This is a genomic window from Caldimonas caldifontis (assembly GCF_002930615.1).
Lineage (GTDB): Bacteria > Pseudomonadota > Gammaproteobacteria > Burkholderiales > Burkholderiaceae_C > Caldimonas > Caldimonas caldifontis.
This window is the reverse complement of record NZ_PSNX01000002.1, coordinates 170,045-224,869: the sequence shown is the minus strand read 5'-3', so window position 1 is coordinate 224,869 and position 54,825 is coordinate 170,045. Positions and strand designations below refer to the sequence as shown.

The window sequence follows — 54,825 nt, the reverse complement described above, 5'->3', positions numbered from 1 at the left end:
TCCACGACGCCTTCGTCCACCAGCTGCTTCAGTTTGCGCTTGCTCGTGATCACATAGGTGAGGTTGAGGCGGGCAAACTCGTACTGATGGGGCAGGTTGTAGGGCTCGATGCGCCTTTCCTCGAGGGCATGGGCGAGCAGTGGGGTGAATTGCTCCGGATGCTGCCTGAGCAGGCCGAAGAAGGCTGGCAGGTCCTTCAGGACCGCCTCCCGGTCGTGTTCCCATCGGCGGAACATACTCAGCATGCGCTGCTCGGGCTCGCTGCCGAAGAGCTTGTGCGCGAGGTTGTGGCAATGCAGTGCAAACTCCTTGCCAGCTTCCAGGCCTTGAGCTTCTATCGCTTCGACCAGCTTGCGGCCTGCTTCGTACTGTGGCGCCCGCAGAATGGGGACGATGCGCTCGAGCACCCAGTCGTAGAAGGGGCGCTGATCCTCGAATTCGAGCGTGCAGATGCTGTGGGTGATGTTCTCCAGCGCGTCCTCGATGGGATGCGCATAGGCATACATCGGGTAGATGCACCAGCGGTCGCCGGTGTTGTGGTGGGTCGCGTGCTTGATGCGGTAAATGGCCGGGTCGCGCAGGTTGATGTTGGGCGAAGCCATGTCAATCTTGGCGCGCAGCACCATGGCGCCGTCGGCGTGCAGGCCGTCACGCATCTCGCGGAAGCGCGCGAGGCTCTCCTCGCGCGGGCGGTTGCGGTAAGGGCTGTCGGTGCCAGGGGTGGCGAAGTCGCCGCGGTTGGCACGCATCTGCTCGGGTGTCTGCTCGTCCACATACGCATGGCCGGTCTCGATGAGGTACTCGGCCGCTCGGTACATGAAGTCGAAGTAGTTGCTGGCGTAGTACAGGTGGGAGGTGCCATGCGCGTCCCAGCTCCAGCCCAACCACCGCACCGCATCCAGGATGGCATCGACGTACTCCTGCTCCTCTTTCTCGGGGTTGGTGTCGTCGAAACGCATGTGGCACACGCCCCCATAGTCGCGCGCCAGTCCGAAGTTCAGGCAGATGCTCTTGGCATGGCCCACATGCAGGTAGCCGTTGGGTTCGGGGGGAAAGCGCAGGCGCACGCGCGCAGGGTCGGCCACGCCCTTTGCGTGGTGCGCACCGTCCCCTGGCGAGCCGCCGAAGGTGCGCCCGCGATAGCGGCCCTCCAGCAGGTCGCGCTCGATGATGCCGCGCAGGAAATTCGTCGGCTTGGCGTCGTCTTTGGAAGGCTTGGGCGGGGCGGATGCCGTCATGGAAGTGCTGGGGGTGCAAACGTTGAGCGGTCATTCTATCGACCGGGCCTCCCTCTTCAGGGGGTGTGCGCTTCCCCCTTTTGGTTGTGTCCGGGTGGGGGCCTGTGGCCTAGATTGAAGAGACGGACACGCGCGGAGGTGTGCCATGGAAGAGCAGAACTTCGACGACCTCCTGGCCGACACTGCGGACGAGGTTGTCACCTTGTGGGCGGGGGCCATCGGCTTCGTGCTGGTGACGGGCCTGGGCCTGATGTTGCTCGGCTTCAACATGCTCATGTGAGTGAGCGCTTTCGATTTCGCCCCTGATCGACTGAATCTTTCGGTCTGCGTGCCGTGTGACAAGGCGTGACAGTGTTGTCCCTGCTTGGCGGTTTCGTAAAGAAGTGCGAAACCAGACCACGACTGCGCCGGACGATGCGTTAATTCGGTCAGGCCCACTTTCCAAGGGCCGATCAGGAGAAGCGATATGAACCGACGAGTCCTCTTTGCCAGCCTGGCCGTGGCCGCGACGACCGCCCTGGCAGCGGTACCGGCTCACGCCGACAAGGTCTACTGGTCCATCGGCATCAGCTCGCCCGGGGTGTCCACCACGGTGTCCAATGCCCGGCCCATCGTCCACTACGCCCCGCCGCCGGTGGTGTATTACCCGCCTGCGCCTGTGGTGGTGCACCCGCCCGTGGTCTACCAGGCGCCGCCTGTGGTCTATCGGCCGCCGCAGGTCGTCTATCAGCCGGCCCCCGTGGTGGTCTATCCCCATCCTCACGGCCACTGGAAGGAGCGCAAGCACGGGCAGCGGCATCACCAGAAGGGTTGGGAGCGGGCTCACTACCCGCACTACCGCTACTGAAACTGCATGCTGGGGGGCTCAGCGGCGCCGGCCGCCCAGCAGCCCGCCCAGCACGCCGCGGATGATCTCGCGGCCCACGCTGCTGCCGATCGAGCGCGCAGCCGACTTGGCCATGGCATCGACAACACCTTCGCGCCGACCTCCCCGCGGGCCGGTGGACCCGAAAAGGACGTCACCCAGGCCCCCGAGCATGCCGCCGCCGGTGCCGGCGCCTGGCGCCGGAGCCGCTTCGGTCTGCGCACGCTCCGCCCCGGCCTGGGCGCGGGCCTTGAGGTGCTCGTAGGCCGACTCGCGGTCTTGCACCTTCTCGTACACCCCGGCCACCAGCGAACCCTGGACGAGCGCGCGCCGCTGCTCCGGCGTGATGGGGCCGATCTGGCTGCCTGGCGGCAGCACGAAGACACGCTCGGTCACACTGGGGCGGCCCTTTTCGTCGAGGAAGCTGATGAGCGCCTCGCCCACCGCCAGCTCGGTGATCGCCGCCTCGGTGTCGATCTTCGGGTTGGCGCGCATGGTGCTGGCGGCAGCCTTCACGGCCTTCTGGTCACGCGGGGTGAAGGCCCGCAGGGCGTGCTGCACGCGATTGCCGAGCTGGGCCAGCACGCTGTCAGGAACGTCCAGCGGGTTCTGGGTGACGAAATACACACCCACGCCTTTGGAGCGCACCAGCCGGACCACCAGCTCGATGCGCTCGATCAGCGCCTTGGGCGCGTCCTTGAAGAGCAGATGGGCCTCGTCGAAGAAGAACACCAGCTTGGGCTTGTCCAGGTCCCCCACCTCGGGCAGGGTGTCGAAAAGTTCCGACAGCATCCACAGCAGGAAGGTGGCGTACAGGCGTGGCGCATTCATCAGCCGGTCGGCGGCCAGGATGTTGATGACGCCCTGGCCGCGCTCGGTCTGCATGAAGTCGCCGATATCGAGCATGGGCTCGCCGAAGAACCGGTCGCCGCCCTGTTCTTCGATGCGCAGAAGGCCGCGCTGAATGGCGCCCACGCTAGCAGCACTGATGTTGCCGTACTCGGTGGTGAACTGCCTGGCGTTGTCGCCCACGAACTGCAGCATGGACCGCAGGTCCTTCAGATCCAGGAGCAGCAGCTGGTTGTCATCGGCGATCTTGAACACCAGGGTGAGCACGCCCTGCTGCGTTTCATTCAGCTCCAGCATGCGTCCCAGCAGCAGCGGGCCCATGTCGCTGATGGTGGCGCGCACAGGGTGCCCCTGTTCGCCGAACACGTCCCACAGGGTGGTCGGGCACACCCAGGGTTCGGGCGCAGGCAGGCCGCGGTCGGCCAGGATCTTCGCCACCTTGTCGGGCAGGCTGCCGCGCTGCGAGATGCCGGTGAGGTCGCCCTTGACGTCGGCCATGAAGACAGGCACCCCGATCTTCGAGAAGTTCTCGGCCAGCGTCTGCAAGGTGATGGTCTTGCCGGTGCCCGTGGCCCCGGTGATCAGGCCGTGGCGATTCGCCAGGGCAGGCAGCAGGTGGCACTGGATGTCGCCGTGCTGGGCGATCAGGAGCGGGTCAGCCATGGCGGGGTGGGGTGGTGGCACAAGTAAAATCGCAGTCTATCCAACAAAACCACATTGCACGCGGTCCGCCGGCCGTCCCGGTTGCGCGTGCCGCCCTCCAGGAGCATTCCCACCATGGCCGGACATTCCAAATGGGCCAATATTCAACACCGCAAGGGCCGTCAGGACGAAAAGCGCGGCAAGATCTGGACGCGCGTGATCCGCGAGATCATGGTGGCGGCCCGCCAGGGCGGAGCTGACCTCACTGCCAACCCCCGGTTGCGCCTGGCCGTGGACAAGGCCAAGGCCGCGAACATGCCGGCCGACACCATCAAGCGCAACATTGACAAAGCCACCGGCAACCTCGAAGGCGTGCAGTACGAGGAAGTCCGCTACGAGGGCTATGGCATCGGCGGGGCGGCGGTGATCGTGGATTGCATGACCGATAACCGCGTGCGCACGGTCGCCGAGGTGCGTCACGCTTTCAGCAAGTATGGCGGCAACCTGGGCACCGAAGGGTCCGTGGCTTTCCAGTTCAAGCACTGTGGCCAGTTCGTGTTCGCACCCGGCACCAGCGAGGACAAGGTCATGGAAGTGGCCCTGGAAGCCGGGGCCGAGGATGTGCTCACCGATGACGACGGCAGCATCGAGGTGCTGTGCGCACCCGCCGATTTCGAGGCGGTCCAGCGGGCGCTGGAGGCTGCCGGGCTCAAGCCCGAGGTGGCCGAGGTCACGATGCGCGCCGAAAACACGGTTTCCCTGGAAGGCGAGGACGCCGCGCGCATGCGCAAGCTGCTGGACGCGATCGAAGACCTCGACGACGTCCAGGAGGTCTATCACAACGCCGAGATCAACGACTGATCCCGATTCACACGGACATTCCCCGAATGAAAGTTCTCGTCATCGGCTCCGGCGGCCGCGAGCACGCCCTGGCGTGGAAGCTGGCCCAGTCGGGCCGCGTACAGATGGTCTATGTGGCCCCCGGCAATGGCGGCACGGCGCTGGACAAGCGCCTGCGCAACGTGCCGATCACGGACGTGGCAGCCCTGGCCGACTTCGCCCAGTCCGAGAAGATCGCACTCACCGTGGTCGGCCCGGAGGCGCCGCTGGCGGCCGGTGTGGTCGATGCCTTCCGTGCGCGTGGGCTGCGCATCTTTGGCCCGACGCAGGCCGCGGCCCAGCTCGAAAGCTCGAAGGCTTTTGCCAAGGACTTCATGAAGCGCCATGGCATTCCCACGGCAGCCTACGAGACTTTCAGCGACGTCGCGGCCGCGCACGCCTATGTCGATCGGGTGGGCGCCCCCATCGTGATCAAGGCCGACGGTCTGGCCGCCGGCAAGGGGGTCGTCGTCGCCATGACCCTGGCCGAAGCACATCAGGCGGTGGATTGGATGCTGCTGGACAACACGTTGGGCGTGCAGCACAACCAGGGCGGCGCCCGTGTCGTCATCGAGGAGTACCTTCAGGGCGAGGAAGCCAGCTTCATTGTGTTGTGCGACGGCAAGAACGTGCTGGCCCTGGCCACCAGCCAGGATCACAAGCGCCTCCTCGACGCCGATGCCGGCCCGAACACTGGCGGCATGGGCGCCTATTCGCCTGCACCGGTGGTCACGCCCAATGTGCATGCTCGCGTGATGCAGGAGATCATCGGGCCCACCATTGCCGGCATGGCCAAGGATGGCATCCCCTTCACCGGTTTCCTGTACGCTGGCCTCATGATCGACGCCGACGGGCGCGTCAGGACGCTGGAATTCAACTGCCGTATGGGCGACCCTGAAACCCAGCCCATCATGATGCGCCTGCGCAGCGACCTGCTGGAGGTGCTGCTCGCCGCCACCGACGGCACGCTGGACAAGGTGGAACTCGACTGGGACCGTCGCGTGGCCCTCGGGGTCGTGATGGCTGCCCACGGCTACCCCGTGAGTCCGCGCAAGGGAGACGTCATCGAGGGCCTGCCGCCCGAGACCCCCGATGCCATGGTCTTCCACGCCGGCACGACGCTGGACGCCGAGGGCCGCACGTGCACCTCCGGCGGGCGTGTGCTGTGCGTCACCGCCCTGGGCGATTCGGTCAAGACGGCCCAGCAACGAGCCTATGAGGTGCTGGACGGCATCCGCTTCGATGGCATGCAGTACCGTCGCGACATCGGCTACCGTGCCATCAAGCGCTGATCCGGCTCTGCAGGTGCTCGAACTGCACCCGGTGCCTTTCCGGGGCAGCCGCCTGGCGCGCGGGCTGCTGCGACTGGGCGGGTGGGAGGTCCGCTTCCAAGGCCTGCCGGCCGACCAGGGGGTGATCGTGGTCTACCCCCACACCTCCAACTGGGATTTCGTGGTGGGGGTGCTGGCCAAATGGTCCATCGGCCTTCCGTTGAACTTCTGGGGCAAGGACAGCCTGTTCCGCATCCCCCTGCTGGCGCCTTGGCTGCGTTGGCTCGGGGGGATTCCGGTCGATCGGCAGTCACCGGGGGGCATCGTCGGGCAGATGGCGCAGGACCTGCGTGCGGCCAAGGAAGAAGGTCGCTTCCTCTGGCTGGCGCTGGCTCCGGAAGGCACACGCCGCCACCAGCCGCAGTGGCGCTCGGGCTTCTACCGCGTGGCGCTCGAGGCCGACGTTCCGCTGGGTCTGGCCTACATCGACTACCGCGAGCGGGTCGTCAGCGCCGAACATTTCGTGCGCCTCAGCGGCAACGCCACCGATGACAAGGCGGCCGTGCGGCGCTATCTTGGGGCCCGGCAGGGGCGCCACCCGGCGCAGGCTGCCCCCATCGACTGGAACACATGAACATTCAAGACGTTCGCCTGTACCTGCTGGGGCTGCAGGATCGCATCATTCACGCCCTCGAGGCGGCCGATGGGCATGCCTTTGTGCGCGACGGGTGGACCCGAGCGCCGCAAGAGCGACTGCAGGGGGATGGCCTGTCGCGGCTGGTGGAGAACGGCGCCCTGTTCGAGCGGGGGGGCTGCAACTTCTCACATGTCCGTGGCCCCCAACTCCCCCCATCGGCCACCCAGCACCGCCCCGAACTGGCAGGCGCGCCGTTCGAGGCCCTGGGCGTGTCCCTCGTGCTGCATCCTCGCAACCCCTATGTGCCCACGGTCCATATGAACGTGCGCATGCTGGTCGCCCTGCCCGCAGGTGGCGAGCCGGTTGCTTGGTTCGGTGGTGGCATGGATCTGACGCCCTACTATGGCTTCGAGGAGGACGCCGCGCATTTCCATCGCACCTGCCGTGATGCTCTCGCGCCCTTCGGCGAGGACAAGTACCCGCGCTTCAAGCGCTGGTGCGACGAGTACTTCTTCCTGAAGCACCGCAATGAACCGCGGGGCATCGGGGGCATCTTCTACGACGACTTCAACGAAGGCGGGTTCGACGCCGGCTTTGCGATGACCCGCGCGGTCGGCGATGCGTTTACGGCCGCCTATCTGCCCATCGTCCAGCGTCGGCGTCACCTGGCTTACGGCGAACGTGAGCGCGACTTCCAGGCCTACCGTCGCGGTCGCTACGTCGAGTTCAACCTCGTGTGGGACCGTGGCACGCATTTCGGCCTGCAGTCGGGCGGGCGCACGGAATCCATCCTCATGTCGATGCCGCCGGTGGCCCACTGGCGCTACGGCTGGTCGCCGGAGCCGGGCACACCCGAGGCCCGCCTGTACACGGACTTCCTCGTGCCCAGGGACTGGGCGTGACCCCCATGAATGCCCGGCGCGTGGGCCTGTTCGGCGGCAGCTTCGATCCGGTGCACAATGCCCACCTGGCGTTGGCCCGCCTGGCGCTCGATCACCTCGGCTTGGACGAGGTGATCTGGGTACCGGCCGGCCATCCGTGGCAAAAGGCCCGCCGACTGGCGCCGGCCGAAGATCGCTTGGCGATGGTCCGGGCGGCCATCGAGGGTGAACCTCGATTCCAGGCAGATGACTGCGAAATCCGCCGGTCCGGACCGAGCTACACGCTCGACACCGTGCGCGACCTGGCCGTGAGGCGGCCCGACGTGGGGGCGTGGTTTCTCATCCTGGGGGAAGACCAGTACAGCGGTCTGCCGACCTGGCAAGGCTGGCAGGAACTGCTGCGGTGCGTCACGCTCGTGGTGGCAGCCCGGGATGGAAGGCAGCCGCAGCCCGGGCAGCTTCTGCGGGACACGCCCCACCGGCTGGTGGTGCTGCCCTTGCCGCCACTGGCCATCTCCTCCACCCTCGTGCGCAGCCGGCTGGCGGCGCGTGAACCCATCGACACCCTGGTTCCTCCAGCGGTGGCAGGCTATATTGCTCGCCATCGACTCTACCTCCCCGACTGAATTGCCGGAGCTGCCCTTTTCAATGGATATTCGCAAACTGCAACGCGCCATCGTCGATGGCCTGGAAGACGTCAAGGCCCAGGACATCGTGGTCTTCAACACCGAACATCTCTCTCCGCTCTTCGAGCGGGTGATCGTGGCGTCGGGCACTTCGAACCGGCAGACCAAGGCGCTGGCAGCCAGCGTGCGCGAGGAGGTGAAGAAGCAAGGCTTCCCGGTGATGCGCACCGAGGGCGAGGACAACGGCGAGTGGATCATCGTGGACTGCGGGGCGGCCGTGGCCCACATCATGCAGCCGGCCATTCGCCAGTACTACAACCTCGAGGAGATCTGGGGTGACAAGCCTGTGAAGCTGAAGCTGGGCGAGGCCAAGGCCCTGCCGAAGGCCAGCGAGCCTGAGGAAAAGACGCCAGCCCGCAAGGCGGCCAAGCCGGCGGCTTCGGCGGAAAAGCCTCCTGCGGCGAAGAAAGCGCCCGCGGCCAAGAAAGCTGCCTCCACGAAGACGGCCCCCGCCGCCAAGAAGACGGCGGCCACCAAGACCCCGGCCAAGGCCCCGGCGACCAAAACAGCCTCAGGCAAGACGACGCGGACCACGGGGACGGTGTCGCGCAGCACGCCGGCGCGCTCCACGGCGGGCAAGACGGTGGCCGCCAAGAAGACCGCTGCGGCGAAGTCGCTCACCAAGTCGCCGGCGAAGAAGGCCGCACCGCGCAAAAAGGCATGAAGCTCGCCGTCGTCGCGGTCGGCCAGCGCATGCCGGGCTGGGCCGAGACGGCCTATGAGGACTATGCAAAGCGCTTCCCGCCCGAACTGCGGCTGGAGCTCAAGGCCGTCAAGACCGAGCCGCGCGGCTCCAAGGCCCTGGAGACCTTGCTGGCCGCAGAGCGCGCGCGCATCGAAGCGGCCTGCCCCAAGGGCGCGCGCATCGTCGTGCTGGACGAGCGCGGCGACCGCCTCACCACCCAGCAGCTGTCGGGGCGCCTGAAGGCCTGGATGCACGAGGGGCGCGACGTGGCCCTCCTGATCGGCGGCCCCGACGGCCTCGATCCCGACTTGCGCGACGCTGCCGACGAACGCATCCGCTTGTCGGATCTCACGCTGCCGCACGCGATGGTGCGTGTGCTGCTGGCCGAGCAACTCTACCGGGCCTGGTCGCTCATGGTGGGGCACCCGTATCACCGTGAATGAGGCCGACCCTGGCATGACGACGCCTGACTTCATCTACCTGGCTTCCCAGAGCCCCCGTCGCCGGCAGCTGCTCGATCAGATCGGCGTGCGCCACGATCTCCTGCTGCCCGATGACGATGAGGACGCAGAAGCTCTGGAAGCGGTGCTGCCGGGCGAAGCGCCACCCGATTACGTACAGCGCGTCACCCAGGCCAAGCTCGAAGCCGCACTGGCCCGGCTGAAGCGCAGGCGGTCTCCATCCGCCCCCGTGCTGTGCGCCGACACCACCGTGGCACTGGGTCGGCGCATTCTCGGCAAGCCCTCGGATGCCTCCGAGGCCCGGGAGATGCTCGCGGCCTTGTCCGGCCATGAGCATCGGGTGCTCACCGCAGTGGCCATTGGCCAGGGCCGCCGGCGTGAGATGCTGCTCAACGTGTCGCGCGTGCGTTTTGCGCCGGTGCCTCCCGAGCAGATCGAAGCTTACGTGGCCAGCGGTGAACCCATGGGCAAGGCGGGGGCCTATGCCATCCAGAGCCGGGCGGCGCTTTGGATCGAGCGCATCAACGGCAGCTACTCCAGTATCATGGGCCTGCCCCTGCACGAGACCGGCCTGCTGCTGCAGCGCTTCGGCGTGCGCTTCTGAGTGAACGGCCGGAGCGCTGCATGCAAGACATCCTGATCAACTGGTCCCCGCAAGAGACCCGGGTGGCCATCGTCGAAAACGGAGCCGTGCAGGAGCTGCACGTGGAGCGCACGCTCGAGCGCGGCCTCGTCGGCAACATCTACACCGGCAAGGTGGCGCGAGTCCTGCCCGGCATGCAGTCGGCCTTCATCGACATCGGCCTGGAGCGCGCGGCCTTCCTGCATGTGGGCGATCTGGTGCAGCGCAATGGCAACGGGGATGGCGGAGCAGCCACGCCGATCGAGAAGCTGGTCTATGAAGGACAGTCGCTCACCGTGCAGGTGATCAAGGACCCGATCGGCACCAAGGGGGCCCGTCTTTCCGCCCAGATCAGCATTGCCGGGCGGCTGCTGGTGTTCCTGCCGCACGACAACCACATCGGTATCTCCCAGAAGATCGGCTCGCCCGAACTGCGCGAGCAACTGCGTGCCCGGATGGCACGGCTGGCGGGATCGTCCGAAGGCGGGGACGCAGGCGGCTTCATCCTGCGCACCAACGCCGAAGACGCCAGCGACGAGGAACTGGCCGCCGACATTGCCTACCTGCGCAAGACCTGGGCGGGTGTGCGAGAACGCGCCTTCAAGAGCCCGCCGGGCACTTTGCTGCACGAAGACCTGAACCTCGCTCAGAGGGTGCTCAGAGACCTCACTGACGACGAGACGCACACCATCCGCATCGACTCGCGCATGCAGTTCGAGGCGCTGCAGGCCTTCGGACGTGAATTCACCCCCGGCGCCGTGGGCAAGCTCGAGCACTACGCCGGAGAGCGGCCCATCTTCGATCTCTACAACATCGACCAGGAAATCGAGCGGGCCCTGGCACGTCGCGTGGATCTGAAGTCGGGCGGCTACCTCATCATCGACCAGACTGAAGCCCTCACCACCATCGATGTCAACACCGGCGGCTATGTCGGCGCGCGCAACTTCGACGACACCATCTTCAAGACCAATCTGGAGGCGGCTCAGGCCATTGCGCGTCAGCTGCGCCTGCGCAACCTGGGCGGCATCATCATCATCGACTTCATCGACATGGTGCGCGAGGAGCACCAGGACGCAGTGCTGTCGGAACTGCGGCGTCAGCTCGCGCGGGATCGCGTGAAGATGACGGTCAGCGGCTTCACTCAGCTGGGTCTGGTGGAGATGACGCGCAAGCGCACCCGAGAGTCGCTGGCCCACATGCTGTGCGAACCTTGTCCCACCTGCCAGGGCAAAGGCTCCGTCAAGACCCCCCGCAGTGTGTGCTACGACATCCTGCGCGAGATCCTGCGCGAAGCACGCCAGTTCAATCCCAAGGAGTTTCGCGTCGTGGCCAGCGCCGCCGTGGTCGAGATGCTGCTCGATGAGGAGAGTCAGCACCTTGCGGGGCTGAGCGACTTCATCGGCAAGCCGATCTCGCTGCGCACCGAGCCCACGCTCTCGCCCGAGCAGTACGACATCGTGCTGCTCTGAGGCAGGCTCAGGCCTTGGCCCGGGGGATCCGGCCCATCAGGTAGAACTCGTCATTGGGCCGCAGGTTGATCAGGTTGGCCATGCGGTTGGACAGACCGAAGAGGGCGGTGATGGCGCCAATGTCCCAGATGTCCTCATCAGAGAAGCCGTGCGGGCGCAAGGCCTCGAAATCTGCCTCGGTCACCTCGTGGGAGTGCAGGCAGACCTTGAGCGCAAAGTCGAGCATGGCGCGCTGGCGTGGGCTGATGTCTGCCTTGCGGTGATTCACGGCGACCTGGTCGGCCAGCAGGGGCTGTTTCTCGTAGATGCGCAGGATGGCCCCGTGGGCCACCACGCAGTACAGGCAGTGGTTGGCTCCACTGGTGGCCACCACGATCATCTCCTTTTCCCCCTTGCTCAGGCCCGACTCGCGCAGCATCAGAGCGTCGTGGTAGGCCAGAAAGGCCCGGCATTCCTGCGGCCGGTGGGCCAGTGCGAGGAACACATTGGGCACGAAGCCGGCCTTGTCCTGCACCTCCAGGAAACGCTGGCGCAGGTCGTCGGGCACCTCCAGCAGGGACGGAACGGGATAGCGGCTGATCGCAGCAGAGCTCATGGCGACGGGCTCGGAAGTGGGGGCCTGTGCATTATCCCGGTGTGCACGGGACTGGGGCTGCGGGTCTGCACCAGGGGCCGATGGCACCCGTCCGTTTAGATCTGTTGCATCTGCCGGCGTCCGACAGGCCGCATCGGGGCGACAATATTCGATTGGGGTCGCACGGAACCTGTCAGCGCGATCCGGCTCACAGACGTTGACCGGTGGGCCGACCGTGGCTGGCGTGCGGCCGTGTGCTCCAAGACAACAAGGCAGAGGAGTTTGATGACAATGTGGTCCCGACGTTCCTTCATGGCCGTTCCGGCTGCGGCTGCCGCCTGGCCGGTCATGGCGCAGTTCCGGGTCGACATTTCCGGGGTGGGCGCCACCCAGTTTCCCATCGCCGTGGTGGCCTTCGACGGCGAGGCCGGCCGCACCCAGCAGGTGTCGGCCATCGTTCGCGCCGATCTGGAGCGTTCGGGGCAGTTCCGGATGGTGCCCACCGACGGGGCCGTGCTCAACGAGCGAGCCAACCCGGTCATGACCGCCTGGCGCAGCCGGGGGGCCGACGCTTTGGTGGCTGGCAGCATCACTCGCCTGGCCGATGGCCGGGTGGACGTGCGCTTCAAGCTCTGGGATGCGGTGCGCGGTCAGGACCTGGGCGGCGAGGCCCACGCCGTTGCCGATGCCGACCTGCGCCTGGCGGCCCACCGCATCGCCGACTACATCTACGAAAAGCTCACGGGTGAGCGAGGGGTGTTCGCCACGCGCATCGCCTATGTGACCCAGGCGGCCCAGCGCCACACCCTGTGGGTGGCCGACTCGGACGGGGAGGGGGCGCAGGTGGCCCTGGCGAGCGCCGAACCCATCATTTCCCCGGCGTGGTCTCCGGACGGTCGGGAACTGGCATACGTGTCCTTTGAAACCCGCAAGCCGGTGGTGTACGCACAGGATGTTGCCACCGGCCAGCGACGGCCGATCGCCAGCTACAAGGGGTCGAACAGCGCACCGGCCTGGTCGCCCGACGGGCAGCAGATCGCTGCGGTGCTCACCCGGGACGGTCTGTCCCAGATCTATACGTTGAACCGCAGCGGCAATAATCTGCGCCGGCTCACCACCAGCGCCGGCATCGACACCGAGCCCGCCTTCACGCCCGACGGCCGCAGCATCTACTTCGTGAGCGATCGCGGCGGCAGCCCACAGATCTATCGCATGCCTGCAGCGGGGGGCTCCGCGGAACGGGTCACCTTCAGCGGCAGCTACAACATCAGTCCGGCCATCAGCCCGGACGGTCGCTGGATGGCCTACATCACCCGCGATGGCGGTGCCTTCCGATTGCAGCTGATGGAACTGGCCTCCGGCACGGTGACCACGCTCACGGCCACGGCCCATGACGAAAGCCCGAGCTTTGCGCCCAACAGCCGTCTGATCGTCTATGCAACGCGCGTCAATGGGCGCAATGTGCTGATGACCACCACGCTGGACGGCCGTATCAAAGCGACCTTGCTGTCCAACCGGGGCGATGTGCGCGAACCGGCCTGGGGGCCCTACGGCCGATGAACCCGTTTTCCATGCGCCACCTGGCGTCGTTGTTTCAGTCCCACCTTTCCATCCGGAGAAAACACCATGAACCTGCGTTCCCTCGTCACTCTCGGCGGTACCGTGCTGCTGGCGGGCGTCCTCTCGGCCTGCGGCTCGAACGTCAAGCTCGATGAGACGCCGCCCGTGGAGTCGCGCACGGCCACGCCCGTGGGCGGTGCCGGCCAGTCGCAGTCCCAGGTTTCGACGGTCACCGCACCGAGCGGTTCGGCCAGTTCGCTCGATGCGGCCAGCCAGCTGGCCCGTGTCGTGTACTTCGATTTCGACAGCTACGTGCTCAAGGACGAGTTCCGTCCGACCGTGTCGGGCTATGCGCGCCTGCTCACGGCTGATCCTCAGCGTCGTCTCATGATCGAAGGCCACACCGATGAGCGCGGTGGCAGCGAGTACAACCTGGCGCTGGGCCAGAAGCGTGCTGAAGCGGTGCGTCGCGCCCTGGAGCTGCTGGGCGTGCGCGAGAACCAGCTCGAAGCCGTGAGCTATGGCAAGGAGCGTCCGGCCGTCGCGGGCTCCAACGAGGAGGCCTGGGCCAAGAACCGTCGTGCCGAGCTGATCCTGCGCTGATCCTGCGAGAATTCACCCATGTGGAAGAACCTCAGCCGGCGTGTGCTGGTCGCCCCCGTGGGCGCCTGGCTGGCCGCCGTGGCCTTGTGGACGCCCACCGGCGCCCACGCCCTGTTCGGCGACGATGAGGCCCGTCGCGCCATCCTCGACCTGCGTCAGCGCTTCGAGCAAAGCAGCGAGGCTCAGCGGGCCGAGCAGGCCCGCACGGCTGAGCAGTTCGACCAGCTGCGGCGCAGCCTGCTCGAACTCAACACCCAGCTCGACCTGATGCGGGGCGAGATTGCCCGCCTGCGTGGACGCAACGAGGAACTCACCCGTGAGATTGCCGAGTTGCAGCGTCGTCAGACCGACATCGTCCAGGGAGTCGAGGAGCGTATCCGTCAGGTCGAACCTCAGCCTGTGATGGTGGACGGCAAGGAAATCCTGGTCCGTCCGGACGAGCGGCGCGACTACGAGGCAGCGCTCGACATCTTCCGCAAGGGTGACTTCAACAACGCGGCCGCAGCATTTGTCTCCTTCCAGCGCCGCTATCCCGGCAGTGGTTACGCCGAGGCCGTGCTCTACTGGCTGGGCAACGCCCACTATGGACGGCGCGACTACAAGGAAGCGCTGGCGACTTTCCGTCAGCTCGTCACCACGGCGCCGGATCACCCGCGGGCGCCCGAAGCCTGGCTGTCGATCGCGATGTGCCAGATCGAGCTGAAAGACCGCCCGGGCGCCCGGCGCACGCTGGAAGACCTCATCAAGAACCACCCTCAGTCCGAAGCCGCGCGCGAAGCCCGTGAGCGACTGGCTGCGCTGAAGTAGGCCCGATCCCGGGGGGATCCCGGGGCCTCATTTCCGGGGAGGCATGCGCACACGCACGGGCGCGCATGCCTACAATCCCGGCCATGCAAGACATCGACATCTCCGCGCTCACGAGCCAGGTGCTGTGGGCCGCGTTTGCACTGGCCGCGGTTTTTGGTGCGATCGCCCAAAGGACCCACTTCTGCACGATGGGGGCCGTCTCTGACATCGTCACGATGGGGGACTGGACCCGCATGCGCATGTGGGTGATGGCCATGGGCGTGGCCATCGTCGGCTTCAACGCCATGGTGGCTGCGGGATGGGTCTCGGCGTCCAACACGATCTATGCCTCGCCTCGCGTGCTGTGGCTGTCGGCGCTCGTCGGGGGCGGTCTGTTCGGGTTTGGCATGGTCCTGGCCTCGGGCTGCGGCAGCAAGACGCTGGTACGCATCGGTGCGGGCAATCTGAAGTCCCTGGTGGTCTTTGTCGTTCTGGGGCTGGCCGCATTTGCCACCCTGCGTGGCATCACCGCCGTGCTGCGCGTCCGTACCGTCGATACGGTATCCATCCAGCTCGACGGGCCGCAGGATCTGCCCAGCCTGATGAGCGCGGCCACCGGTTGGGAGCTTTCAACGGCCGCCCTGGCGCTGGGTTTGCTGATCGGTGGTGCCTGCCTGGCCTGGGCCTGGGCCCGACCCGAAGGGCGAAGTGGCAACACACTGCTGGCCGGGCTCGGCACAGGGGCAGTGATTGTCGGCATGTGGTGGGTGTCGGGACGCCTCGGCTTTGTCGCCGAGCATCCTGACACGCTCGAGGCGACCTTCCTGGCCACGAACTCCCAGCGCATGGAATCCATGAGCTTTGTCGCACCTTACGCATACACCCTGGACTGGCTCATCTACTTCAGCGACACCAGCAAGGCGCTGACGCTGGGCATCGTGTCCTGCGCGGGGGTGATCGTGGGGTCTGCCGCCTATGCCCTTGCCACCCGCAGCTTCCGATGGGAGGGCTTCCGCGATGCCGAGGACACGGCGAATCACCTCGTGGGGGCCGTGCTGATGGGGGTGGGCGGTGTCACGGCCATCGGGTGCACCGTCGGCCAGGGATTGTCCGGTCTGTCCACGCTCTCGGTGGGCAGCTTCCTCGCTCTGGCGGGCATCCTGGCTGGCGCCCGGCTGGCCTTCAAGTATCAGATGTGGCGCCTGGAGCGCATGGTCTGAGCGGGATGGATCTGCGGGATCTCTCCTCACTCACCGAGGCGCCCGACCTGGAGCGCCGGTTTGGCGGGCTTCGGCGACTGTATGGTGATACCGGTTACGGACGCCTGCGTGCAGCGCGCGTGGCGGTCGTCGGTGTCGGAGGGGTGGGCTCGTGGGCGGCGGAGGCCCTCGCGCGCAGCGGCGTGGCCTCGCTCATCCTCATCGACCTGGACCACGTGGCCGAGTCGAACATCAACCGGCAGGTGCAGGCTGTGGGTGCCACCGTGGGCCAGGCCAAGGTGCTGGCCCTGAGAGATCGGATCGCCGACATCCACCCAGGCTGCGAGGTGTGGCCGGTCGAGGCCTTTGCCGAACCCGACAACTGGCCTGGGCTCTTGAGTGGGCGGCCTGTGGATGCCGTGATCGACTGCTGTGATCAGGCCCGTGCGAAGCTGGCGCTGGCACGCTGGGCCCTGGCCCAGCGGGGCCTGGTCCATGTGTGTGTGGGCGCGGCCGGGGGCAAGCGCCATGCCCACCAGGTGCAGCTCGACGATCTGAGTGCCACCACCCACGACCCCCTGCTGGCCTCGTTGAGGCAGCGGTTGCGCAAGGAAGCCGGGGCTCCGAGGCAGGGACGCATCGGGCTGCCCTGTGTGTACTCGCGCGAGCCGGTGATGCGTCCCGACGCGTCCTGCGGCACCGACGGCAGCCTGAACTGCCATGGTTACGGCTCGGTGGTGTCGGTGACGGCCACCTTCGGCCTTGTGGCGGCCGGCGCCGTTCTGGATGCGCTGGCCCAAGGCCCGGGAAGGCCTTGATCGGTTCGCCCGAAGTTGTCTATAATCTAAGGCTTTCCGGGTCGTTAGCTCAGTTGGTAGAGCAGCGGACTTTTAATCCGTTGGTCGCAGGTTCGAATCCTGCACGACCCACCACCTTGGCCCTGGCCGGGCGTGGTCCGACCGGAATCGGGCTCTTAGCTCAGTTGGTAGAGCAGCGGACTCTTAATCCGTAGGTCGAGTGTTCGAGTCACTCAGGGCCCACCAGATCGTCAAAAGATGCCGTCGTGCGCGCAAGCGTCGACGGCGTTTTCTTTTCCGGGGCTATCGGCGGTGGAACTGCGGGGGCGCCTGTGTCTCCAACGGAGCGGCTATCGTTCTGTCAGGAGTGACACGATGACATCGATCCAAGGGCTGAAAGCCGCAGCGCTGGGGGCGGGCGTGCTGCTGCTGGCCGGCTGTGCGGGCTATGGGCCCGGGCCGCTGGCCTCAGGAGCGACCGAAGCCGAGGTGGTGGCCCGGATGGGGGCGCCCACAGGCGACCACGTCGGGCCGGATGGCAAGCGCCGTCTGGAGTTCGCCCGCGGTCCCTATGGACGGCACACCTACATGGTGGATCTGGACGGGCAGGGGCGGATGCGATCTTGGGAGCAGGTGCTCACCGAGAACCATTTCAACGCCGTGCCGGTGGGCGCCAGCCGTGCTGAGGTTCTGTACAGCCTGGGTCGTCCTTCCGAAGTGATCTCGATTCCCCGACGCAATGAGCTGGTCTGGTCCTACCGCTACGAATCGCCGTTCTGCCAGTGGTTCCAGGTGAGCCTGGACCGGACCTCGGACAAGGTCACGTCCACCGGCTACGGGGTCGATCCGCTGTGCGATGGCGACAAGGAGTTTCCGGATTGACCCGGGAGCGGGGCGCGGCCACACTGCCGGCCCATGATCACGCTCTACGGCATTTCCAACTGCGACACTGTCAAGAAAGCCCGCCGCTGGCTCGATGACCAGGGCGTCGCCTACAGCTTTCACGACTTCAAGAAGCAGGGCGTCCCTCCGGCACAACTGGATCGGTGGATGCGCGCCGTAGGCGCCGCCCGGCTGGTGAACCGACAAGGTACCACCTGGCGCAAGCTGGACGCGGCGGCCCAGGCGGCAGCAGCGTCCGACGCCGGCGCGCGTGCGCTGATGCTCGCCCAGCCCAGCGTGATCAAGCGACCCGTGGTCGAGGCGGGAGAGCGTGTGCTGGTGGGCTTTGACGAGGCGTCCTACGCCACGCTGAAGGGCTGAAGGAGCGCCCGCCGGGCGGCGGGCGCCTCCTTTCTTGCGGGCCTCAGGCCGCCAGCAGCTGGCGCAGCACGTAGGGCAGGATCCCGCCGTGCTGGTAGTACTCCACTTCGATGGGCGTGTCGATGCGCAGTGTCACCGTCACCTCCTGGCGGCTGCCATCACCGCGATGGATGACCAGGGTCACATCGGCCTGGGGCTTGAGTTCACCGCCGATCACCACGTCGATCACCTCATCCCCCTTGAGCCCCAGGCTTTCCCAGGAATCCCCGCCCTTGAACTGCAGCGGCAGCACGCCCATGCCGACCAGGTTGGAGCGGTGGATGCGCTCGAAGCTGCGCGCCACCACCGCCTTGATGCCCAGCAACTGCGTGCCCTTGGCCGCCCAGTCGCGGCTGGAGCCAGTGCCGTACTCCTCTCCGGCAAAGATGACCGTGGGCGTACCCTGAGCGATGTACTTCATCGCAGCGTCGTAGATGAACATCTTCTCACCGCCCGGCTGGAAGAGCGTCACCCCGCCTTCTTCGCGTGAGCCGTCCTCGCGCGGCGGAATCATGAGGTTCTTGATGCGCACGTTGGCGAAGGTGCCTCGCATCATCACCTCGTGGTTGCCGCGGCGCGAGCCGTAGCTGTTGAAGTCGGCCTTGAGCACATTGTGGGCCTTGAGCCACAGGCCTGCGGGCGAGGACTCCTTGATCGAGCCGGCCGGCGAGATGTGGTCGGTGGTGATCGAATCACCGAACAGGGCCATGATGCGGGCGCCCTTGACGCCCGGGTCACTGGCTTGCGGCTGGGCCGTAAAGCCCCGGAAGAAGGGGGGCTCGGCAATGTAGGTGGAGGTGGGCCAGTCGTAGACCTGACCCTTCACACCTTCGATCTGGTTCCACAGCTTGCCGGGCTGGGTCTTGACCTTCTCGTAGTTCTGCTTGAAGGCCTTGCGGTCCATTGCGAACTTCATCAGCTTGTGGATATCGTCGCTGGTCGGCCAGATGTCGCCGAGGAAGATGTCGCGCCCACCCTTGCCCTGGCCCACTGGCTGGGTCATCAGGTCGCGCGTGACGTTGCCGGCAATCGCGTAGGCCACCACCAGTGGCGGGGAGGCCAGGAAGTTGGCCTTGAGGTTGGGGTGGATGCGCGCTTCGAAGTTGCGGTTGCCCGAAAGCACGGCCGCGCACACGAGATCGTTCTTGGTGATGACCTCGTTGATCTCCGGGGTCAGGTCGCCGGCGTTGCCGATGCAGGTGGTGCAGCCATAGGCGGCCACGTTGAAACCAAGTTTTTCAAGGTAGGGCAGCAAGCCCGCCTTCTCCAGGTACTCCGTCACGATGCGCGAGCCCGGGGCCAGGGAGGTCTTGATGTGCGGTGCCACCTTCAGGCCGGCCTCCACTGCTTTCTTAGCGAGCAGACCGGCGGCCAGCAGCACACCGGGGTTGGAGGTGTTGGTGCAGGAGGTGATCGCGGCGATCAGCACGTCGCCGTTTCGGATCTGCAGGCCATTGGACGTGGTGAAGGTCTGGCCCAGCTTGTCGGCTGGCTGATTGAAACCGTTGGCCTCGATGGGCTTGCTGAACAGTTCGGTGAACTTGGTCGACAACTGGCCGATCTCGATGCGATCCTGGGGGCGCTTGGGGCCGGCCAGGCTGGGTGCGACCGTGCCCAGGTCGAGCTTGACGACCTTGGAATATTCGATGTCGCCGCCGGCAAACCCCTGGGTGCCCGGGATGCCGAAGAGCTTCTGGGCCTTGAAGTAGGCCTCGAAGGCTTCGATCTCGGCCTTGGTGCGGCCCGTGCCCTGGAAGTAGTCGATGGTCTTCTCGTCCACCGGGAAGAAGCCCATCGTGGCGCCGTATTCGGGGGCCATGTTGGCGATGGTGGCCCGGTCGGGCAGTGACAGGCTGCGCGTGCCCTCGCCGAAGAACTCCACGAACTTGCCCACCACCTTCTCGCGGCGCAGGATCTCGGTCACGGTGAGCACCAGGTCGGTGGCGGTGACGCCTTCGCGAAGGGCGCCGGTCAGCTCGAAGCCCACCACGTCAGGCGTGAGGAAATAGACCGGCTGGCCCAGCATGCCGGCCTCGGCTTCGATGCCGCCCACGCCCCAGCCCACCACCCCAATGCCGTTGATCATGGTGGTATGGCTGTCAGTGCCGACCAGGGTGTCGGGGTAGTAGACCCCCGCAGCGGTCTTGTGGACACCGCGTGCCAGGTACTCGAGGTTGACCTGGTGCACGATGCCGAAGCCCGGAGGCACCACCCCGAAGGTGTCGAAGGCCTGCATGCCCCATTTCATGAACTGGTAGCGCTCGCGGTTGCGCTGGAACTCCAGCTTCATGTTCAGGTCCAGGGCCTGCTTGTTTCCATAGTGGTCGATCATGACCGAGTGGTCCACCACCAGGTCCACGGGTACCAGCGGCTCGATGGTCTTGGGGTTGCGGCCCATCTGGGCGGCGACGGAGCGCATGGCGGCCAGGTCGGCCAGCAGCGGCACGCCGGTGAAGTCCTGCAACACAACGCGGGCCACCACGAACGGGATCTCGTCCACGCGTTCGCCGTTGGGCGCCCAGTTGGCCAGTTGCTGCACGTGCTCCGGGGTGACCTTCTTGCCGTCACAGTTGCGCAGTACCGACTCCAGCACGATGCGCAAGGACACCGGCAACTTCGACACATTGGGGAACTGCCTGGACAGTTCAGGCAGCGAGAAATACTGACCCGATTTGCCGGAGGCGGTCTTGAAGGTCTTCAGGGTCTTGGCAAAGGCATGCACAGGGGCTTTGGCCATGGAGGACTCCGTGAGGCGTGGGTATGGGAAAACTGTAGGCTTGAGGACGGAGACATTGTCTCCACAGAGCGTGACGTTAGGGCGGGCAGGGCCTTGCGGTCAAGCGTCTGCGAGCATGGGCTGCCAAAGAAAACGGCCCCTTGGGGAGGGGCCGTTTCAGGGGAAGGGGGGCGGGGGTCAGACCGTCACGGCCTTGGCCGTGTCCGCGTACTCCTCGATCTGATCGAAGTTCATGTAGCGGTACACGCTGGCGGCATCCTTGTTGATGATGCCCATCTCGGCGTGGTACTCGGCCACGGTCGGGATGCGCCCCAGTTTGGAGCAGATGGCCGCCAGCTCGGCTGAGCCCAGGAACACGTTGGTGTTCTTGCCCAGGCGGTTGGGGAAGTTGCGGGTCGAGGTCGACATCACCGTCGCACCCTCGCGCACCTGAGCCTGGTTGCCCATGCACAGGGAGCAGCCGGGCATCTCGGTGCGTGCGCCAGCGGTGCCGAAGGCGGCGTAGTGGCCTTCCTTGATCAGCTCGTTCTGGTCCATCTTGGTGGGCGGCGCCACCCACAGCTTCACCGGGATGTCGCGCTGGCCGCCCAGCAGCTTGGCGGCGGCGCGGAAGTGGCCGATGTTGGTCATGCACGAGCCGATGAAAGCCTCGTCGATCTTCGTGCCGGCCACCTCGGACAGGAACCTGGCATCGTCCGGATCGTTGGGGCAGCAGACGATGGGCTCCTTGATGTCGGCCAGGTCGATCTCGATGACCGCGGCGTACTCAGCGTCCTTGTCGGCCTCCAGCAGCTCGGGCTTGGCCAGCCAGGCCTCCACGGCCTTGATGCGGCGCTCGAGCGTGCGCTTGTCCTGGTAGCCGTCGGCGATCATGTTCTTCATCAGCACGATGTTGCTGGTGAGGTACTCCTTGATCGGCTCCGGGTTGAGCTTGATCGTGCAGCCGGCGGCCGAGCGCTCGGCCGAGGCGTCGGACAGCTCAAACGCCTGTTCCACCTTGAGGTCGGGCAGGCCTTCGATTTCGAGGATGCGGCCCGAGAAGATGTTCTTCTTGCCCTTTTTCTCGACCGTCAGCAGGCCGGCCTTGATGGCATACAGCGGGATGGCGTGCACGAGGTCGCGCAGGGTCACGCCCGGCTGCATCTGGCCCTTGAAGCGCACCAGCACCGACTCGGGCATGTCCAGCGGCATCACGCCTGTGGCGGCGCCGAAGGCCACCAGGCCCGAACCGGCCGGGAAGGAGATGCCGATGGGGAAGCGCGTGTGCGAGTCGCCACCGGTGCCCACGGTGTCGGGCAGCAGCAGGCGGTTGAGCCAGGAGTGGATCACGCCATCGCCCGGGCGCAGGGCCACGCCGCCACGGTTGCTGATGAAAGCGGGCAGCTCGCGGTGCATCTTCACGTCCACGGCCTTGGGGTAGGCGGCGGTGTGGCAGAAGCTTTGCATCACCAGGTCGGCCGAGAAGCCCAGGCAGGCCAAGTCTTTCAGCTCGTCGCGGGTCATGGGGCCGGTGGTGTCCTGGCTGCCCACGGTGGTCATCTTGGGCTCGCAGTACGTGCCCGGTCGGATACCCTGCCCTTCGGGCAGACCGCAGGCGCGGCCGACCATCTTCTGGGCCAGCGTGAAGCCCTTGCCGGAATCTGCCGGCGCCTTGGGCAGGCGGAACACGGTGGAGGCGGGCAGGCCCAGGAACTCGCGCGCCTTGCCGGTGAGCGAGCGCCCGATGATCAGGTTGATACGCCCGCCGGCACGCACCTCGTCAAGCAGCACCTCGCTCTTGAGCTGGAAGGTGGCGACCGTCTCACCGTTCTTCACGATCTTGCCGTCGTAGGGCAGCACGTCGATCACGTCGCCCATCTCCAGCTTGCTCACGTCCACCTCGATGGGCAGGGAGCCGGAGTCTTCCTGGGTGTTGAAGAAGATGGGGGCGATCTTGCCGCCCAGCGTCACGCCACCGAAGCGCTTGTTGGGCACGTAGGGGATGTCTTCGCCGGTGGCCCAGATCACGCTGTTGGTGGCGGACTTGCGGCTCGAACCCGTGCCCACCACATCGCCGACATAAGCCACGAGGTGGCCCTTCTTCTTCAGATCCTCGATGAACTGGATGGGGCCGCGCTTGCCGTCCTCCTCGGGCTTGAAGGCCGCATCGGGACGGGTGTTCTTCAGCATCGCCAGGTAGTGCAGCGGGATGTCCGGGCGGCTCCAAGCATCGGGGGCGGGCGACAGGTCGTCGGTGTTCGTTTCGCCGGGCACCTTGAAGACGGTGACAGTGATCTTTCGGGCCACCTCGGGGCGGCTCGTGAACCACTCGGCATCGGCCCACGACTGGATGACTTCCCGGGCCTTGGCGTTGCCGGCCTGGGCCTTCTCGGCCACGTCGTGGAAGGCGTCGAACATCAGCAGGGTCTTCTTCAGGCCCTCGGCCGCGACACCGGCGACGTCGGCGTCGTCAAGCAAGTCGATCAGCGGCTTGACGTTGTAGCCGCCCACCATGGTGCCGAGCAGCTCGGTGGCCTTGGCACGGCTGATCAGGCCCACCGTGATGTCGCCATGGGCCACGGCGGCCAGGAAGCTGGCCTTGACCTTGGCCGCGTCATCCACGCCCGGCGGCACGCGGTGCGTCAGCAGGTCGAGCAGAAAGGCTTCCTCGCCAGGCGGGGGCGCCTTGATCAGCTCAATCAGCTCGCTGGTCTGCTGGGCCGACAGGGGCAGGGGCGGGATGCCGAGCGCAGCGCGTTCGGCGACGTGGTCGCGGTAGGTTTTCAGCATGAGGCACTCCGGAGGGATCGGCCAGCCCGAACGGGATGGTCGGCTCTCCTATTTTATGTCTTATATAAGACTTGCGCCAGAGATTGGTTCTTTCCTGTCTGAAAGCAGAAAAGCCACCAGGGCGGTGGCTTTCATCAGTGGCCGCCGCAGATCCGGCTTTGCCGGTCCGCCAGCGGCGCCCCCTCGGGGGCGGCCGAAGGCCGTGGGGGGTGGGCCTCAGTTCGCGGCGATGCCAATGCTCTCACGCTTGTGAGTGGCCATGGCTTCGCGGTGCTTCGGGTGGACGCAGTTGTCGGCCACGCGGTAGCCCAGCGCGGTGTTCATCAGCATCGACTTGTCGGCGATCTGCAGGTACAACGCCTGACCACGCACGTCCTCCATGCGCAGTGCGCCCGTGGACGACACCATCGGCTTGACCACCCAGGTCTTGCCCGCCAGCGTGATGTTGAAGTAGCCGGGGTGCTCCGGGTGGGGGGTCACGGTGACATGTTGCCCGAACTCGCAGTCGCTGCGGCCCACGTACACGCGGGTGGCGGCTTCGAGTTGCTCGGGACTTGCCGCGGCCAGCTTCATCGGCGCCGCCGGGGCCGTGGCGGCCGGTGGGCGGGGCGCCTGGGCGGTCTTCTTGGCCGGGGCCGGCTGCTGCTGTTGTGCCAGCACTGCGCCGGAGGCGGCCAGGGTCAGGGCACCCACCAGACTGATCGCAAAACGTTGGAAGCTCATCGGTAATCTCCTGCTCCAGGACGAGACAGGAGCGATTGTGGGGACGTGCATTTGGTAACACGGTGAATTTGCACGGCGGTGGCCCCGCAAATTGAGACATTTTGCAGCTTCGCCCTCTGCACGTGAGGTCAGGCGGGAGGGCGCTCAGTGGAAACCCTGAAGAAAGCGCGTGCCACCTCGTCGGGGAGGGCGCAGCCGGTGCGATGGGCGCGTTCGAGCACGTGCCAGAAGTAGCGGTAGCTGGCCCTGTCGTGCAAGGTGTCGATGCCCCGTGTGCGATGACGGATCGGCCCCCATTGGGCTGCCTGGGCTGCCAGCAGAATCTCGCTTGCTGCGTCGATTTCGTCGGCATCTGGCGCAAAGGCCTGCACGATCGGCTCGATCTGATCCGGGTGAATGCTCCACATGCGGGTGTAACCCAGCTCGTGAGCTGCTCGCCGCGCTGCCTGTCCCAGCGCAACCCGGTCCTTGAACTCAGTGACCACGCAATGCGACGGCGTCTTGGCATGCCGATGGCAAGCCGCCGCGATTTCGAGTTTGGCGCGCACGACGAGTGGATGGCTGAACTGGCCACCGGCGCTCATTCCGCCCGAGCCGATGGCGCCCCGGTGTGCGGAGACGAAGTCCATCAGTCCGAAGGACAGTGACTCCACCCGCGGATGCGCGGCGATGCGGTCCACCTCATGCAGGGCGCCGTGCGTCTCGATCAGCACATGCACTGGCACCTGCCGCGACAGACCCAGGCTGCGGGCGATGGCGTCGATGCGTTCGATGCCGATCTCGGCGTCGCGGGCGTCGCGAGGCTTGGGCAGCATCAGGTAGGCCAGACGCTCGCCACAGCGTGAGAGAAGATGATCGACTTCCGCTTCGAACGCCGGGTGATCGACCGGGTGCACCCGGGCGCCCACCCGGTCGAAACAGTTGTCGGCGCTGTTCACGAGCTCGGCGATCAGCGCGACATGCTCCAGCTCACCGCCCACCGGGGCGCCGTCCTCGGCATCCAGCGTGGCGTCGAACAAGGCGCGGCCATGGGCCTTGCCCATGGCAGCCTGCAACGCCAGGCTCTTGCGCATGCGCACCTCGACGCCGGCGTAGTGGTCGCACACGGGCAGGTCCGGCAGGGACTCGCCCGTATCGAGCAACGCCTGACGCGGATGCATCACAGCAGGTGCTTGACGCCGTCCTGCTCACCCTGCAGTTCGGCCAGGGTCTTGTTGATGCACTCTTGGGAGAAAGCGTCGATCGGCAGGCCTTCGACGATCTTGTACTTGCCGCCTTCACAGGTGACCGGGTAGCCGAACATCACGTCCTTGGGAATGCCGTACTCGCCGTTGGAAGGCACGCCCATCGTCACCCATTCGCCGTTGGTGCCCAGGGCCCAGTCCCGCATGTGGTCGATCGCGGCGTTGGCGGCCGAGGCGGCCGAGGACAGGCCGCGGGCCTCGATGATGGCGGCACCGCGCTTGCCCACGGTGGGCAGGAAGACGTCCTTGTTCCAGGCGTGATCGTTGATCATGTCCTTGACCGAGGCGCCGTCGATGGTCGCGAAGCGGTAGTCGGCGTACATCGTGGGGGAGTGGTTGCCCCACACGCACAGCTTCTTGATCGAGGCCACGGGCTTGCCGGTCTTGGCGGCGATCTGGCTCAGTGCGCGGTTGTGGTCCAGCCGCAGCATGGCGGTGAAGTTCTCGCGCGGCAGGTCCGGGGCGCTCTTCATCGCGATATAGGCATTGGTGTTGGCCGGGTTGCCCACCACCAGCACCTTGACGTTGCGCGAGGCAGACTCGTTGAGCGCCTTGCCCTGGGCGGTGAAGATCTGGGCGTTGGCGGCCAGCAGATCGGCGCGCTCCATGCCCGGGCCGCGCGGACGGGCGCCCACCAGCAGGGCGTAGTCGGTGTCCTTGAACGCCGCCTTGGCATCGCTGTGGGCTTCCATGCCGGCCAGCAGCGGGAAGGCGCAGTCTTCCAGCTCCATCATCACGCCCTTGAGCGCCTTCTGGGCCTTCTCGTCGGGGATCTCCAGCAGTTGCAGGATGACGGGCTGGTCCTTGCCCAGCATCTCGCCGGAGGCGATGCGGAACAGCAGCGCGTAGCCGATCTGGCCGGCGGCGCCGGTGACGGCGACGCGAACGGGTTTCTTGCTCATGGTTGGCTCCAAGGGGGAAGGGGAGGTTGTGACCGTTCCGAAGTTTAGGCCAAAGTGGGGCGGGAAACCACGAGGTTTGTCATCTTATGTCTTATATAAGACATCTGTCCCTGGACTTCGTGCAAACGATATGTTGCAATCCCGGCCATGGCACAACAGCCCTCTCAGAGCCCGATGGATCCAGCCTCGCCTGATGCGGCGGGGCCGGCGTTCAGCCCGCTCTATCAGCAGATCAAGGCACTGATCACCCGCAGCTTGCAGGGTGGGGAGTGGCGCCCGGGCGAGGCCATTCCCAGTGAGGTGGAGCTGGCGGCCCGCTACCGTGTGAGTCAAGGCACGGTGCGCAAGGCCATCGATGAGCTGGCGGCCGAGAATCTCCTGGTGCGCCGCCAGGGCAAGGGCACCTTCGTGGCCACGCACGCCGAAGAACGGGTGCAGTACCGGTTCTTGCGCCTCACACCGGATGAGCCGGCGACCGTGCCTTTCGAGCGCCGCGTGATCGACTGCCGCCGCCTGCGTGCGCCGGCCGAGGTGGCGCGGGCCCTGGAGCTCAAGTCGGGCGACACCGCGCTGCAGATCCGTCGCCTGCTCAGCGCGAAAGGGGTGCCGGTGGTGCTGGATGACATCTGGCTCAATGGTCAGCTCTTCAAGGGACTCACGGCCGAGCGTCTGGGGGAGTACCGCGGCCCGATGTATGCGTTGTTCGAGACCGAATTCGGCGTGCGCATGATCCGCGCTGACGAGAAACTGCGCGCGGTTGCAGCGGATGAATTTTCCGCGGGACTGCTGTCGGTGGCGCCGGGATATCCCCTGTTGAGCGTGGAGCGGCTCTCCTTGACCTACGGTGATCGCCCGGTGGAGTTTCGTCGCGGTCTCTACAACACGGCAACGCACTATTACCGCAACGAGGTGCAATGACGGTGCGTTGCTCGCAACGGTTCAGCGGCGCGCCTGCTGCGTTGCAATAAAATCAGTCGGTTTCACATCTGTTACAGACAAGGTTGGGTATGTCAGAGATCGCCAAAGAAAGACCGGTCTACCGCAACATCCACGTCACGGAGATCATCAAGTACCGGCTGCCGGCGGCCGGCATCGTGTCCATCTTGCATCGCGTGAGCGGCGCACTGATGTTCCTGCTGATGCCGCTGGTGATCTGGATGTTCGACACCAGCGTGAGTTCCGAGGTGTCTTACGACCTGTTCACGAGTGCGTTCAGTGTCGGTCTCGGTTTTGTGCCTGGCTGGCTGCTCAAGCTGGTGGTTCTGGCACTGATCTGGGCTTATCTGCACCACTTCATTGCCGGCTTGCGTCATCTGTGGATGGACATGTACCACACGGTCTCCAAGGAGCAGGGCAAGAGTTCGGCCGTCGTGACGCTCGGGCTGAGCGTGCTGCTGACGGTGGTGCTGGGTGCCAAGCTGTTCGGGCTGTACTGACCAAGACCAGAGAACAGGATTTCCACGATGAGCAAGAACTACGGTTCCAAGCGCCTGGTCGTCGGGGCGCATTACGGTTTCCGCGACTGGCTGGCCCAGCGCGTCACGGCGGCGCTGATGGCGCTGTTCACCATCGTCCTGCTGGTGCAGGTCCTGATGCCTGGGGAACTGGGCTATGACCGCTGGGCAGGCATCTTCTCGAGCCAGTGGATGAAGGTGCTGACCTTCGTCGTCATCATTTCGCTGCTCTACCACGCCTGGGTGGGCATGCGCGACATCTGGATGGACTACGTGAAGCCGGTGGGCATCAAGCTCACGCTCCAGGTGTTCACGATCGTGTGGCTGGTCGGCTGCGCCGGCTGGGCAATCCAGGTGTTGTGGAGGCTGTAAGAAATGCATATCGGAACTTCTCTGCCCAAGCGCAAGTTTGACGTCGTCATCGTCGGAGCCGGTGGCTCCGGCATGCGGGCCTCGCTGCAGCTCGCTCTGGCCGGCCTGAACGTGGCCGTGCTGTCCAAGGTCTTCCCGACCCGCTCCCACACCGTTGCAGCCCAGGGTGGCATCGGGGCGTCGCTGGGCAACATGTCGGAAGACAACTGGCACTACCACTTCTTCGATACCGTCAAGGGGTCAGACTGGCTGGGCGACCAGGACGCCATCGAGTTCATGTGCCGCGAGGCGCCGAAGGTTGTGTACGAGCTCGAACATTTCGGCATGCCCTTCGACCGCAACCCGGACGGCACGATCTACCAGCGTCCCTTCGGCGGTCACACGGCCAACTACGGCGAAAAGCCCGTGCAGCGCGCTTGCGCCGCAGCCGACCGCACCGGGCACGCGATGCTGCACACGCTGTACCAGCAAAACGTGCGCGCGCGCACCCAGTTCTTCGTCGAATGGATGGCCCTGGATCTGATCCGTGACGCCGAGGGCGACGTCGTGGGCGTGACGGCGCTGGAGATGGAAACCGGCGACGTGCACATCCTCGAGGCCAAGACCGTGCTGCTGGCCACCGGCGGTGCCGGGCGCATCTATGCAGCCTCGACGAACGCCTTCATCAACACTGGTGACGGTCTGGGCATGGCGGCGCGCGCCGGCATCCCGCTCGAGGACATGGAGTTCTGGCAGTTCCACCCCACCGGGGTGGCCGGCGCCGGGGTGCTGTTGACCGAAGGATGCCGCGGCGAAGGCGCCATCCTGCGCAACAGCAACGGCGAACGCTTCATGGAGCGCTACGCCCCGACGCTCAAGGACCTCGCGCCGCGTGACTTCGTCTCGCGCTGCATGGACCAGGAGATCAAGGAGGGCCGTGGCTGTGGTCCGAACAAGGACTACGTCGTGCTCGACATGACCCACCTGGGCGCCGACACCATCATGAAGCGCCTGCCCTCGGTCTATGAGATCGGGCACAACTTTGCCAACGTCGACATCACCAAGGAGCCGATCCCTGTGGTGCCGACCATCCACTACCAGATGGGCGGCATTCCGACCAACATCCACGGCCAGGTGGTCATGCCCCAGGGCGGCAACCCCAATGCTGTCGTCAACGGCCTGTACGCGGTGGGGGAGTGTTCCTGCGTGAGCGTGCATGGCGCCAACCGCCTGGGCACGAACTCGCTGCTGGACCTGCTGGTCTTTGGTCGGGCGGCGGGTAATCACATCGTGGAATCCTTCAAGCAGACCCGGTCGCACAAGCCGTTGCCCAAGGACGCTGCCGACGTGTCCTTGGCCCGCCTGGCCCGCCTGGATGCCAGCACCTCGGGTGAGTACGCCCAGGACGTGGCCAACGACATCCGCAAGACCATGCAGCAGCATGCGGGCGTGTTCCGCACCCAGGCCAGCATGGACGAGGGGGTGGTGAAGATGGCCGAGATCGCTGAGCGTGTGAAGGCCATCACGCTGAAGGACAAGTCCAAGGTATTCAACACCGCGCGCGTCGAGGCGCTCGAGGTCGAGAACCTCATCGAGGCGGCGCAGGCCACCATCGTGTCGGCGGCAGCTCGCAAGGAAAGCCGTGGCGCTCACACGGTGAACGACTATGCCGACACCCCCGAGTTCCCGAACGGCCGCAACGACCGTGACTGGATGAAGCACACCCTGTGGTACAGCGAAGGCAACCGTCTGGAATACAAGCCGGTGAACCTCAAGCCGCTCACGGTGGAGTCCATCCCGCCCAAGGTCCGTTCCTTCTGATGTCTGCGCCCGGAGTATCCTCATGACCCTGCGAACCTTCCAGATCTATCGCTACGACCCGGACAAGGACGCCAAGCCCTACATGCAGACCCTGCAGGTGGAGCTCGACGGCTCCGAGCGCATGCTGCTGGACGCCCTCGTCAAGCTCAAGGCCGTTGACCCCACCTTGTCCTTCCGCCGTTCCTGCCGTGAAGGCGTGTGCGGCTCGGACGCGATGAACATCAACGGCAAGAACGGCCTGGCCTGTCTGACCAACATGCGCACGCTGCCTGACACGGTGGTGCTCAAGCCCCTGCCGGGCCTGCCGGTGGTGCGGGACCTGATCGTCGACATGACGCAGTTCTTCAAGCAGTACCACTCGATCAAGCCCTACCTCGTCAACGACACGCCGCCGCCCGAGAAGGAGCGCCTGCAGTCGCCCGAGGAGCGAGACGAGCTCAACGGCCTGTACGAGTGCATTCTCTGCGCGAGCTGTTCCACCAGCTGCCCGAGTTTCTGGTGGAACCCCGACAAGTTCGTCGGTCCGGCGGGCCTCCTGCAGGCCTACCGCTTCATCGCCGACAGCCGCGACCAGGCCACGAACGAGCGTCTCGACAACCTCGAGGACCCGTACCGCCTGTTCCGCTGCCATACCATCATGAACTGCGTGGATGTCTGCCCGAAGAGCCTGAACCCCACGAAGGCGATCGGCAAGATCAAGGAGCTGATGGTCCGCCGGGCGGTCTGATCAGCTTGATGCAAGCCAGATGATGGACACTGCACTCGACGAACGGGCTCTGAGCAAGCTTCGCTGGCGCTGCCGGCGCGGCCTGCTGGAGAACGACCTGTTCATCGAGCGCTTTTTTGCGCGCCACGGGTCTGCGATCACCATGCGCCAGTCTGAAGGGCTCGAGGCCCTGATGGAGCTGGCGGACAACGATCTGCTGGACCTGCTCCTCGCCCGCAAGGAGCCGCAAGGTGAGCTCGATCGCGCCGAGGTGCGTGAGGTGCTCACCCTGCTGCGCCAGCGCGGATGACGACTTTCGATAGCCTCAAGGAAGAGCCATGACACCGTCCGATGTGAAAGCCACCCTGTCGTTCTCCGACGGCAGCCCTTCGATGGAGCTGCCCATCTACAAGGGCACGATCGGCCCGGATGTGATCGATATCCGCAAGTTGTACGCTCAGACGGGCAAGTTCACCTATGACCCGGGTTTCCTGTCGACAGCATCGTGCAACTCCGCCATCACCTACATCGATGGTGACAAGGGCGAGCTGCTCTACCGCGGCTATCCCATCGAGCAGCTGGCCGAGAACTGTGATTTCCTCGAAACCTGCTACCTGCTGCTGTACGGCGAGTTGCCCAACGCGGAGCAGAAGAAGGACTTCGATTCGCGTGTGACCAACCACACGATGGTCAACGAGCAGATGCAGTTCTTCCTGCGGGGCTTCCGCCGTGATGCTCACCCGATGGCCGTGCTGACGGGCCTGGTGGGAGGGTTGTCGGCCTTCTATCACGACAGCACCGACATCAACAACCCGCAGCATCGTGAGATCTCGGCCATCCGGCTGATCGCCAAGATGCCCACGCTGGTGGCGATGGCCTACAAGTACTCCATCGGCCAGCCCTACATCTACCCGAAGAATTCGCTGTCCTATTCCGCGAACTTCACCCGCATGATGTTCGGAACCCCCTGCGAGGAGTACGAGCCCAACGACGTGGTGGTGCGCGCCCTGGACCGCATCTTCATCCTGCACGCCGATCACGAGCAGAACGCCTCGACCTCCACGGTGCGCCTGTGCGGCTCGTCGGGCACCAACCCGTTTGCGGCCATCGCTGCGGGCGTGGCCTGCCTGTGGGGTCCGGCCCACGGCGGTGCCAACGAGGCCTGCCTGAACATGCTGGAAGACATCCAGAAGATGGGCGGTGTGGCCAAGATCGGCGAGTTCATCACCAAGGTCAAGGACAAGAACTCCGGCGTGCGCCTGATGGGCTTCGGCCACCGCGTGTACAAGAACTACGACCCGCGCGCCAAGCTGATGCGCGAAACCTGCCACGAGGTGCTCAACGAGCTGGGCCTGGGCAACGACCCGCTGTTCAAGCTCGCCATGGAGCTCGAAAAGATCGCGCTGGAAGATGAATACTTCGTGGCCCGCAAGCTGTACCCGAACGTCGATTTCTACTCCGGCATCGTCCAGCGCGCCATCGGCATTCCGGTGAGCCTGTTCACGGCGATCTTCGCGCTGGCCCGCACGGTGGGCTGGATTGCCCAGCTCAACGAGATGATCGGCGACCCCGAGTACAAGATCGGCCGTCCGCGCCAGCTCTTCGTCGGCTCCGAGAAGCGCGATGTCAAACCGCTAGCCCAGCGCGGCTGACGGAGGTGCCAGGCCGGCCCTCCGGCCTGACACAGCCCCGACGGAACCCGGCCTCGAGCCGGGTTCTTTGTTTCGAAACGCTTAAAATCACAGGTTCCCCACCCGACGAGACAGCCATGGGCCGCACGCTGTACGACAAGATCTGGGACGAGCACGTCGTCCATACCGAAGACGATGGCACCGCCATCCTCTACATCGATCGCCACCTGGTCCACGAAGTGACCAGCCCCCAGGCCTTCGAAGGCTTGCGCCAGGCGGGGCGCAAGGTCTGGCGCGTCAGTTCCATCGTGGCCACCGCCGATCACAACACACCCACGACAGGGTGGGAGCGAGGCTACGACGGCATCGCCGATCCGATCAGCAAGGAACAGATCACCACGCTGGACGCCAATATCAAGGAGTCGGGTGCGGCCGCCTACTTCCCATTCCTGTCCAAACGCCAGGGCATCGTGCACGTGATCGGTCCGGAAAATGGCGCCACGCTGCCCGGCATGACCGTGGTGTGCGGTGACAGCCACACATCCACCCATGGGGCATTCGGAGCCCTGGCGCACGGCATCGGCACGAGCGAGGTCGAACACGTGATGGCCACGCAGACGCTGCTCGCCAAGAAGGCCAAGAACATGCTGGTCAAGGTCGAGGGCACTTTGCCACGCGGGTGCAGTGCCAAGGATATCGTGCTGGCCATCATCGGAAAGATCGGCACGGCCGGCGGCACCGGCTACACCATCGAGTTTGCCGGCAGCGCCATCCGTGCGCTGAGCATGGAAGGTCGCATGACGGTGTGCAACATGGCCATCGAGGCCGGAGCCCGCGCCGGCCTGGTGGCCGTGGATGACACCACCATCCAGTACGTCAAGGGCCGTCCGTTCTCACCCTCCGGCGTTGAATGGGACCAGGCGGTGGCTTACTGGCGCACCCTGTACTCCGATCCCGATGCGCATTGGGATGCAGTGGTCGAGCTGGACGCCAGCCAGATCCGTCCTCAGGTGACGTGGGGCACCTCGCCCGAAATGGTGCTGTCCATCGAAGATCGTGTACCGGATCCCGACAAAGAGAAGGATCCCATCAAGCGCGGGGCCATGGAGCGGGCCCTGAAGTACATGGGGCTTGAGCCCAACAAGGCGCTGGCGGATGTGCGCATCGACAAGGTCTTCATCGGATCTTGCACGAATTCGCGCATCGAAGACCTGCGTGAGGCTGCCGCGGTGGTGCGCCGTCTCGGTGGCAAGGTGGCCGCGAATGTCAAGCTGGCGATGGTGGTGCCTGGCTCGGGCCTCGTGAAGGAGCAGGCCGAGCGCGAGGGCCTGGACCAGGTCTTCAAGGCGGCCGGTTTCGAATGGCGCGAGCCTGGCTGCTCGATGTGCCTGGCGATGAACGCCGATCGACTCGAACCGGGCGAGCGTTGCGCATCCACCTCGAATCGCAACTTCGAGGGGCGTCAGGGGGCGGGTGGTCGCACCCATCTGGTCAGCCCGGCGATGGCGGCAGCAGCGGCCATCGAAGGTCATTTCGTCGACGTGCGTCGGATTGCATGAGGAGAGTGGCGATGAAACACCTGTGGATCGTTCTGATGTTGGCGAGCTTCGGCCTGACAGGCTGCAACACCATCCAGGGACTGGGCAAGGATGTCCAGAAGGTCGGGGAAACGATGGAAGAAGCGGCCAGCCGCAAGAAGTGACGCCATGAACCCGTTTACCGTACACAAGGGCCTGGTCGCGCCGATGGACCGGGAGAACGTCGACACCGACGCCATCATCCCCAAGCAGTTCCTGAAGTCGATCAAGCGCACGGGCTTCGGCCCCAACCTGTTCGACGAATGGCGCTACCTCGACGTGGGGCAGCCCGGTCAGGACCCGGCTTCGCGCAAGCCCAACCCGGACTTCGTGCTCAACCAGCCGCGCTACCAGGGCGCGTCGGTGCTGCTGGCCCGCAAGAACTTCGGCTGCGGCTCCAGCCGGGAGCATGCGCCCTGGGCGATCGAGCAGTACGGGTTTCGCGCCCTCATCGCGCCCAGCTTTGCTGACATCTTCTTCAACAACTGCTTCAAGAACGGCCTGCTGCCCATCGTGCTGCCTGAGCATGAGGTGGCCCGGCTGTTCGATGAGGTGAACGCCTTTGTCGGCTACGAGCTCACCATCGATCTGCCGCGTCAGGTGGTGGTCAAGCCCGATGGCAGCGAACTGTCCTTCGAGGTGCAGCCGTTCCGCAAGTACTGCCTGCTCAACGGCTTCGACGACATCGGCCTGACCCTGCGCCATGCCGACAAGATCAAGGCCTTCGAGGCCGAACGCCTGGCACGCAAGCCCTGGCTCAACCATCGACTGGTCGGCTGAAACTGGCCCCCGGATTCCAAGACACAAGGAAGACAATGAAGATCGCAGTCCTGCCGGGTGACGGCATCGGCACCGAGATCGTGGCCGAGGCCGTCAAGGTGCTTCGCGCGCTCGACCTGGGTTTCGAGATGGAGGAGGCCCTGGTCGGCGGTGCCGCCTATGAAGCACAGGGCCACCCTCTGCCGGAATCCACCCTCAAGCTGGCCCAACAGGCCGATGCCGTGCTCTTTGGTGCCGTGGGCGACTGGAAGTACGACAAGCTCGAGCGCGCACTGCGTCCCGAGCAGGCCATCCTCGGCCTGCGCAAGCACCTGCAGCTCTTTGCCAACTTCCGTCCGGCGATCTGCTATGAGCAGCTCACCCACGCCTCCAGCCTCAAGCCCGAGCTGGTGGCGGGCCTGGACATCCTCATCATCCGTGAGCTCACCGGAGACATCTACTTCGGCCAGCCGCGCGGTCGTCGCGCGTCTCCCGACGGTGCCTTCCAGGGCGCACCCGAGGCCTTCGACACGATGCGCTACAGCCGCCCCGAGATCGAGCGCATCGCCCATGTCGCCTTCCAGGCGGCCCGCAAGCGTGGCAAGAAGGTCACCAGCGTCGACAAGGCCAATGTGCTGGAGACCTTCCAGTTCTGGAAGGACGTGGTCACCGAGGTCCATGCCCAGTACCCGGATGTCGAGCTCGACCACATGTATGTCGACAACGCCGCGATGCAGCTGGTGAAGGCCCCGAAGAACTTCGACGTGATCGTCACCGGCAACATGTTCGGCGACATCCTGTCCGACGAGGCGGCGATGCTCACGGGCTCCATCGGCATGCTGCCGTCGGCGTCTCTCAATGACCGCAAGCAGGGCCTGTATGAACCCAGCCACGGTTCGGCGCCTGACATCGCCGGGCAGGGCGTGGCCAATCCGCTGGCCACCATCCTGAGCGCGGCGATGATGCTGCGCTTCAGCCTGGATCAGGCCGAGGCGGCCGACCGCATCGAGCGGGCCGTGAAGGATGTGCTGGCGCAGGGCCTGCGCACGGCCGACATCCACAGCGAAGGCACCACCCGTGTGGGCACGAAGGAGATGGGCGACGCCGTGGTCGCCCGCCTGAAAGCCCAGGGCTGACATCCTGCCCGGAGCCCGGTGGGCTCCTCACCCGAACAGCAACTCTTCTGGCGATAGACAACGATGGCAACGACTCTGGTAGGTTTGGTGGGCTGGCGCGGCATGGTCGGCTCGGTACTCATGGATCGCATGCAGGCCGAAGGCGACTTCGACCTCATCGAGCCGATGTTCTTCAGCACCAGCAATGCGGGCGGCGCTGCTCCTTCAATGGCAAAGAATGAAAAGACGCTGAAGGACGCCTTCGACCTGGGGGCGCTCCAGCGCTGCGACATCATCATCACCGCCCAGGGTGGCGACTACACCTCCGAGGTGTTCCCGAAGCTGCGTGCGGCAGGCTGGAAAGGTCACTGGATCGACGCCGCCTCGACGCTGCGCATGAAGGATGATGCGGTCATCATCCTCGACCCGGTCAACATGCCGGTGATCAAGAACGCGCTCGCCAAGGGGGGCCGCAACTGGATCGGCGGCAACTGCACGGTGAGCTGCATGCTGATGGGCGTGGGTGCGCTCTACAAGGCGGGATTGGTCGAGTGGATGAGCTCGATGACCTACCAGGCCGCCTCCGGGGGCGGGGCTCAGCACATGCGCGAGCTGCTGACGCAGTTCGGCACGCTCAACGCCGAGGTGCGCTCGCTGCTGGACGACCCCAAGAGCGCCATCCTGGAGATCGACCGGCGCATCATCGGCAAGCAGCGCAGCCTGTCGGCCGAGGAAGTGGCCAACTTCGGCGTGCCCCTGGGCGGCTCGCTCATTCCCTGGATCGACAAGGACCTGGGCAATGGCGTGAGCCGCGAGGAATGGAAGGGTGGGGCGGAGACCAACAAGATCCTGGGGATCGGGGAAGCCTTTGGAACCCCGGCCATTCCGGTGGATGGCTTCTGCGTACGCATCGGCGCCATGCGGTGCCACAGCCAGGCCCTGACCTTCAAGCTGAAGAAGGATGTGCCGCTGGCCGACATCGAGGCGATGATCGCCGCCGACAACGACTGGGTGAAACTCGTGCCGAACACCCGCGAGGACACGATGCGCGACCTCACGCCGGTGGCGGTCACGGGCACGCTCACCATCCCGGTGGGCCGGGTGCGCAAGCTCGCGATGGGGCCGGAGTACCTCGGCGCCTTCACCATCGGCGATCAGCTGCTCTGGGGGGCTGCTGAGCCGTTGCGGCGCATGCTGAGAATCATCATCGGGCAGTGAGCGACGGAATTTGTGGCGTCAAGCCCACAGTTTGTGCAATGTTTCCGGCATTCGAAGCTGGCATAAATGTCAGCCATTGCATGAGCTTGTCAGTGTATCTACTTGATGCTATTGTGATTTCTGTCTTTCCTGCGGAAAATCGCATTGATTGATTGTTCTGCAGGCCTGCTTTTGCTGGCGGCGGCTTGATTCATTGGGAGACGCCTTGAAACAATATTCACATTCGCTTGGGCGTTTCGCTCTGTCCGGGGTGGCTGCGGCTGCCATGTTCCTGGCTGCCGGCCAAGCCGCTGCTCTGGGGCTGGGCCGGCTGACGGTCCAGTCGGCTTTGGGTGAAACCTTGCGGGCCGAGATCGACGTCACGAGCCTCACGCCGGAGGAGTCAGCCAATCTCACCGCTCGCGTTGCGCCTCCGGACGCCTATCGTGCGGCCGGGGTCGAGTACAACGCGGTCTTGACCGGCACCCGCGTCACGCTGGAGCGTCGTCCGGATGGGCGCCCCTACCTGCGCGTCGTGAGCGACCGGGCTGTGCAGGAGCCTTTTGTCGATGTGATCCTTGAGTTGTCATGGACATCCGGACGACTCGTGCGCGAGTACACCTTGCTGCTGGATCCTCCGACCCGTCGTGCCGCCGCACCCGCACCGGGCACGGCGCCCATCCTGAGCGCTCCTGCGCCGTCACCTGCTCCCGCCCAAGAAAGCCGTCCCGCTGCCACGGCGCGACCGAGCGCCCCGGCACCCGCCGCGACGCCGGCTCCGGCCCCGAGGGCCGACGCCGTTCAGACCGATGAATACCAGGTCCGTCGCGGCGACACTCTCTATGGCATCGCTGCGCGTGTGCAGCGCCCGGGAGCCTCTCTGGATCAGATGCTGGTGGCCTTGTACCAGGCCAACCCGCAAGCTTTCATCGGCGAGAACATGAACCGGCTGCGTGCCGGCGCCGTGCTCAGTGTGCCGGGCGCCGAACAGGCCCAGTCTGTGAGCCCCGGGGAAGCGCGCCAGATCATCCAGGCCCAGAGCGCCGACTTCAATGCCTTCCGTCAGCGCTTGGCCTCGGCAGCCCAGCAGACGGCGGCCGACGAACCCAGCCGCCAGGCCTCCGGACGCGTGGAAGCAGCGGTGGAAGACCGCCGCCCCGCTGGCGATGCGGCGCCGGACCGACTCACCCTCAGCAAAGGCGCAGTTGCTGCGGCGCCTGGCGCCTCAGCGGAAGACCGGATCGCCCAGGAGCGTCAGCGGCAGGAGGCGGCTTCGCGCGTGGCGGAGCTGTCTCGCAATGTGGAGGAGCTCAAACGGATCGCCCCGGAAGGAACGCCTGCGGCTGCGGCCCCCGCGCCGGCCGCAGCGCCGTCCCCGGCGCCCGCGGTGACTGTGCCGGTCTCTCCCGTTCCCACCCCGGCGCCTCAGCCGCAGGCAGTGGCCCAGGCTCCCGCGGCTGACACCCCGGCGTCCGCTGCCAGCGAACCGGTTGCCGCCGCGGAGGCGGCCGCCAGTGCAGCCGAGGCTCCGGCGTCCGAACCCGCCGTGGCCGAAGCGCCCCCGGCGCCTGCGCCGGCCCCCCGTCCGGCACCGGTGCCCGTCGCCCCCGAGCCCAGCCTGATCGACGACCTGCTGGCCAACCCGCTGGTGCTGCCGCTGGCCGGCGGCCTGGTGGCGCTTCTGGTGGGTCTCGGGGTGTACCGCCTGCGTTCTCGCACCAAGAAGGACAGCGGTGAGACGTCCTTCCTCGAAAGCCGGTTGCAACCGGACTCCTTCTTCGGCGCCAGCGGTGGCCAGCGTGTGGACACCAAGGACGCCTCTGGCGCTCCGTCCTCGCTGAGCTACTCCCTGAGCCAGCTCGACGCCATCGGTGATGTCGATCCCGTGGCTGAGGCCGACGTGTACCTGGCCTATGGCCGCGACCTGCAGGCCGAGGAGATCCTGAAAGAGGCCATGCGTGCCAATCCGGATCGCCTGGCCATCCGCACCAAGCTGCTGGAGGTGTATGCCAAGCGCCGTGACAGCAAGGGCTTCGAACTCCTGGCCACACAGTTGTATGGCCTGACGGCGGGGCAAGGTGAGGACTGGGCGCGTGCCCAGGAACTGGGTCGCCAGATCGATCCCGACAATGCGCTGTACCAGCCGGGTGGCGCGCCTGCCGAGTCGGCGAAGTTGCCCCAAGGTGGCTACGAGCCGTTGGGGGCCAGCACCATGCCCCAGTCGGTGATGCCCACGCCCTCGAAGTTCTCGGATGTGCCACCTGCCCGGGGCGATGTTGACCTGGACCTGGACCTGCCCATCCCGGATGAGCCGCCGGCGCGTGCATTCGACACGGAAGCCACCAAGCCCCTCGCTGCCGCACCGGCCTTCAGCGCATCCAGCCCGGCCCCGGCTGAGCCCGATGCGGGCATGTCCTTCGAACTGCCCGACCTTCCGGCCGTCGAGGCGCCGGCCGAGGCTGTGCGTGCTGAAGGGCCGAGCTCTCGCTCGATGGATTTCGATCTGGGTGATATCTCCCTGGATCTGGGATCGACGGCGCCTGGTCAAGGGGCCGCCTCCGACGATCTCGCCAGCCTGGATCTGGGCGAAGCTGGCGAGACCGGGGACCCGATGGAGCGCAAGCTCGAACTGGCCGAGGAGTTCCGCCAGATTGGCGACCGGGAGGGCGCGCGAGAGCTCCTCCAGGAAGTGGTTTCCAAGTCCAGTGGGGCGCTCAAGGCCAAGGCTCAGAGCATGCTGGCCGAGTTGGTCTGACACGGGTAGCTCTCCCGGAAGGGGCCAGGGCCTGGTGAGGTGCCTGGCCCTTCTTGCTTGTGAGCGACCCTGAAAGCGGAAGGTCTGGTTTGAGAATCGCGCTGGGCGTCAGTTACCGTGGCACCGCCTACCAAGGCTGGCAGAGCCAGCCGGGGGGACACACGGTGCAAGACCACCTGCAGGCGGCCCTGTCGCGGTTCGCAGATCGTCCGGTGCAGGTCATGTGTGCCGGGCGCACGGATGCGGGCGTACACGGCCTCAATCAGGTGGTTCATCTGGACACCGACGTCGTGCGAGAGCCCTTCTCCTGGGTGCGAGGCACGAACACCTTCCTTCCGGCCGACATTGCGGTGCAATGGTGCCGGCCGGTGCCGGAGGGCTTTCACGCGCGCAACAGCGCCCGGTCCCGGCGCTATGCCTACGTGCTGCTCCAGTCGCCCGTGAGACCTTCCGTGGAGGCGGGGGCTGCGGGCTGGGTCTTTCGCCCGCTGGACGCTCAGGCGATGCGCGACGCGGCGGCCTGCCTGATCGGCGAGCATGATTTCAGTGCGTTCCGGTCGTCGGAATGCCAGGCCCGCACACCCGTCAAGACCCTCTACGAGATCTCCATCTCGCGCCATGGTGCCTACTGGCGCTTCGAGTTCGAGGCCAACGCCTTCCTGCATCACATGGTGCGCAACCTGATGGGCTGTCTGCTGGCCGTGGGAACCGGCACACGGGCTCCTCAGTGGGTGGGGGCGGTGCTGGCTGGCCGAGACCGCAGCATGGCAGCGCCGACGTTTGCGCCCGACGGGCTCTACTTTCTGGGCCCGCGCTACGATGCGGCGCTGAACCTCCCCGACCGGACGCCGGCTCACGACTGGCTGCCCGGCCCTGACAATCCGGAGATGCCTTCATGACCGTGCCTCCTCAACGCACCCGCATCAAGATCTGCGGCCTGACCCGCGAGGAGGATGTGGACGCTGCCGTGCAGGCGGGGGCTGACGCGATCGGTCTGGTCCTGTACCCGAAAAGCCCCCGCCATGTGAGCCTGGAGCGTGCCGTGGCGCTGGCTCGGCGGCTGCCTCCTTTCGTGACACCCGTGGGCCTGTTCGTCAATGCGACAGCCGACGAGGTGCGCCGCGCTTGTGAGGCCATTCCACATCTGGTGCTTCAGTTCCATGGGGACGAGGCGCCCGAGGCGTGCGAAGCCCATGGCCGACCCTACCTGCGTGCCGCCCGGATGGCACCGGGGTTCGATTTGCTACACTTTGTTCAGCGGTTTGCCACCGCCCAGGGCGTGTTGCTGGATGCACACGTGGAGGGTTATGGTGGCGGTGGAAAGGTTTTCGATTGGTCACTCATCCCCTCCGACGTGCCCTCTCCGGTCGTTTTGTCTGGTGGGTTGAATCCTGCAAACGTGACCGATGGGGTGCTTCAGGTCCGGCCCTGGGCCGTTGACGTGAGTTCCGGCGTCGAATCCGCCAAAGGCATCAAGGATGCCGTGGCCATGCGCCGGTTCTGCGAAGCCGTCCGCGAGGCTGACGCGCGCATCGCGGCCGCCATCGCCTGACACCTTTCACCTGAAGTCATGTTGAACTACCAGCAACCCGATGCCCGGGGGCATTTCGGCCCCTACGGCGGCTCCTTCGTCGCCGAAACCCTCACCCATGCCTTGGATGAACTCAAGGCGGCCTATGAGCATTACCGCCACGACCCGGAGTTCCAGGCCGAATTCCGCAGCGAACTGGCCCACTTCGTCGGCCGCCCGAGCCCCGTCTATCACGCCGCGCGTCTGAGCCGCGAACTCGGCGGTGCCCAGATCTACCTCAAGCGCGAGGACCTCAACCACACCGGCGCGCACAAGGTGAACAACACCATCGGCCAGGCCCTGCTGGCACGCCGCATGGGCAAGCCGCGCGTGATCGCCGAGACGGGCGCCGGCCAGCACGGCGTGGCCACGGCCACGATCTGTGCCCGCTACGGCATGGAATGCGTCGTGTACATGGGCAGCGAGGACGTCAAGCGCCAGTCGCCCAATGTCTATCGCATGCACCTGCTGGGCGCGACCGTGGTGCCGGTGGAAAGCGGCTCTCGCACCCTCAAGGATGCGCTCAACGAGGCCCTGCGCGACTGGGTCACCCATGTGGAGAACACCTTCTACATCATCGGCACGGTGGCCGGTCCGGCACCTTATCCCGCCATGGTGCGCGACTTCCAGAGCGTGATCGGAGAGGAATGCCTCGTGCAGATGCCCGAGATGACCGGCCGCCAGCCCGACGCCGTGATTGCCTGCGTAGGCGGTGGCAGCAACGCCATGGGCATCTTCTACCCCTACATCCCGCACGAGTCGGTGCGCCTGATCGGCGTCGAGGCGGCCGGGGAGGGGTTGGACACCGGCAAGCATGCGGCTTCACTGAGTGCGGGTACGCCGGGCGTGCTGCATGGCAACCGCACCTACCTGTTGCAGGACGACAATGGCCAGATCATCGAGACCCATTCCATCTCGGCCGGCCTGGACTACCCCGGTGTGGGCCCGGAGCATGCCTACCTGAAGGACATCGGCCGCGCGGAATACGTGGGCGTGACCGACAAGGACGCACTCGACGCCTTCCACCGCCTGTGCAGCACCGAGGGCATCATCCCGGCGCTCGAATCCAGCCACGCGGTGGCCTATGCCATGCAGCTGGCGCCCACGATGCGCCCGGACCAGACCCTGCTCGTGAACCTGTCGGGCCGTGGCGACAAGGACATCGGCACGGTGGCCGACCTGTCGGGCGCCGAGTTCTACTGCCGTCCGTCCTGTCGCGGGCAGAGCGTGAAGGGCGGCGACGCCCAGGCGATGAAAGGGCCGAAATGAGCCGCATCGCCGCCACCTTCGCTCGCCTGCGCGAGCAAGGCCGCAAGGCCCTCATCCCCTACGTCACCGCTGGCGATCCTTACGCCGACGTCACGCCCGAGCTGATGCTGGCCCTGGCCGAGGCCGGGGCCGACGTGATCGAACTGGGTGTGCCCTTTTCCGACCCCATGGCCGACGGCCCCGTGATCCAGAAGGCCGCCGAACGGGCGCTGGCCCGCGGCATCGGCCTGCCCCAGGTCTTCGACCAGGTGAGGGCCTTCCGTGCGCGCAACACGACCACCCCGGTGGTGCTGATGGGCTACGCGAATCCCATCGAGCGCTATGACCAGCGGCACGGGGCGGGCGCTTTCGTGCAGGCCGCACGCGAGGCCGGCGTGGATGGCGTGCTGGTGGTGGACTACCCGCCCGAGGAATGTGAAGCCTTTGCCGCCACCCTGCAATCCCAGGGACTGGACCCGATCTTCCTGCTGGCGCCGACCTCCACCGACGAGCGCATGCGGCAGGTCGGCCGGGTGGCCAGCGGCTACGTGTACTATGTGTCCCTGAAGGGTGTGACGGGCGCCGGCCACCTGGACACCTCGGCCGTGGCGCAGATGATGCCCCGCATCCGGGAGCACGTGTCCGTGCCGGTCGGTGTGGGTTTCGGCATCCGTGATGCCGAGACCGCCCGGGCCGTCGCCGCGGTGTCCGATGCGGTCGTGATCGGTTCGCGCCTCGTGCAACTGCTGGAAGATCAGCCGCGCGACCGCGTGGCACAGGCCGGCCGCGAGTTCATCGCGCAGATCCGTGCCGCCCTCGACAGCCTGGAAGGAGTTCATCGATGAGTTGGCTTGAAAAACTGCTGCCCCCGAAGATCCAGCAGACCGACCCGGCCGAGCGCCGTTCGGTGCCGGAAGGGCTGTGGATCAAGTGCCCGTCGTGCGAGTCGGTCCTGTACAAGACCGACCTTGAGCAGAACCACTACGTCTGCCCCAAATGCGCCCATCACCACCGCATCAATGCACGGGCGCGGCTGGACAAGTTCCTCGATGCCGAGGGGCGCTACGAGATCGGCCAGGAAGTCATCCCGGTCGATGCGCTCAAGTTCAAGGACAGCAAGAAGTACCCCGATCGCCTGAAGGATGCGCTTGAAACCACGGGCGAAACCGATGCGCTGGTGGTGATGGGGGGCGCCGTGCTCAGCATGCCTGTGGTGGCGGCCTGCTTCGAGTTCGACTTCATGGGCGGCTCCATGGGGTCGGTGGTGGGTGAGCGCTTCGTGCGGGGCGTCGAAACCGCCGTCGAACAGAAGACCCCCTTCATCTGCTTCACCGCCACCGGGGGCGCGCGCATGCAGGAAGGCCTGCTGAGCCTGATGCAGATGGCCAAGACGAATGCGGCGCTCACCCGCCTGGCCAAGGCCAAGCTGCCCTACATCAGCGTGCTGACCGATCCCACCATGGGCGGTGTGTCGGCCAGTTTCGCCTTCGTCGGTGACGTGGTCATCGCCGAACCGAAGGCGCTCATCGGCTTCGCCGGCCCGCGGGTGATCGAGAACACCGTGCGCGAGAAGCTTCCCGAAGGCTTCCAGCGCTCCGAGTTCCTGATGCAAAAAGGCGCGCTGGACATGATCGTCGATCGGCGCGAGCTGCGTCCCACGGTGGCCCGCCTGCTGGCCATGCTGCAGCGCCAGCCGGCCGACGCCGTGGCCTGACGCGTTCAAGCTGCGGTTTCGGGGCCGGCTTCGCGCCGGCCCTTTGCATTCACCGTCATTGACACTGCGGCCATCCGGGCAACCGTCTGGCCGCTTACCATCGCTCCATGAGTTCCCCCACGACATTGGCCGACTGGCTGGCGCACTGTGAGCGCCTGCATCCGAGCACCATCGATCTCACGCTGGACCGCGTGCAGGCGGTGGCCACCCGGCTGAAGCTCCGATTCGACTGTCCGGTGGTGACGGTGGCCGGCACCAACGGCAAGGGCTCGACCTGCGCCATGCTGGAGGCCATCGCGCTGCAGGCGGGCTACCGCACCGGCGTCTACACCTCGCCCCACCTCGTGCATTTCCAGGAGCGCTGCCGCATCCGAGGCGAGGTGGTGTCGGCCGAGGCCCTGCTGCCGCATTTCGAGGCGGTGGAAGTCGCCCGCGAAGGGCAGGGTCTGACGTATTTCGAGTTCACCACCCTTGCCATCCTGCGGCTGTTGTCGCAGGCAGCACTCGACCTCGTGGTGCTGGAAGTGGGCCTGGGCGGGCGCCTGGATGCGGTCAACGTGATCGATGCCGACTGTGCCGTCATCACCAGCATCGATCTGGACCACATGGACTACCTGGGCCCCGACCGGGAGAGCATCGGACGCGAAAAGGCCGGCATCATGCGCGCCGGGCGGCCGGTGGTGGTGAGCGACCCCATGCCGCCACGCAGCGTGCTCGAGCACGCCCAGGCGCTGGGGGCCGACCTGCATCTGTCCGGGCGGGACTTCCGCTACAGCGGCGACCGCCAGCAATGGAACTGGTCGGGCCGCCACCGCCGCTACAACGCCCTGGCCTACCCGGCACTGCGCGGGGCCAACCAGTTGCTCAATGCATCCGGCGTGCTGGCGGCCTTCGAGACCCTGCATGAGCGGCTGCCCCTCAACGCCCAGGCCGTGCGGAATGGCCTGGCCATGGTGGAACTGCCCGGGCGGTTCCAGATCATTCCGGGCCAACCCACGCTGGTGCTGGACGTGGCCCACAATCCGCACGCGGTGGCCACGCTGGCCGAGAACCTCGACCAGATGGGCTTCTTCCCGCGCACGCATGCCGTGTTCGGCGCGATGGCCGACAAGGACGTCAATGCCATCCTGCTGCGCATGCACCCGTTGATCGATGCCTGGTACTTCACCGACCTGCCCACGGGCCGAGCATTGCCGGGCACCGACCTGAAACGGCGATGGGAGGCCTTGCCGGCCCGCCCGGGCGGAGCGGCCGCCTCGGCCTCCTGTCATCCGAGCCCGCTCGATGCGCTGCACGCAGCCCTCGGCGCGGCAGACCCGACTGATAGAATCCTTGTCTTCGGCTCCTTCTTCACCGTGGGCGGCGTGCTGCAGGACGGCCTGCCCCGCCTGGCAGCCCGGCACCTGGGCTGACCAGGGCCAACTTCCGAGACGCATGGGTCTGCTCTCCATCTTCAAGCGCAACGCCGCCTCGGGCGAGGCTCCAGCGCCCAGGCCGGGCAGCGAGGACAGCATCGAGCAGGCACGTGCGCGAGCCCGTCATCGCCTCATCGGCTCGGTCGTGCTGGTCGTGGCTGCGGTGATCGGCTTCCCATTGCTGTTCGAGACCGAACCGCGTCCGTTGCCCACCGACCTCCCCATCGAGATTCCGGCGCGCGACACGGCACCGCCTCGACCGGCGGCGCAGCCGGCCCCGCCTGAAACCCAGACCGCGCGTGCCCCTGGACGCACAGTGATCGAGGAGCCGGCAGCGCCGGCGGGGCGTGATGCGCCGGAGCCGGTCACAGCCGCACCGGTGCCGGCCAGCGCTGCACCGCCGCCTGTGCCGGCGCCTGCCCCTCCCGCAGCGGTGGCGCGCCCGACTCCCTCACCATCTCCCGCACCGGCCCCGCCTGCCCGCGCTGCCGAGACCGAAGCCGCACGGGCTCGCGCCCTGCTCGAGGGCCGACCTGCCGCTGCCGCGCAGCCCGAGGCCGCCGGGCGCTTCGTCGTCCAGGTGGGGGCCTTCAGTGAAACGGCCAGCGCCCGTGACGCCCGGGCCAAGGCCGAGAAACTGGGCCTGAAGACCTACACCCAGGTGGTCGAGACATCGGCCGGCCAGCGCATCCGCGTGCGGGTCGGGCCCTTCACCTCGCGCGAGCAGGCGCAGCAGGCCGCCGACAAACTCAAGGCGGCCGGCCTGCCCGGTGCCATCCTCACGCTGTGAGCCATGAGCCTCCTCGGCTGGGTTGACATCGCCCTCATCACCTTGCTGCTGGTTTCGGTGGTGCTGGGCATCATCCGCGGCCTGGTGTTCGAGGTCCTGGCCCTGGCGGGCTGGGTGGTGGCCTTCTTTGCAGCGCAATGGATCACCCCCTTGTGGAGTGCGGCCGTGCCGATCGGCACGCCCGGCTCGGCGGTCAATCATGTCGCCACCTTTGCCATCGTCTTCATCGCCACGCTCTTCGTCTGGGGCATGCTCGCCTGGCTGATCAAGAAGCTGGTGCACGCCAGTGCGCTGAGCCTGCTGGACCGGCTGATGGGCGCGGCCTTCGGGCTGGTCCGTGGCGTGCTGATCGCGCTGGTCGTGGCCCTGCTCGTCACCTGGACGCCCCTGGCGCGCAGCGAGCCCTGGCGGGAATCGCATGGGGCGGAGCTGCTGCAGCAGATGCTCCAGGGACTCAAGCCCCTCATGCCTCGCGAGCTGGCCGACCGGCTCGCCCCCCGTTGAAGTCTCTGTTGGAAGGTAAATCATGTGCGGCATCGTGGGCGTCATCTCGAAGACGCCGGTCAACCAGCTGATCTACGACGCGCTGCTGCTGCTGCAGCACCGCGGCCAGGACGCGGCGGGCATCGTCACGGCGATGGACACCAAGTTCTTCATGCACAAGGCGCGTGGCATGGTGCGCGATGTGTTCCGCACCCGCAACATGCGTGCCCTGCCCGGCACCGTAGGTCTGGGGCAGGTGCGCTACCCGACGGCCGGCAATGCCTACAGCGAGGAAGAAGCGCAACCTTTCTATGTGAACGCACCTTTCGGTCTGGTGCTGGTGCACAACGGCAACCTCACCAACGCCCATGCGCTGCGCAAGGAGCTCTTTGCCATCGACCGGCGCCACCTCAACACCGAGAGCGACTCCGAGGTGCTGCTCAACGTGCTGGCCCACGAACTGGAGCTGGCGGCACGAGACTTGCCCCTCACGCCGGAGGAAGTCTTCAAGGCGGTGCGCGGCGTGCACAAGCGCATCAAGGGGTCTTATGCCGTGGTCTGTCTGATCGCGGGCTACGGTCTGCTGGCCTTCCGCGATCCCTACGGCATCCGCCCGCTGTGCTACGGCCAGGCCGATTTGCCCGAAGGCCCCGAAGTCATGGTGGCCAGCGAATCGGTGGCGCTGGAAGGCACCGGGCACCGCTTCGTCCGTGACGTGGCGCCTGGCGAAGCCCTCTTCATCGATCTCGACGGTCAGGTGCATGCGCAGCAGTGTGCCGAGCGACCCAGCCTGAACCCCTGCGTGTTCGAGTTCGTCTATCTCGCCCGCCCGGACTCCATCATCGACGGCATTTCGGTCTACCAGGCGCGGCTGAACATGGGCGAGACGCTCGCCCAGCGGCTGATCTCGACGATGCCGCCCAGCGAAATCGACGTGGTGATCCCCATTCCCGAATCGAGTCGCCCCTCGGCCATGCAACTGGCACAGAAGATCGGCAAGCCCTATCGCGAGGGCTTCGTGAAGAACCGCTATGTGGGCCGCACCTTCATCATGCCGGGCCAGTCTGTGCGCCGGAAATCCGTGCGCCAGAAACTGAACGCCATGCCCCAGGAGTTCAAGGGCCGCAACGTGCTGCTGGTGGATGACTCCATCGTGCGGGGCAACACCTCGCGCGAGATCGTGCAGATGGCCCGCGAGGCAGGAGCGCGCCGGGTCTACATGGCCTCGGCCGCGCCGCCGGTGCGTTATCCCAACGTGTATGGCATCGACATGCCCACCAAGAGCGAGCTGATTGCGCATGGACGCAGCATCGAGGAGATCCGCGAGTTCATCGGCGCCGACGCCCTGATCTACCAGGACGTCGCGGCGATGAAGAAGGCCGTGGGCTCGCTCAACACCGGCCTCGACGGCCTGGAGGCCTCTTGCTTTGATGGGCACTACATCACCGGTGACGTGAGCGCCGAAGACTTCGCGGCCATCGAGACCCAGCGCACCTCGCAGGGCGAGGAAGAGGAGTCCGGTCGTACTCGCCTGGCGCTGCAGAGCGCGGGCGACGCCTGAAGGGGAGGAGGGGCGATGAGCGACAAGCCTGGCATCCCCCGCGTGGACCTGCCCCCCGGTGTCCACCTGGACACCCTGGCGGTGCGCGAGGGGCTGCCTGCCACCCCCTGGGGTGAGAACTCCGAGGCGCTCTTCCTCACCAGCAGCTTCGTGCACCCGGACGCTGCCACGGCGGCCGCACGGTTTGCCAACGAGGAAGAAGCCTTCGTCTACACGCGCTTCACCAACCCCACCACGATGATGATGGAGCGGCGGCTGGCGGCCCTTGAAGGCGCCGAAGCCTGCATCGCCACCGCCAGTGGCATGTCGGCCATCCTGCTGCTCGTGATGGGCCTGCTCAAGGCGGGCGACCACGTCATCTGCTCGCAAAGCGTGTTCGGTTCGACGATCAAGCTGCTGGGTGGCGAGATGGCGAAATTCGGCGTCGAGACCACCTTCGTCTCCCAGACCGACGTGGCCCAGTGGCGTGCGGCGCTCAGGCCCAACACCCGCCTGCTCTTTGCCGAGACACCCACCAACCCGCTCACCGAGGTCTGCGACATCGCCGCGCTGGCCGGCATCGCCCACGGCGCCGGGGCCTGGCTGGCGGTGGACAACTGCTTCTGTTCGCCGGCCCTGCAGCAGCCCCTGCAGCTGGGTGCCGATTTCGTCATCCACTCCGGCACCAAGTACCTCGACGGCCAGGGGCGCGTGATCGCCGGGGCGGTGTGCGGCCCGCAGGCCGAGATCGAGGGCAAGCTCGTGCCCTTGATGCGCAGCGCCGGCATGTGCCTGTCACCCTTCAATGCCTGGGTGGTGCTCAAGGGCCTGGAAACGCTGTCCATCCGCATGAGGGCCCAGAGCGAACGCGCGCTGGCTCTGGCGCAATGGCTCCAGACGCACCCGCAGGTCGAGCGCGTCTACTATCCTGGCCTGGCCTCGCACCCGCAGCACGAACTCGCCATGCGCCAGCAGAACGGGCAGGGCGGGGCGGTGCTGTCCTTCATCGTGAAGGGCCAGGCCCAGGGTGGGCCCGAACTCGCGCGCCGGCATGCCTTCCATGTCATCGACAGTACCCGCATCTGCTCGATCACCGCGAACCTCGGTGACACCAAGACCACCATCACCCACCCGTCCAGCACCTCGCACGGACGCCTGAGCGAAGACCAGCGCCTGGCCGCCGGCATCACCCAGGGCCTGATCCGTGTGGCCGTGGGCCTGGACGATGTCCAAGACCTGCAGGCCGACCTTCAGCGTGGCCTCGACACCTTGACCACATGACCCAAGTCCGCACCCGTTTTGCCCCGTCCCCGACGGGCTTCATTCACCTGGGCAACATCCGCTCGGCGCTGTATCCCTGGGCCTTCGCGCGTGCCAACCAGGGTGTTTTCATCCTGCGCATCGAGGACACCGACCTGGAGCGGTCCTCGCAGGCGGCGGTGGACGTGATCCTCGAGGGCATGAAATGGTTGGGCCTTGACCCGGACGAGGGCCCTTACTACCAGATGCAGCGCATGGACCGCTACAAGGCGGTGATCGCGCAGATGCTGGAGCAGGGCCTGGCCTACCGCTGCTACATGTCGCCAGCCGAGCTGGACGCGCTGCGCGAACGCCAGATGGCCGCCAGGCAGAAGCCTCGCTACGACGGTACCTGGCGCCCTGAGCCGGGCAAGACCCTGCCGCCGGTGCCCGAGGGCGTGCAGCCGGTGATCCGTTTCAAGAACCCCCTCGGCGGGGCCGTGGTCTGGGACGACAAGGTCAAGGGCCGCATCTCGATCAGCAACGACGAGCTCGACGATCTCGTGATTGCCCGGCCCGACGGCACACCCACCTATAACTTCTGCGTGGTGGTGGACGACATCGACATGGCCATCACCCATGTGATCCGTGGCGACGACCATGTCAACAACACGCCGCGCCAGATCAACATCTTCCGCGCGCTCGGCAAGGAGCCGCCGGTGTATGCCCACCTGCCCACCGTGCTGAACGAGCAGGGCGAGAAGATGAGCAAGCGCAACGGCGCCAAGCCGGTCACGCAATACCGCGACGAAGGCTACCTGCCCGATGCGATGGTCAACTACCTCGCGCGCCTGGGCTGGAGCCATGGCGACGACGAGATCTTCTCGCGCGAGCAGTTCCTGCAGTGGTTCGATCTCGACCATCTGGGCAAGAGTGCAGGCCAGTTCGATGAGGCCAAGCTGCGCTGGGTGAATGCCCAGCACCTCAAGATGACCGAGGACGTGAGGCTGGCGCCGCTGGTGCGCGAGCAGCTCGCGCGCCTGGGCCTGCAAGCCGGTGACGACGCGACACTGGCGCGCATGTGCGGCCTCTTCAAGGACCGCTGCAGCACCACCGTGGAACTGGCGCAATGGCTGGCGATGTACTTCGCGCCGGTGCAGCCCGGCGCTGAAGACCAGGCCGCCCACATCACCGAAGCCGTGAAGCCTGCGCTGCGCACGCTGCGCGACAAGCTCGCCACGGTGGCGTGGGAGAAGGTGGCGATCCAGCAGGCCATCAAGGAGAGCATCGGCGCCCATGGGCTGAAGATGCCGCAGCTGGCCATTCCTGTGCGCGTGCTGGTGTGCGGTCGGGCCCAGACGCCGTCGATCGATGCGGTGCTCGAACTGTTTGATCGCCAGACCGTGATCGACCGCTTGCAAGCCTGAGAAATTTCGGTATATACTTTCAGTCTCGCTTGAACGGCGCGACGCAAACAGAAGTCAGCGATGATTTCTGGCACCTCGTAGGGGGTATAGCTCAGCTGGGAGAGCGCTTGCATGGCATGCAAGAGGTCAGCGGTTCGATCCCGCTTACCTCCACCAACAAGGTGGCGCGCGGTTCAAGTAGTACGAAGATCTTGACCCCTTCGTCTAGAGGCCTAGGACACGACCCTTTCACGGTTGTAACAGGGGTTCGAATCCCCTAGGGGTCGCCAAGTTTGGCAGCGCTTGCGGAGCAATCCGGAATGCTGCCCCGACGCGGAGTGGTAGTTCAGTCGGTTAGAATACCGGCCTGTCACGCCGGGGGTCGCGGGTTCGAGTCCCGTCCACTCCGCCAAGTCTAGAACGGGTTGATTCGCAAGGATCAACCCGTTTCTCTTTGGGGCGTGCAGTTCCCCACATTGCCGCCTCACCCCTCGCGATTCAGCTCCCTCCGCAGTTCCTGCTTCGATCGCTGGCGTTCGGATGATCGCCCCCTGCGATGTGCGCCGGCCTTGCGCTGCTGAGCGGGCGCCACCAGTGGGTTGCGGGGTTTGGGGGCGGGGATGCGCAGCTTGCGCTTGCGGGTCGAGGTCATGGCTTCGCCGTGGCCTGCACCTGTTCGATCACCGTCTTGGCCGCGCGGAAGCCCTCGATGGCGGCAGGGAAGCCGCAGTAGATGGCCGAGTGCAGCATCATCTCCTTCAGTTCCTCGACGGTGACGCCGTTGTTCAGTGCGCCGCGCACGTGGCCCTCGAGTTCCTGGCGCTTGCCCAGGGCCACGAGCATGGCCACGGTGATCATGCTGCGCGTCTTCGGGTCGAGACCGGCCCGGGGCCACACCGTGCCCCACGCCAGCGAGGTCACCAGCTGCTGCAGGTCGGCGTGAAAGTCATCCGCGTTGGCAAAGGCGCGCTCGACGAAGTCCGGGCCCATCACGCGCTGGCGCATGGCCAGGCCGTCGCGGAAGGCGTCGCGGCTGAGGTTGAGCGTGAGGTCGGCAGTGGCGGGGTCGGGGATGTGGCTCATGGTGCAGGCAAAGGCAGGTCAGAGCGCCGATTCTCGCTCAGGCGCCTGGGGCAGAACCTTGGGCTTGCCGCGCGGGATCAGGCCCGTGACAAGGGCTGTGCCCACCAGGATGACGGCGCTGTCCGCCAGCATGGCCGGCGTGACGGCTTCGTCCAGGAAGCCCCAGCCCCACAGCACCGCAAAGGCCGGGATCAGGAAGGTCACGGTGATGGTGTTGGTGGGCCCCACGCGGCTCATCAGCCGGAAGTAGAGGATGTAGGCCAGCCCGGTGCACACCAGGGCCAGTGCCAGGGCCGAGGCCCAGGCGCTGGCCGAGGGCATGGCCTCGGGCCACCACCACCAGGCCGGCAGCAGCAGCGCCAGCGTGGCGCCGATCTGCGTGCCGGTGGCCACGGCCAGTGGGGGCACGTCCGACAGATGGCGTTTGGTGTAGCTGGCCGAGAAGCCGTAGCACAGGGCGGCCGCAAGGGAGGCCAGCACCGCCCAGCCGGTGTCGCCGCCGGGTGCATCCGGGCGGAAGCTCGCCTTGTCCCAGGCCAGACCCACCACGCCGGCAAATCCGATCGCCAGGCCGAGCACCCGGGGCCAGGTCAGCCGGTTCTTCAGCCACAGCCAGGCGATCAGCGCGCCAAAGAGCGGCGTCGTGGCGTTGAAGATGGAGGACAGGCCGGCGGTGATGCTCAGCGCCGCATAGCTGAAGCCCAGGAAGGGCAGTGCGCTGGTGAACAGGCCCGCGACGAAGAGCGGCACCGCACGGCGCGGCAGCCAGGCGGCCTGGCCGCGCCAGGCCAGCAGCGGCAGCAGGAAGAGGGCGGCCCCGGCCACCCGCACGGCCACCAGGGCGATCGGGCCGAAGGGGCCGGCCGCCAGGCGCATGAAGAGGAAGGAGGCGCCCCAGATGGCGGCCAGGAGCACGAGTTCGGTGAGATCGCGGGGCTTCATGCGGCCAGCACCCCTTCGAGGCGAAGCAGCGCGACCTTGCGTTCCAGGCCGCCGGCATAGCCGGTGAGGCTGCCGTTGCTGCCCAGGATGCGGTGGCAGGGCACGAGGATGGACACCGGATTGCGCCCCACGGCCGCGCCCACGGCGCGCACGGCCTGTGGGCGGCCGATGCGCTCGGCCAGGTCGCGGTAGCTCAGCGTGTGTCCCTGGGGCACTTTCAGCAAGGCCTGCCACACCTCGCGCTGGAAGGGCGTGCCATGCAGGTCCAGGGAGAGATCCCAGGCCAGGGTGCCATCCCGCCAGTAGTCGGCGAGCGCGGCCTCGACGGCCTGTAGCAAGGCGTCGTCGTCGCTCAGGGGGGCGTCGATGGTGTCCGGTGTGTCCTTCTGACCTTCGGCGAACCACAGGCCAGCCAGGCCAGCGGCGGTGCGTGCGGCCCAGATCGTGCCCAGTGGGGAAGCCCAGCGGCGCTGCGCGGTGTAGGGAATGTTCATCATGACAGCGGTGAATGGGGGGGTGTCGGGCTGAGCGAGGCCCACAGGCGAACCACGGCGTAGGCCCGCCAGGGGCGCCAGGCCTCGGCCAGTTGCTCGGCCTCGCGCACCGAGCACGGTCGTCCGAGCCGCTGCGTCAGGGCCTTGAGCACGGCCACATCGCCGGGCGGGAAGGCGTCGGGCCACCCCAGCGCACGCATGGCGATGTAGTGGGCCGTCCAGGGGCCGATGCCGGGCAGGGCCTGCAGCGCCTGCACGGCCGCGGGCAGCGGGTCGCTCGGGCTTCCCGGGGCGGGGGCCTGGAGCAGGGGGCTCAGTGCGGGCCACGCACGGGCCAGGGCGCCGATGGCGCCCACCCGCTGTCGCACCAGGCCCAGGCGACCCAGGGCGTCCGGCGGCGCCTCGGCCAGGTGCTCGGGCCGGGGGAAGCAGCGTCGCACCTCGGGCCAGGGGCTGTCGACGGGCTCCCCGTAGGCGTCGACCAGACGGGTGGCCAGCGTGCGGGCTGCAGCAACGGTGACCTGCTGCCCCAGCACGGCGCGCACGGCCAGCTCGAAGGGGTCGAGCGCGCCCGGCAGGCGCATGCCGGGATGGGGCAGATCCTTCAGACGCGCATCGACCTGCTCGGGCTGGGCGTCCAGGTCCAGCCAGCGGCGCACGGCCGGCAGCAGGGTGCCGCTGGCGGCCACCAGGGAGGGTGAGAGCTGAAGCTCGACCCGGGCGTGAGGCGCATCGAAGCGCACGGCCAGCCAGCCGCTCAGCCAGCGGCCGTCCTGGGTGGGATGGGGCCATTGCAGGCTGCGGCGCCATCCCTCGGGCGCCGGCGCCTCGACACCGGGAATGGCCCGCTGCGCGAGGAAGGCCCACAGCGCGGGCGGATCGTGCGGCGGCCGGTAGGCCAGGCGCAACGCCGGGCCCTGCGGCTCGGGCACTATCGGACGCTGGCGCCGCAGCTCGGTGGGTTGGAGGCGGTAGTGCTCTGCGAACGCGGCGTGGAAGCGCCGCAGACTGCCGAAGCCGCTGGCCAGGGCCACGTCGGTCACGCAAAGGTCGGTGTCGGTCAGCAGCTGCTTGGCCAGCAGCAATCGGCGGGTCTGCAGGTATTGCAGCGGGGTGACGCCATGCTCGGCCTGGAAGATGCGGCGCAGGTGTCG

Annotated in this window: 54 protein-coding genes and 5 tRNA genes (2 of these 59 only partly in view); 47 read left to right on the top strand and 12 right to left on the bottom strand. The window is 66.4% G+C overall.

Annotated elements, in window-relative coordinates:
• A protein-coding gene (locus tag C1704_RS02715) for a glutamine--tRNA ligase (protein ID WP_104300749.1) crosses the window boundary here: on the bottom strand, positions 1-1,238 show its 5' portion. Its footprint begins 829 nt before the window's first position; 1,238 of the gene's 2,067 nt are visible here — the first part of the coding sequence; it begins with the start codon at positions 1,236-1,238; its stop codon lies off the left edge, out of view.
• Between the two features lie 145 nt (positions 1,239-1,383).
• Here C1704_RS02715 and C1704_RS17855 point away from each other — a divergent pair, with 145 nt between their 5' ends.
• A complete protein-coding gene (locus C1704_RS17855; protein ID WP_259371309.1) occupies positions 1,384-1,518 on the top strand; it encodes a hypothetical protein in 135 nt (44 codons plus the stop codon).
• 186 nt (positions 1,519-1,704) lie between these two features.
• A complete protein-coding gene (locus C1704_RS02710; protein WP_104300747.1) occupies positions 1,705-2,085 on the top strand; it encodes a hypothetical protein in 381 nt (126 codons plus the stop codon).
• Between the two features lie 18 nt (positions 2,086-2,103).
• Here the strand turns inward: C1704_RS02710 and C1704_RS02705 are convergent, their stop codons facing one another.
• Complete coding sequence (locus C1704_RS02705) at positions 2,104-3,615, bottom strand: helicase HerA-like domain-containing protein (protein ID WP_104300745.1); 1,512 nt, start codon at positions 3,613-3,615, stop codon at positions 2,104-2,106.
• Between the two features lie 114 nt (positions 3,616-3,729).
• Here C1704_RS02705 and C1704_RS02700 point away from each other — a divergent pair, with 114 nt between their 5' ends.
• Genes C1704_RS02700 through rng form a run of 9 tightly spaced genes read left to right on the top strand, consistent with a single transcriptional unit; the run spans position 3,730 to position 11,185 of the window.
• Positions 3,730-4,455 (top strand): YebC/PmpR family DNA-binding transcriptional regulator, encoded by a 726-nt coding sequence (locus C1704_RS02700; protein ID WP_104300743.1) that lies wholly within the window; start codon positions 3,730-3,732, stop codon positions 4,453-4,455.
• A 26-nt stretch (positions 4,456-4,481) separates the two neighbouring features.
• A complete protein-coding gene (purD, locus tag C1704_RS02695) occupies positions 4,482-5,765 on the top strand; it encodes a phosphoribosylamine--glycine ligase (RefSeq protein WP_104300741.1) in 1,284 nt (427 codons plus the stop codon).
• A 13-nt stretch (positions 5,766-5,778) separates the two neighbouring features.
• Entirely contained in the window at positions 5,779-6,378 is a 600-nt protein-coding gene (locus C1704_RS02690; protein ID WP_211286803.1) for a 1-acyl-sn-glycerol-3-phosphate acyltransferase, read from the top strand.
• Positions 6,375-7,283 (top strand): oxygen-dependent coproporphyrinogen oxidase, encoded by a 909-nt coding sequence (gene hemF, locus C1704_RS02685; protein WP_104300737.1) that lies wholly within the window; start codon positions 6,375-6,377, stop codon positions 7,281-7,283. Before C1704_RS02690 ends, hemF begins: the two co-directional genes overlap by 4 nt.
• 5 nt (positions 7,284-7,288) lie before the next feature.
• A complete protein-coding gene (nadD, locus tag C1704_RS02680) occupies positions 7,289-7,888 on the top strand; it encodes a nicotinate-nucleotide adenylyltransferase (RefSeq protein ID WP_104300735.1) in 600 nt (199 codons plus the stop codon).
• Between the two features lie 22 nt (positions 7,889-7,910).
• Positions 7,911-8,612, top strand: a complete 702-nt coding sequence (rsfS, locus tag C1704_RS02675; protein WP_104300733.1) for a ribosome silencing factor — start codon at positions 7,911-7,913, stop codon at positions 8,610-8,612.
• Entirely contained in the window at positions 8,609-9,076 is a 468-nt protein-coding gene (gene rlmH, locus C1704_RS02670) for a 23S rRNA (pseudouridine(1915)-N(3))-methyltransferase RlmH (protein WP_104300731.1), read from the top strand. The genes rsfS and rlmH overlap by 4 nt, the downstream gene beginning before the upstream one ends.
• A 13-nt stretch (positions 9,077-9,089) precedes the next feature.
• Entirely contained in the window at positions 9,090-9,698 is a 609-nt protein-coding gene (locus C1704_RS02665) for a Maf family protein (protein ID WP_104300729.1), read from the top strand.
• A 20-nt stretch (positions 9,699-9,718) separates the two neighbouring features.
• On the top strand, positions 9,719-11,185 hold the full coding sequence (gene rng, locus C1704_RS02660) for a ribonuclease G (protein ID WP_104300727.1): 1,467 nt from the start codon (positions 9,719-9,721) through the stop codon (positions 11,183-11,185).
• A 7-nt stretch (positions 11,186-11,192) separates the two neighbouring features.
• Here the strand turns inward: rng and C1704_RS02655 are convergent, their stop codons facing one another.
• Positions 11,193-11,780, bottom strand: coding sequence for a peroxidase-related enzyme (locus C1704_RS02655; RefSeq protein WP_104300725.1), 588 nt, complete (start codon positions 11,778-11,780; stop codon positions 11,193-11,195).
• 264 nt (positions 11,781-12,044) lie between these two features.
• Between C1704_RS02655 and tolB the strand changes: the two genes are divergently transcribed.
• The 9 genes from tolB (at position 12,045) to C1704_RS02610 (ending at position 17,967) form a co-directional block, all read left to right on the top strand.
• Positions 12,045-13,319, top strand: a complete 1,275-nt coding sequence (gene tolB, locus C1704_RS02650; RefSeq protein ID WP_104300723.1) for a Tol-Pal system beta propeller repeat protein TolB — start codon at positions 12,045-12,047, stop codon at positions 13,317-13,319.
• A 66-nt stretch (positions 13,320-13,385) separates the two neighbouring features.
• Positions 13,386-13,922 (top strand): peptidoglycan-associated lipoprotein Pal, encoded by a 537-nt coding sequence (gene pal, locus C1704_RS02645; RefSeq protein ID WP_104300721.1) that lies wholly within the window; start codon positions 13,386-13,388, stop codon positions 13,920-13,922.
• An 18-nt stretch (positions 13,923-13,940) separates the two neighbouring features.
• Positions 13,941-14,729 carry a tol-pal system protein YbgF gene (gene ybgF / locus C1704_RS02640; protein WP_104300719.1) on the top strand — a complete coding sequence of 263 codons (789 nt, stop codon included), beginning with the start codon at positions 13,941-13,943 and terminating at the stop codon, positions 14,727-14,729.
• A gap of 83 nt (positions 14,730-14,812) precedes the next feature.
• Entirely contained in the window at positions 14,813-15,928 is a 1,116-nt protein-coding gene (locus C1704_RS02635) for a YeeE/YedE family protein (protein WP_104300717.1), read from the top strand.
• Between the two features lie 5 nt (positions 15,929-15,933).
• Positions 15,934-16,725 (top strand): tRNA threonylcarbamoyladenosine dehydratase, encoded by a 792-nt coding sequence (locus tag C1704_RS02630; protein WP_104300715.1) that lies wholly within the window; start codon positions 15,934-15,936, stop codon positions 16,723-16,725.
• Between the two features lie 38 nt (positions 16,726-16,763).
• Positions 16,764-16,839, top strand: a tRNA-Lys gene (locus C1704_RS02625).
• 35 nt (positions 16,840-16,874) lie between these two features.
• Positions 16,875-16,950: transfer RNA gene (locus tag C1704_RS02620), tRNA-Lys, on the top strand.
• 129 nt (positions 16,951-17,079) lie between these two features.
• Positions 17,080-17,586, top strand: coding sequence for a hypothetical protein (locus C1704_RS02615; RefSeq protein ID WP_104300713.1), 507 nt, complete (start codon positions 17,080-17,082; stop codon positions 17,584-17,586).
• Positions 17,587-17,619: 33 nt separating this feature from the next.
• Positions 17,620-17,967 (top strand): ArsC family reductase, encoded by a 348-nt coding sequence (locus tag C1704_RS02610; protein WP_104300711.1) that lies wholly within the window; start codon positions 17,620-17,622, stop codon positions 17,965-17,967.
• 43 nt (positions 17,968-18,010) lie between these two features.
• Here C1704_RS02610 and acnA read toward each other — a convergent pair whose 3' ends face one another.
• The 5 genes from acnA to C1704_RS02585 all read right to left on the bottom strand — a co-directional run bounded on the left by acnA (position 18,011) and on the right by C1704_RS02585 (position 26,381).
• A complete protein-coding gene (gene acnA / locus C1704_RS02605; protein ID WP_104300709.1) occupies positions 18,011-20,743 on the bottom strand; it encodes an aconitate hydratase AcnA in 2,733 nt (910 codons plus the stop codon).
• A gap of 177 nt (positions 20,744-20,920) precedes the next feature.
• Positions 20,921-23,512: a bifunctional aconitate hydratase 2/2-methylisocitrate dehydratase gene (gene acnB / locus C1704_RS02600; RefSeq protein WP_104300707.1), complete on the bottom strand. Its 2,592-nt coding sequence runs from the start codon at positions 23,510-23,512 to the stop codon at positions 20,921-20,923.
• Between the two features lie 216 nt (positions 23,513-23,728).
• On the bottom strand, positions 23,729-24,235 hold the full coding sequence (locus C1704_RS02595) for a hypothetical protein (protein WP_104300705.1): 507 nt from the start codon (positions 24,233-24,235) through the stop codon (positions 23,729-23,731).
• A 128-nt stretch (positions 24,236-24,363) separates the two neighbouring features.
• The gene (locus C1704_RS02590; RefSeq protein ID WP_104300703.1) at positions 24,364-25,395 is read right to left on the bottom strand and encodes an HpcH/HpaI aldolase/citrate lyase family protein; all 1,032 of its coding nucleotides are present in this window, start codon (positions 25,393-25,395) and stop codon (positions 24,364-24,366) included.
• Entirely contained in the window at positions 25,395-26,381 is a 987-nt protein-coding gene (locus C1704_RS02585; RefSeq protein ID WP_104300701.1) for a malate dehydrogenase, read from the bottom strand. Before C1704_RS02585 ends, C1704_RS02590 begins: the two co-directional genes overlap by 1 nt.
• A gap of 147 nt (positions 26,382-26,528) precedes the next feature.
• On the opposite strand from C1704_RS02585, the gene C1704_RS02580 reads away from it, so the two are divergent.
• From C1704_RS02580 to C1704_RS02450, 27 genes are all read left to right on the top strand, one after another.
• On the top strand, positions 26,529-27,299 hold the full coding sequence (locus tag C1704_RS02580) for a GntR family transcriptional regulator (RefSeq protein WP_104300699.1): 771 nt from the start codon (positions 26,529-26,531) through the stop codon (positions 27,297-27,299).
• A gap of 89 nt (positions 27,300-27,388) precedes the next feature.
• On the top strand, positions 27,389-27,817 hold the full coding sequence (sdhC, locus tag C1704_RS02575) for a succinate dehydrogenase, cytochrome b556 subunit (RefSeq protein WP_104300697.1): 429 nt from the start codon (positions 27,389-27,391) through the stop codon (positions 27,815-27,817).
• Positions 27,818-27,844: 27 nt separating this feature from the next.
• Positions 27,845-28,207: a succinate dehydrogenase, hydrophobic membrane anchor protein gene (gene sdhD, locus C1704_RS02570; RefSeq protein ID WP_104300695.1), complete on the top strand. Its 363-nt coding sequence runs from the start codon at positions 27,845-27,847 to the stop codon at positions 28,205-28,207.
• A gap of 3 nt (positions 28,208-28,210) precedes the next feature.
• Positions 28,211-30,007 (top strand): succinate dehydrogenase flavoprotein subunit, encoded by a 1,797-nt coding sequence (gene sdhA / locus C1704_RS02565; RefSeq protein ID WP_104300693.1) that lies wholly within the window; start codon positions 28,211-28,213, stop codon positions 30,005-30,007.
• A gap of 22 nt (positions 30,008-30,029) precedes the next feature.
• Entirely contained in the window at positions 30,030-30,734 is a 705-nt protein-coding gene (locus C1704_RS02560) for a succinate dehydrogenase iron-sulfur subunit (protein ID WP_104300692.1), read from the top strand.
• Positions 30,735-30,753: 19 nt separating this feature from the next.
• The gene (locus C1704_RS02555; RefSeq protein ID WP_104300690.1) at positions 30,754-31,023 is read left to right on the top strand and encodes an FAD assembly factor SdhE; all 270 of its coding nucleotides are present in this window, start codon (positions 30,754-30,756) and stop codon (positions 31,021-31,023) included.
• A 28-nt stretch (positions 31,024-31,051) separates the two neighbouring features.
• Positions 31,052-32,365, top strand: coding sequence for a citrate synthase (locus C1704_RS02550; RefSeq protein ID WP_104300688.1), 1,314 nt, complete (start codon positions 31,052-31,054; stop codon positions 32,363-32,365).
• A 116-nt stretch (positions 32,366-32,481) separates the two neighbouring features.
• Positions 32,482-33,903, top strand: coding sequence for a 3-isopropylmalate dehydratase large subunit (gene leuC, locus C1704_RS02545; protein ID WP_104300686.1), 1,422 nt, complete (start codon positions 32,482-32,484; stop codon positions 33,901-33,903).
• An 11-nt stretch (positions 33,904-33,914) separates the two neighbouring features.
• Complete coding sequence (locus tag C1704_RS02540; protein WP_104300684.1) at positions 33,915-34,046, top strand: entericidin A/B family lipoprotein; 132 nt, start codon at positions 33,915-33,917, stop codon at positions 34,044-34,046.
• Positions 34,047-34,050: 4 nt separating this feature from the next.
• Entirely contained in the window at positions 34,051-34,701 is a 651-nt protein-coding gene (gene leuD, locus C1704_RS02535) for a 3-isopropylmalate dehydratase small subunit (RefSeq protein WP_104300682.1), read from the top strand.
• A 35-nt stretch (positions 34,702-34,736) separates the two neighbouring features.
• Positions 34,737-35,816 carry a 3-isopropylmalate dehydrogenase gene (gene leuB, locus C1704_RS02530; RefSeq protein WP_104300680.1) on the top strand — a complete coding sequence of 360 codons (1,080 nt, stop codon included), beginning with the start codon at positions 34,737-34,739 and terminating at the stop codon, positions 35,814-35,816.
• Positions 35,817-35,879: 63 nt separating this feature from the next.
• Complete coding sequence (gene asd / locus C1704_RS02525; RefSeq protein WP_104300678.1) at positions 35,880-37,013, top strand: aspartate-semialdehyde dehydrogenase; 1,134 nt, start codon at positions 35,880-35,882, stop codon at positions 37,011-37,013.
• Between the two features lie 265 nt (positions 37,014-37,278).
• Positions 37,279-39,747: a motility hub landmark protein FimV gene (locus C1704_RS02520; RefSeq protein WP_104300676.1), complete on the top strand. Its 2,469-nt coding sequence runs from the start codon at positions 37,279-37,281 to the stop codon at positions 39,745-39,747.
• 89 nt (positions 39,748-39,836) lie between these two features.
• Entirely contained in the window at positions 39,837-40,646 is an 810-nt protein-coding gene (truA, locus tag C1704_RS02515) for a tRNA pseudouridine(38-40) synthase TruA (RefSeq protein ID WP_104300674.1), read from the top strand.
• Positions 40,643-41,299, top strand: a complete 657-nt coding sequence (locus C1704_RS02510) for a phosphoribosylanthranilate isomerase (RefSeq protein ID WP_104300673.1) — start codon at positions 40,643-40,645, stop codon at positions 41,297-41,299. Before truA ends, C1704_RS02510 begins: the two co-directional genes overlap by 4 nt.
• An 18-nt stretch (positions 41,300-41,317) precedes the next feature.
• Complete coding sequence (gene trpB / locus C1704_RS02505) at positions 41,318-42,586, top strand: tryptophan synthase subunit beta (protein WP_104300672.1); 1,269 nt, start codon at positions 41,318-41,320, stop codon at positions 42,584-42,586.
• A complete protein-coding gene (gene trpA / locus C1704_RS02500) occupies positions 42,583-43,410 on the top strand; it encodes a tryptophan synthase subunit alpha (protein ID WP_104300671.1) in 828 nt (275 codons plus the stop codon). Before trpB ends, trpA begins: the two co-directional genes overlap by 4 nt.
• Entirely contained in the window at positions 43,407-44,279 is an 873-nt protein-coding gene (gene accD, locus C1704_RS02495) for an acetyl-CoA carboxylase, carboxyltransferase subunit beta (protein WP_104300669.1), read from the top strand. Before trpA ends, accD begins: the two co-directional genes overlap by 4 nt.
• A 107-nt stretch (positions 44,280-44,386) precedes the next feature.
• Positions 44,387-45,691, top strand: coding sequence for a bifunctional tetrahydrofolate synthase/dihydrofolate synthase (gene folC, locus C1704_RS02490; protein ID WP_104300667.1), 1,305 nt, complete (start codon positions 44,387-44,389; stop codon positions 45,689-45,691).
• Between the two features lie 22 nt (positions 45,692-45,713).
• Entirely contained in the window at positions 45,714-46,484 is a 771-nt protein-coding gene (locus tag C1704_RS02485) for an SPOR domain-containing protein (protein WP_104300665.1), read from the top strand.
• Positions 46,485-46,487: 3 nt separating this feature from the next.
• On the top strand, positions 46,488-46,988 hold the full coding sequence (locus tag C1704_RS02480) for a CvpA family protein (protein ID WP_104300663.1): 501 nt from the start codon (positions 46,488-46,490) through the stop codon (positions 46,986-46,988).
• 22 nt (positions 46,989-47,010) lie between these two features.
• The gene (purF, locus tag C1704_RS02475) at positions 47,011-48,528 is read left to right on the top strand and encodes an amidophosphoribosyltransferase (protein WP_104300662.1); all 1,518 of its coding nucleotides are present in this window, start codon (positions 47,011-47,013) and stop codon (positions 48,526-48,528) included.
• A 15-nt stretch (positions 48,529-48,543) separates the two neighbouring features.
• On the top strand, positions 48,544-49,788 hold the full coding sequence (locus tag C1704_RS02470) for an O-succinylhomoserine sulfhydrylase (protein ID WP_104300660.1): 1,245 nt from the start codon (positions 48,544-48,546) through the stop codon (positions 49,786-49,788).
• Complete coding sequence (gene gltX, locus C1704_RS02465; protein WP_104300658.1) at positions 49,785-51,173, top strand: glutamate--tRNA ligase; 1,389 nt, start codon at positions 49,785-49,787, stop codon at positions 51,171-51,173. The genes C1704_RS02470 and gltX overlap by 4 nt, the downstream gene beginning before the upstream one ends.
• Positions 51,174-51,253: 80 nt before the next feature.
• A tRNA-Ala gene (locus C1704_RS02460) sits at positions 51,254-51,329 on the top strand.
• A 37-nt stretch (positions 51,330-51,366) separates the two neighbouring features.
• A tRNA-Glu gene (locus C1704_RS02455) sits at positions 51,367-51,442 on the top strand.
• Positions 51,443-51,487: 45 nt separating this feature from the next.
• Positions 51,488-51,564, top strand: a tRNA-Asp gene (locus C1704_RS02450).
• 236 nt (positions 51,565-51,800) lie between these two features.
• Here C1704_RS02450 and C1704_RS02445 read toward each other — a convergent pair.
• The 4 genes in view from C1704_RS02445 to C1704_RS02430 are tightly spaced (at most 18 nt apart) and all read right to left on the bottom strand, a layout consistent with a single transcriptional unit that may run on beyond the window.
• Positions 51,801-52,235 (bottom strand): carboxymuconolactone decarboxylase family protein, encoded by a 435-nt coding sequence (locus C1704_RS02445; protein WP_104300656.1) that lies wholly within the window; start codon positions 52,233-52,235, stop codon positions 51,801-51,803.
• 18 nt (positions 52,236-52,253) lie between these two features.
• On the bottom strand, positions 52,254-53,177 hold the full coding sequence (locus C1704_RS02440) for a DMT family transporter (protein WP_104300654.1): 924 nt from the start codon (positions 53,175-53,177) through the stop codon (positions 52,254-52,256).
• On the bottom strand, positions 53,174-53,674 hold the full coding sequence (locus C1704_RS02435) for a methylated-DNA--[protein]-cysteine S-methyltransferase (protein WP_104300652.1): 501 nt from the start codon (positions 53,672-53,674) through the stop codon (positions 53,174-53,176). Before C1704_RS02435 ends, C1704_RS02440 begins: the two co-directional genes overlap by 4 nt.
• Positions 53,671-54,825 carry the 3' portion of an Ada metal-binding domain-containing protein gene (locus C1704_RS02430; protein ID WP_104300650.1) on the bottom strand. It continues 357 nt past the right edge of the window, so only the last 1,155 of its 1,512 coding nucleotides appear in the window; the start codon falls outside the window, past its right edge; its stop codon occupies positions 53,671-53,673. Before C1704_RS02430 ends, C1704_RS02435 begins: the two co-directional genes overlap by 4 nt.

What these genes read in the sequence shown, in the direction of transcription:
- C1704_RS02435 (WP_104300652.1), bottom strand. Translation starts at nt 53,674, where the DNA reads ATGATGAACATTCCCTACACCGCGCAGCGCCGCTGGGCTTCCCCACTG.
- rlmH (WP_104300731.1), top strand. Translation starts at nt 8,609, where the DNA reads ATGAAGCTCGCCGTCGTCGCGGTCGGCCAGCGCATGCCGGGCTGGGCC.
- leuD (WP_104300682.1), top strand. Translation starts at nt 34,051, where the DNA reads ATGAACCCGTTTACCGTACACAAGGGCCTGGTCGCGCCGATGGACCGG.
- purF (WP_104300662.1), top strand. Translation starts at nt 47,011, where the DNA reads ATGTGCGGCATCGTGGGCGTCATCTCGAAGACGCCGGTCAACCAGCTG.
- nadD (WP_104300735.1), top strand. Translation starts at nt 7,289, where the DNA reads ATGAATGCCCGGCGCGTGGGCCTGTTCGGCGGCAGCTTCGATCCGGTG.
- C1704_RS02595 (WP_104300705.1), bottom strand. Translation starts at nt 24,235, where the DNA reads ATGAGCTTCCAACGTTTTGCGATCAGTCTGGTGGGTGCCCTGACCCTG.
- accD (WP_104300669.1), top strand. Translation starts at nt 43,407, where the DNA reads ATGAGTTGGCTTGAAAAACTGCTGCCCCCGAAGATCCAGCAGACCGAC.
- C1704_RS02700 (WP_104300743.1), top strand. Translation starts at nt 3,730, where the DNA reads ATGGCCGGACATTCCAAATGGGCCAATATTCAACACCGCAAGGGCCGT.
- C1704_RS02665 (WP_104300729.1), top strand. Translation starts at nt 9,090, where the DNA reads ATGACGACGCCTGACTTCATCTACCTGGCTTCCCAGAGCCCCCGTCGC.
- C1704_RS02555 (WP_104300690.1), top strand. Translation starts at nt 30,754, where the DNA reads ATGATGGACACTGCACTCGACGAACGGGCTCTGAGCAAGCTTCGCTGG.
- sdhA (WP_104300693.1), top strand. Translation starts at nt 28,211, where the DNA reads ATGCATATCGGAACTTCTCTGCCCAAGCGCAAGTTTGACGTCGTCATC.
- pal (WP_104300721.1), top strand. Translation starts at nt 13,386, where the DNA reads ATGAACCTGCGTTCCCTCGTCACTCTCGGCGGTACCGTGCTGCTGGCG.
- C1704_RS02630 (WP_104300715.1), top strand. Translation starts at nt 15,934, where the DNA reads ATGGATCTGCGGGATCTCTCCTCACTCACCGAGGCGCCCGACCTGGAG.
- acnB (WP_104300707.1), bottom strand. Translation starts at nt 23,512, where the DNA reads ATGCTGAAAACCTACCGCGACCACGTCGCCGAACGCGCTGCGCTCGGC.
- C1704_RS02590 (WP_104300703.1), bottom strand. Translation starts at nt 25,395, where the DNA reads ATGCATCCGCGTCAGGCGTTGCTCGATACGGGCGAGTCCCTGCCGGAC.
- trpB (WP_104300672.1), top strand. Translation starts at nt 41,318, where the DNA reads ATGTTGAACTACCAGCAACCCGATGCCCGGGGGCATTTCGGCCCCTAC.
- sdhC (WP_104300697.1), top strand. Translation starts at nt 27,389, where the DNA reads ATGTCAGAGATCGCCAAAGAAAGACCGGTCTACCGCAACATCCACGTC.
- rng (WP_104300727.1), top strand. Translation starts at nt 9,719, where the DNA reads ATGCAAGACATCCTGATCAACTGGTCCCCGCAAGAGACCCGGGTGGCC.
- rsfS (WP_104300733.1), top strand. Translation starts at nt 7,911, where the DNA reads ATGGATATTCGCAAACTGCAACGCGCCATCGTCGATGGCCTGGAAGAC.
- C1704_RS02635 (WP_104300717.1), top strand. Translation starts at nt 14,813, where the DNA reads ATGCAAGACATCGACATCTCCGCGCTCACGAGCCAGGTGCTGTGGGCC.
- C1704_RS02705 (WP_104300745.1), bottom strand. Translation starts at nt 3,615, where the DNA reads ATGGCTGACCCGCTCCTGATCGCCCAGCACGGCGACATCCAGTGCCAC.
- C1704_RS02510 (WP_104300673.1), top strand. Translation starts at nt 40,643, where the DNA reads ATGACCGTGCCTCCTCAACGCACCCGCATCAAGATCTGCGGCCTGACC.
- hemF (WP_104300737.1), top strand. Translation starts at nt 6,375, where the DNA reads ATGAACATTCAAGACGTTCGCCTGTACCTGCTGGGGCTGCAGGATCGC.
- C1704_RS02445 (WP_104300656.1), bottom strand. Translation starts at nt 52,235, where the DNA reads ATGAGCCACATCCCCGACCCCGCCACTGCCGACCTCACGCTCAACCTC.
- C1704_RS02440 (WP_104300654.1), bottom strand. Translation starts at nt 53,177, where the DNA reads ATGAAGCCCCGCGATCTCACCGAACTCGTGCTCCTGGCCGCCATCTGG.
- leuB (WP_104300680.1), top strand. Translation starts at nt 34,737, where the DNA reads ATGAAGATCGCAGTCCTGCCGGGTGACGGCATCGGCACCGAGATCGTG.
- ybgF (WP_104300719.1), top strand. Translation starts at nt 13,941, where the DNA reads ATGTGGAAGAACCTCAGCCGGCGTGTGCTGGTCGCCCCCGTGGGCGCC.
- folC (WP_104300667.1), top strand. Translation starts at nt 44,387, where the DNA reads ATGAGTTCCCCCACGACATTGGCCGACTGGCTGGCGCACTGTGAGCGC.
- C1704_RS02480 (WP_104300663.1), top strand. Translation starts at nt 46,488, where the DNA reads ATGAGCCTCCTCGGCTGGGTTGACATCGCCCTCATCACCTTGCTGCTG.
- C1704_RS02615 (WP_104300713.1), top strand. Translation starts at nt 17,080, where the DNA reads ATGACATCGATCCAAGGGCTGAAAGCCGCAGCGCTGGGGGCGGGCGTG.
- C1704_RS02520 (WP_104300676.1), top strand. Translation starts at nt 37,279, where the DNA reads ATGTTCCTGGCTGCCGGCCAAGCCGCTGCTCTGGGGCTGGGCCGGCTG.
- C1704_RS02470 (WP_104300660.1), top strand. Translation starts at nt 48,544, where the DNA reads ATGAGCGACAAGCCTGGCATCCCCCGCGTGGACCTGCCCCCCGGTGTC.
- purD (WP_104300741.1), top strand. Translation starts at nt 4,482, where the DNA reads ATGAAAGTTCTCGTCATCGGCTCCGGCGGCCGCGAGCACGCCCTGGCG.
- acnA (WP_104300709.1), bottom strand. Translation starts at nt 20,743, where the DNA reads ATGGCCAAAGCCCCTGTGCATGCCTTTGCCAAGACCCTGAAGACCTTC.
- C1704_RS02610 (WP_104300711.1), top strand. Translation starts at nt 17,620, where the DNA reads ATGATCACGCTCTACGGCATTTCCAACTGCGACACTGTCAAGAAAGCC.
- gltX (WP_104300658.1), top strand. Translation starts at nt 49,785, where the DNA reads ATGACCCAAGTCCGCACCCGTTTTGCCCCGTCCCCGACGGGCTTCATT.
- leuC (WP_104300686.1), top strand. Translation starts at nt 32,482, where the DNA reads ATGGGCCGCACGCTGTACGACAAGATCTGGGACGAGCACGTCGTCCAT.
- trpA (WP_104300671.1), top strand. Translation starts at nt 42,583, where the DNA reads ATGAGCCGCATCGCCGCCACCTTCGCTCGCCTGCGCGAGCAAGGCCGC.
- C1704_RS02585 (WP_104300701.1), bottom strand. Translation starts at nt 26,381, where the DNA reads ATGAGCAAGAAACCCGTTCGCGTCGCCGTCACCGGCGCCGCCGGCCAG.
- C1704_RS02655 (WP_104300725.1), bottom strand. Translation starts at nt 11,780, where the DNA reads ATGAGCTCTGCTGCGATCAGCCGCTATCCCGTTCCGTCCCTGCTGGAG.
- C1704_RS02580 (WP_104300699.1), top strand. Translation starts at nt 26,529, where the DNA reads ATGGCACAACAGCCCTCTCAGAGCCCGATGGATCCAGCCTCGCCTGAT.
- C1704_RS02540 (WP_104300684.1), top strand. Translation starts at nt 33,915, where the DNA reads ATGAAACACCTGTGGATCGTTCTGATGTTGGCGAGCTTCGGCCTGACA.
- sdhD (WP_104300695.1), top strand. Translation starts at nt 27,845, where the DNA reads ATGAGCAAGAACTACGGTTCCAAGCGCCTGGTCGTCGGGGCGCATTAC.
- C1704_RS17855 (WP_259371309.1), top strand. Translation starts at nt 1,384, where the DNA reads ATGGAAGAGCAGAACTTCGACGACCTCCTGGCCGACACTGCGGACGAG.
- C1704_RS02710 (WP_104300747.1), top strand. Translation starts at nt 1,705, where the DNA reads ATGAACCGACGAGTCCTCTTTGCCAGCCTGGCCGTGGCCGCGACGACC.
- C1704_RS02485 (WP_104300665.1), top strand. Translation starts at nt 45,714, where the DNA reads ATGGGTCTGCTCTCCATCTTCAAGCGCAACGCCGCCTCGGGCGAGGCT.
- asd (WP_104300678.1), top strand. Translation starts at nt 35,880, where the DNA reads ATGGCAACGACTCTGGTAGGTTTGGTGGGCTGGCGCGGCATGGTCGGC.
- C1704_RS02550 (WP_104300688.1), top strand. Translation starts at nt 31,052, where the DNA reads ATGACACCGTCCGATGTGAAAGCCACCCTGTCGTTCTCCGACGGCAGC.
- C1704_RS02560 (WP_104300692.1), top strand. Translation starts at nt 30,030, where the DNA reads ATGACCCTGCGAACCTTCCAGATCTATCGCTACGACCCGGACAAGGAC.
- tolB (WP_104300723.1), top strand. Translation starts at nt 12,045, where the DNA reads ATGACAATGTGGTCCCGACGTTCCTTCATGGCCGTTCCGGCTGCGGCT.